At 69.7% G+C, this 56,922-nt stretch carries 50 protein-coding genes and 2 pseudogenes (1 of these 52 only partly in view); 19 read left to right on the plus strand and 33 right to left on the minus strand.

Going from position 1 to position 56,922, the window contains the following annotated elements; genetic code table 11:
* Positions 1-206 (plus strand): annotated as a pseudogene (locus AVL48_RS38730) (HNH endonuclease); the annotation flags it as partial.
* 538 nt (positions 207-744) lie between these two features.
* Here AVL48_RS38730 and AVL48_RS30955 read toward each other — a convergent pair.
* The 3 genes from AVL48_RS30955 to AVL48_RS30965 are packed head-to-tail and all read right to left on the minus strand — an operon-like array spanning position 745 to position 5,307.
* Positions 745-2,298: a GMC family oxidoreductase gene (locus AVL48_RS30955; protein WP_063054163.1), complete on the minus strand. Its 1,554-nt coding sequence runs from the start codon at positions 2,296-2,298 to the stop codon at positions 745-747.
* Entirely contained in the window at positions 2,295-3,806 is a 1,512-nt protein-coding gene (locus AVL48_RS30960) for an APC family permease (RefSeq protein ID WP_063054164.1), read from the minus strand. Before AVL48_RS30960 ends, AVL48_RS30955 begins: the two co-directional genes overlap by 4 nt.
* Positions 3,807-3,822: 16 nt before the next feature.
* A complete protein-coding gene (locus AVL48_RS30965; protein ID WP_063054165.1) occupies positions 3,823-5,307 on the minus strand; it encodes an aldehyde dehydrogenase family protein in 1,485 nt (494 codons plus the stop codon).
* Positions 5,308-5,524: 217 nt separating this feature from the next.
* Between AVL48_RS30965 and dxs the strand changes: the two genes are divergently transcribed.
* Complete coding sequence (gene dxs / locus AVL48_RS30970) at positions 5,525-7,429, plus strand: 1-deoxy-D-xylulose-5-phosphate synthase (protein WP_061988690.1); 1,905 nt, start codon at positions 5,525-5,527, stop codon at positions 7,427-7,429.
* Positions 7,430-7,688: 259 nt separating this feature from the next.
* Here the strand turns inward: dxs and AVL48_RS30975 are convergent, their stop codons facing one another.
* From AVL48_RS30975 to AVL48_RS30995, 5 genes are all read right to left on the minus strand, one after another.
* Positions 7,689-9,131 carry a purine-cytosine permease family protein gene (locus AVL48_RS30975; protein WP_061988692.1) on the minus strand — a complete coding sequence of 481 codons (1,443 nt, stop codon included), beginning with the start codon at positions 9,129-9,131 and terminating at the stop codon, positions 7,689-7,691.
* An 81-nt stretch (positions 9,132-9,212) separates the two neighbouring features.
* The gene (locus tag AVL48_RS30980; RefSeq protein ID WP_061988694.1) at positions 9,213-10,619 is read right to left on the minus strand and encodes an aminobutyraldehyde dehydrogenase; all 1,407 of its coding nucleotides are present in this window, start codon (positions 10,617-10,619) and stop codon (positions 9,213-9,215) included.
* Complete coding sequence (locus tag AVL48_RS30985) at positions 10,616-12,265, minus strand: thiamine pyrophosphate-binding protein (protein WP_061988696.1); 1,650 nt, start codon at positions 12,263-12,265, stop codon at positions 10,616-10,618. Before AVL48_RS30985 ends, AVL48_RS30980 begins: the two co-directional genes overlap by 4 nt.
* Complete coding sequence (gene speB, locus AVL48_RS30990; RefSeq protein ID WP_061988698.1) at positions 12,262-13,215, minus strand: agmatinase; 954 nt, start codon at positions 13,213-13,215, stop codon at positions 12,262-12,264. Before speB ends, AVL48_RS30985 begins: the two co-directional genes overlap by 4 nt.
* Before the next feature lie 28 nt (positions 13,216-13,243).
* Entirely contained in the window at positions 13,244-14,695 is a 1,452-nt protein-coding gene (locus tag AVL48_RS30995) for a sodium:solute symporter family protein (RefSeq protein WP_061988700.1), read from the minus strand.
* 111 nt (positions 14,696-14,806) lie between these two features.
* Here AVL48_RS30995 and AVL48_RS39715 point away from each other — a divergent pair, with 111 nt between their 5' ends.
* The 4 genes from AVL48_RS39715 to AVL48_RS31015 are packed head-to-tail and all read left to right on the plus strand — an operon-like array spanning position 14,807 to position 18,987.
* Positions 14,807-16,294, plus strand: coding sequence for a PucR family transcriptional regulator (locus AVL48_RS39715; RefSeq protein ID WP_177242267.1), 1,488 nt, complete (start codon positions 14,807-14,809; stop codon positions 16,292-16,294).
* 43 nt (positions 16,295-16,337) lie between these two features.
* Positions 16,338-17,015, plus strand: coding sequence for a response regulator transcription factor (locus AVL48_RS31005; protein WP_007033550.1), 678 nt, complete (start codon positions 16,338-16,340; stop codon positions 17,013-17,015).
* Positions 17,012-18,139: a sensor histidine kinase gene (locus AVL48_RS31010; protein WP_061988703.1), complete on the plus strand. Its 1,128-nt coding sequence runs from the start codon at positions 17,012-17,014 to the stop codon at positions 18,137-18,139. Before AVL48_RS31005 ends, AVL48_RS31010 begins: the two co-directional genes overlap by 4 nt.
* A 26-nt stretch (positions 18,140-18,165) precedes the next feature.
* Positions 18,166-18,987 carry an aldo/keto reductase gene (locus AVL48_RS31015; protein WP_061988705.1) on the plus strand — a complete coding sequence of 274 codons (822 nt, stop codon included), beginning with the start codon at positions 18,166-18,168 and terminating at the stop codon, positions 18,985-18,987.
* Between the two features lie 35 nt (positions 18,988-19,022).
* Here the strand turns inward: AVL48_RS31015 and AVL48_RS31020 are convergent, their stop codons facing one another.
* On the minus strand, positions 19,023-20,624 hold the full coding sequence (locus AVL48_RS31020) for a CehA/McbA family metallohydrolase domain-containing protein (protein ID WP_061988707.1): 1,602 nt from the start codon (positions 20,622-20,624) through the stop codon (positions 19,023-19,025).
* A gap of 106 nt (positions 20,625-20,730) precedes the next feature.
* Here AVL48_RS31020 and AVL48_RS31025 point away from each other — a divergent pair, with 106 nt between their 5' ends.
* Positions 20,731-21,291, plus strand: a complete 561-nt coding sequence (locus AVL48_RS31025; RefSeq protein ID WP_074975729.1) for a permease-like cell division protein FtsX — start codon at positions 20,731-20,733, stop codon at positions 21,289-21,291.
* Positions 21,292-21,335: 44 nt separating this feature from the next.
* On the opposite strand, the gene AVL48_RS31030 is transcribed toward AVL48_RS31025, so the two are convergent.
* From AVL48_RS31030 to AVL48_RS31040, 3 genes are all read right to left on the minus strand, one after another.
* Positions 21,336-21,521, minus strand: coding sequence for a hypothetical protein (locus AVL48_RS31030; protein WP_061988711.1), 186 nt, complete (start codon positions 21,519-21,521; stop codon positions 21,336-21,338).
* Between the two features lie 156 nt (positions 21,522-21,677).
* Positions 21,678-23,789 carry a 3-hydroxyacyl-CoA dehydrogenase NAD-binding domain-containing protein gene (locus AVL48_RS31035; protein ID WP_061988713.1) on the minus strand — a complete coding sequence of 704 codons (2,112 nt, stop codon included), beginning with the start codon at positions 23,787-23,789 and terminating at the stop codon, positions 21,678-21,680.
* Complete coding sequence (locus AVL48_RS31040) at positions 23,789-25,030, minus strand: thiolase family protein (RefSeq protein ID WP_061988715.1); 1,242 nt, start codon at positions 25,028-25,030, stop codon at positions 23,789-23,791. The genes AVL48_RS31035 and AVL48_RS31040 overlap by 1 nt, the downstream gene beginning before the upstream one ends.
* Positions 25,031-25,224: 194 nt before the next feature.
* On the opposite strand from AVL48_RS31040, the pseudogene bla reads away from it, so the two are divergent.
* Positions 25,225-26,150 (plus strand): annotated as a pseudogene (gene bla, locus AVL48_RS40890) (class A beta-lactamase).
* 138 nt (positions 26,151-26,288) lie between these two features.
* On the opposite strand, the gene AVL48_RS31050 reads toward bla, so the two are convergent.
* Complete coding sequence (locus tag AVL48_RS31050; protein ID WP_061988717.1) at positions 26,289-26,885, minus strand: D-alanyl-D-alanine carboxypeptidase family protein; 597 nt, start codon at positions 26,883-26,885, stop codon at positions 26,289-26,291.
* Positions 26,886-27,005: 120 nt separating this feature from the next.
* Between AVL48_RS31050 and AVL48_RS31055 the strand changes: the two genes are divergently transcribed.
* Positions 27,006-27,167, plus strand: coding sequence for a ribbon-helix-helix domain-containing protein (locus tag AVL48_RS31055; protein WP_061988719.1), 162 nt, complete (start codon positions 27,006-27,008; stop codon positions 27,165-27,167).
* 154 nt (positions 27,168-27,321) lie between these two features.
* On the opposite strand, the gene AVL48_RS31060 is transcribed toward AVL48_RS31055, so the two are convergent.
* A complete protein-coding gene (locus tag AVL48_RS31060) occupies positions 27,322-27,846 on the minus strand; it encodes a hypothetical protein (protein ID WP_061988721.1) in 525 nt (174 codons plus the stop codon).
* A gap of 246 nt (positions 27,847-28,092) precedes the next feature.
* Between AVL48_RS31060 and AVL48_RS31065 the strand changes: the two genes are divergently transcribed.
* Positions 28,093-28,359, plus strand: a complete 267-nt coding sequence (locus AVL48_RS31065) for a hypothetical protein (protein WP_061988723.1) — start codon at positions 28,093-28,095, stop codon at positions 28,357-28,359.
* On the opposite strand, the gene AVL48_RS31070 is transcribed toward AVL48_RS31065, so the two are convergent.
* Genes AVL48_RS31070 through AVL48_RS31090 form a run of 5 tightly spaced genes read right to left on the minus strand, consistent with a single transcriptional unit; the run spans position 28,294 to position 36,392 of the window.
* Positions 28,294-29,907 carry an allophanate hydrolase gene (locus AVL48_RS31070; RefSeq protein ID WP_061988725.1) on the minus strand — a complete coding sequence of 538 codons (1,614 nt, stop codon included), beginning with the start codon at positions 29,905-29,907 and terminating at the stop codon, positions 28,294-28,296. The genes AVL48_RS31065 and AVL48_RS31070 overlap by 66 nt on opposite strands.
* Positions 29,904-33,470 carry an urea carboxylase gene (gene uca / locus AVL48_RS31075; protein WP_061988727.1) on the minus strand — a complete coding sequence of 1,189 codons (3,567 nt, stop codon included), beginning with the start codon at positions 33,468-33,470 and terminating at the stop codon, positions 29,904-29,906. The genes AVL48_RS31070 and uca overlap by 4 nt, the downstream gene beginning before the upstream one ends.
* The gene (locus tag AVL48_RS31080; protein WP_061988729.1) at positions 33,467-34,084 is read right to left on the minus strand and encodes an urea amidolyase associated protein UAAP2; all 618 of its coding nucleotides are present in this window, start codon (positions 34,082-34,084) and stop codon (positions 33,467-33,469) included. The genes uca and AVL48_RS31080 overlap by 4 nt, the downstream gene beginning before the upstream one ends.
* Positions 34,081-34,914: an urea amidolyase associated protein UAAP1 gene (locus AVL48_RS31085; RefSeq protein WP_061988731.1), complete on the minus strand. Its 834-nt coding sequence runs from the start codon at positions 34,912-34,914 to the stop codon at positions 34,081-34,083. Before AVL48_RS31085 ends, AVL48_RS31080 begins: the two co-directional genes overlap by 4 nt.
* An 11-nt stretch (positions 34,915-34,925) precedes the next feature.
* A complete protein-coding gene (locus AVL48_RS31090; protein ID WP_061988733.1) occupies positions 34,926-36,392 on the minus strand; it encodes an amino acid permease in 1,467 nt (488 codons plus the stop codon).
* Between the two features lie 176 nt (positions 36,393-36,568).
* Between AVL48_RS31090 and AVL48_RS31095 the strand changes: the two genes are divergently transcribed.
* Entirely contained in the window at positions 36,569-37,225 is a 657-nt protein-coding gene (locus tag AVL48_RS31095) for a TetR/AcrR family transcriptional regulator (RefSeq protein WP_061988735.1), read from the plus strand.
* Positions 37,226-37,244: 19 nt separating this feature from the next.
* Here AVL48_RS31095 and AVL48_RS31100 read toward each other — a convergent pair whose 3' ends face one another.
* The 3 genes from AVL48_RS31100 to AVL48_RS31110 all read right to left on the minus strand — a co-directional run bounded on the left by AVL48_RS31100 (position 37,245) and on the right by AVL48_RS31110 (position 40,722).
* On the minus strand, positions 37,245-38,498 hold the full coding sequence (locus AVL48_RS31100; protein WP_061988737.1) for a ribonuclease D: 1,254 nt from the start codon (positions 38,496-38,498) through the stop codon (positions 37,245-37,247).
* A gap of 68 nt (positions 38,499-38,566) precedes the next feature.
* Positions 38,567-39,283: a response regulator transcription factor gene (locus AVL48_RS31105; protein ID WP_034318331.1), complete on the minus strand. Its 717-nt coding sequence runs from the start codon at positions 39,281-39,283 to the stop codon at positions 38,567-38,569.
* A gap of 875 nt (positions 39,284-40,158) precedes the next feature.
* On the minus strand, positions 40,159-40,722 hold the full coding sequence (locus AVL48_RS31110) for a DUF3000 domain-containing protein (protein WP_037304423.1): 564 nt from the start codon (positions 40,720-40,722) through the stop codon (positions 40,159-40,161).
* A gap of 88 nt (positions 40,723-40,810) precedes the next feature.
* Here AVL48_RS31110 and hemE point away from each other — a divergent pair, with 88 nt between their 5' ends.
* From hemE to AVL48_RS31130, 4 genes are read left to right on the plus strand one after another with little or no spacing between them, the layout of a single operon-like run.
* Positions 40,811-41,884 (plus strand): uroporphyrinogen decarboxylase, encoded by a 1,074-nt coding sequence (hemE, locus tag AVL48_RS31115; RefSeq protein ID WP_061988739.1) that lies wholly within the window; start codon positions 40,811-40,813, stop codon positions 41,882-41,884.
* A complete protein-coding gene (hemG, locus tag AVL48_RS31120) occupies positions 41,881-43,260 on the plus strand; it encodes a protoporphyrinogen oxidase (protein WP_061988741.1) in 1,380 nt (459 codons plus the stop codon). Before hemE ends, hemG begins: the two co-directional genes overlap by 4 nt.
* A gap of 25 nt (positions 43,261-43,285) precedes the next feature.
* Positions 43,286-43,978 carry a hydrogen peroxide-dependent heme synthase gene (gene hemQ, locus AVL48_RS31125; RefSeq protein WP_061988743.1) on the plus strand — a complete coding sequence of 231 codons (693 nt, stop codon included), beginning with the start codon at positions 43,286-43,288 and terminating at the stop codon, positions 43,976-43,978.
* Entirely contained in the window at positions 43,978-45,351 is a 1,374-nt protein-coding gene (locus AVL48_RS31130) for a CoA transferase (RefSeq protein ID WP_425266140.1), read from the plus strand. Before hemQ ends, AVL48_RS31130 begins: the two co-directional genes overlap by 1 nt.
* 103 nt (positions 45,352-45,454) lie before the next feature.
* On the opposite strand, the gene AVL48_RS31135 is transcribed toward AVL48_RS31130, so the two are convergent.
* The 9 genes from AVL48_RS31135 to AVL48_RS31175 all read right to left on the minus strand — a co-directional run bounded on the left by AVL48_RS31135 (position 45,455) and on the right by AVL48_RS31175 (position 52,710).
* Complete coding sequence (locus AVL48_RS31135) at positions 45,455-45,802, minus strand: SCO6045 C-terminal-like domain-containing protein (RefSeq protein ID WP_061988746.1); 348 nt, start codon at positions 45,800-45,802, stop codon at positions 45,455-45,457.
* Positions 45,799-46,611: an MbnB/TglH/ChrH family RiPP precursor modification enzyme gene (locus AVL48_RS31140; RefSeq protein ID WP_061988748.1), complete on the minus strand. Its 813-nt coding sequence runs from the start codon at positions 46,609-46,611 to the stop codon at positions 45,799-45,801. The genes AVL48_RS31135 and AVL48_RS31140 overlap by 4 nt, the downstream gene beginning before the upstream one ends.
* Complete coding sequence (locus AVL48_RS31145) at positions 46,604-47,566, minus strand: TIGR04222 domain-containing membrane protein (protein WP_061988750.1); 963 nt, start codon at positions 47,564-47,566, stop codon at positions 46,604-46,606. Before AVL48_RS31145 ends, AVL48_RS31140 begins: the two co-directional genes overlap by 8 nt.
* Positions 47,567-47,679: 113 nt before the next feature.
* Positions 47,680-48,474 carry a TIGR04222 domain-containing membrane protein gene (locus tag AVL48_RS31150; protein WP_158070242.1) on the minus strand — a complete coding sequence of 265 codons (795 nt, stop codon included), beginning with the start codon at positions 48,472-48,474 and terminating at the stop codon, positions 47,680-47,682.
* Positions 48,467-49,339, minus strand: a complete 873-nt coding sequence (locus AVL48_RS31155) for a TIGR04222 domain-containing membrane protein (RefSeq protein ID WP_061988754.1) — start codon at positions 49,337-49,339, stop codon at positions 48,467-48,469. The genes AVL48_RS31150 and AVL48_RS31155 overlap by 8 nt, the downstream gene beginning before the upstream one ends.
* Before the next feature lie 75 nt (positions 49,340-49,414).
* Positions 49,415-49,837, minus strand: coding sequence for a peptide-methionine (R)-S-oxide reductase MsrB (gene msrB / locus AVL48_RS31160; protein ID WP_061988830.1), 423 nt, complete (start codon positions 49,835-49,837; stop codon positions 49,415-49,417).
* Between the two features lie 19 nt (positions 49,838-49,856).
* A complete protein-coding gene (locus AVL48_RS31165) occupies positions 49,857-50,162 on the minus strand; it encodes a hypothetical protein (protein WP_061988756.1) in 306 nt (101 codons plus the stop codon).
* 73 nt (positions 50,163-50,235) lie between these two features.
* A complete protein-coding gene (locus AVL48_RS31170; protein WP_061988758.1) occupies positions 50,236-51,843 on the minus strand; it encodes a serine/threonine-protein kinase in 1,608 nt (535 codons plus the stop codon).
* Positions 51,844-52,023: 180 nt separating this feature from the next.
* Complete coding sequence (locus AVL48_RS31175) at positions 52,024-52,710, minus strand: TVP38/TMEM64 family protein (RefSeq protein ID WP_061988760.1); 687 nt, start codon at positions 52,708-52,710, stop codon at positions 52,024-52,026.
* A 24-nt stretch (positions 52,711-52,734) separates the two neighbouring features.
* Between AVL48_RS31175 and AVL48_RS31180 the strand changes: the two genes are divergently transcribed.
* The 3 genes from AVL48_RS31180 (at position 52,735) to AVL48_RS31190 (ending at position 54,971) form a co-directional block, all read left to right on the plus strand.
* On the plus strand, positions 52,735-53,292 hold the full coding sequence (locus tag AVL48_RS31180; protein WP_061988762.1) for a GNAT family N-acetyltransferase: 558 nt from the start codon (positions 52,735-52,737) through the stop codon (positions 53,290-53,292).
* A gap of 19 nt (positions 53,293-53,311) precedes the next feature.
* Entirely contained in the window at positions 53,312-54,334 is a 1,023-nt protein-coding gene (locus AVL48_RS31185) for a DNA polymerase domain-containing protein (RefSeq protein ID WP_061988764.1), read from the plus strand.
* Between the two features lie 244 nt (positions 54,335-54,578).
* Entirely contained in the window at positions 54,579-54,971 is a 393-nt protein-coding gene (locus AVL48_RS31190) for a DUF6221 family protein (RefSeq protein WP_061988765.1), read from the plus strand.
* A 50-nt stretch (positions 54,972-55,021) separates the two neighbouring features.
* Here the strand turns inward: AVL48_RS31190 and AVL48_RS39290 are convergent, their stop codons facing one another.
* Positions 55,022-55,198 (minus strand): hypothetical protein, encoded by a 177-nt coding sequence (locus AVL48_RS39290; protein WP_156515787.1) that lies wholly within the window; start codon positions 55,196-55,198, stop codon positions 55,022-55,024.
* Between the two features lie 163 nt (positions 55,199-55,361).
* Here AVL48_RS39290 and AVL48_RS31195 point away from each other — a divergent pair, with 163 nt between their 5' ends.
* Positions 55,362-56,420 (plus strand): LLM class flavin-dependent oxidoreductase, encoded by a 1,059-nt coding sequence (locus AVL48_RS31195; protein ID WP_143104703.1) that lies wholly within the window; start codon positions 55,362-55,364, stop codon positions 56,418-56,420.
* Positions 56,421-56,444: 24 nt separating this feature from the next.
* Here the strand turns inward: AVL48_RS31195 and AVL48_RS31200 are convergent, their stop codons facing one another.
* Positions 56,445-56,922, minus strand: the 3' end of a protein-coding gene (locus tag AVL48_RS31200) for a PucR family transcriptional regulator (protein ID WP_143104704.1). 1,115 nt of this gene lie beyond the right edge of the window; the window shows 478 of its 1,593 coding nt (coding positions 1,116-1,593); the start codon falls outside the window, past its right edge — the gene reads right to left on this strand; the stop codon is at positions 56,445-56,447.

Below are 56,922 nucleotides of genomic sequence, written 5' to 3' on the forward strand. Positions count from 1 at the left end.
ATCTTGGTCCATCCGTGGCTTACACGGTTGTCATGACACGGCCCGATCACCGGCTCAAAGACGAACCCGGCTGGGTCTACCGTCTCGCGGCTGACGGGACGTTGACGGTCACCACCCCGACCGGGCACGGCTATGACAGCACGCCGCCGCCGCTCCACGAGCCGCGCACGCAACGCCCGCCGGCCGACGAACCGCCGCCATTTTGAGTCCTGTCGCCGGGGAGTGGCGACGGCTTATGCCGGGTTGGTGGTAGTCGCCGCGCCGATCGGGCATGGGTGCGGCAGCAGACGGGCGCCGCTTCGCGAGTCGTGCACGCAAAGTGCGCTGGGGAACCGTCGCTGTTCTAGACCCGTCGCCGGGAAGTGGCGACAGCTCATGCCGGGATGGTGCTGGTCGCCGCGCAGACCGGCATAGGTACGGCAGCACACCATCACCGCTCCACGAGCCGCGCACACAAAGCCCGCTGGCGAACCGCCACCGTTTTGAGTTCTGTTACCGGGAAACGGCAACGCCTCAAGCCAAGCTTGGGCGGCTGGAGAGGTGGCGAGCTTCCGACCTGCGATACCAGGACGAAGATCTATCGCCGAAAAACGGCGACAGCCACGTCACCGCGGTCTCGCCCCCACTCACCAACACGCTGCCGCGAAACCACCGACCCCGCCGCCACCAAACCGTGGGGGCGAATCCCGCAGGATCCGCCCCACCCCGACGAGCCCGCCCCTCAGCCCAAGAGCCGGTCGCGACTCAGGAGCGCGCGTCCTCCTTCACCATGTCCGCGCACTTCTCACCGATCGCCATCGTCGTGATGCACGGATTCACCGCGACCAAGAACGGCATCGCCGAACCGTCGGCGACCCGCAGCCCCTCGACACCGCGCACCCGCAGCCGGGCGTCCAGTACGGCCGACGGGTCGTCGTCACCGCCCATTTTCGCGGTGCAGGAAGGGTGATAGACGGTGTTGTGCGTCTTGCGCAGGTAGTCGGCGATCTCGTCGTCGGTCTTGACGTCCTTGCCCGGCGCCAGTTCCGTTCCGGCCCACTCGTCGAGTGCGGGCTGTTCGGCGATCTTGCGCGCCAGTTTGATGCCGTAGGTCATCACGCGCATGTCGTGCTCGTCGGTGAAGTACCGCGGGTCCACCTTCGGCTTGTCCCGGTAGTCGCGGCTGCGAAGCCGCACGGTGCCGGTCGAGCGGGACCGGGTGACGTTCGGCGTCAGGCAGAAGCCGTTCTCCGTGGTGGGATAGCCCTGCCGGAGCGTGTTCATGTCGAACGGCACGGAGCCGTAGTGGAACATCAGGTCCGGCCGGTCGAGGCCGTCCTCCGTGGTGGTGAAGATGCCGATTTCCCACCATTGCGTGGATTCGGTGGTCATCGGTTGCAGTGCGTCCCACTGGATGACGCCCTCGGGGTGATCCTGCAGGTTCTCGCCGACGCCGGGGGAGTCGACCAAGACTTCCACACCGACTTCGCGCAGGTGCGAAGCAGGGCCGATTCCCGACAGCATCAGGAGTTTCGGGGTGTCGATCGCGCCGGAAGACAGGATGACCTCGCGTCGCGCGCGCACAGGAACACCGTGGATCAGGTCGTCGGCGAGGTATTCGGCTCCGGTGCAGCGTTTGCCGTCGAACAGCAGCCGCCGGACCCGGGCGCCGGTGATGATCTCCAGGTTCGGCCGCTTACCGATGATCGGGTGCAGGTAGGACACCGAGGCCGACGACCGCGTGCCGTCCTCTCGCGCGTTGATCTGGAACCAGTTCGCACCGTGCGTCACGGTCTTGCCGGAGTTGAATTCCACCCTGGGGATCCCGGCCTGCTCACACGCCTGGAGCAGCGCGACACCGGTCGGATCGTGCGGCGGCACCGAGCGGATGGTCACCGGACCCGAGCGGCCGTGGTGATCACCGGGACCGTCGTTGGTCTCAAGACGCGCGTACAGCGGGAAAATGTCCTTCGCGGACCAGCCTGGCAGGCCGAGTGACGACCATTCGTCGAGATCTTCCGCCGGTGCCCAGAACGCGATGCACGAGTTGTGCGACGAGCAGCCGCCGAGCACTCGCGCGCGGGCGTGGCGCAGGAAGGAGTTGCCGGACTCCTGCGGCTCGACCAGGTAGTCCCAGTCGTAACCCGATTCCAGCAGGGCCATCCATTTCGTCAGCTCCAGCACCGCCGGGTCGTCCACATCGGACGGTCCGGCTTCGAGCAGCGCCACGGTGACGTCGGGATCCTCCGAGAGTCTCGCCGCGACCACCGAACCCGCCGTCCCGCCGCCGACGACGATGTAGTCGAACTCTCCGGTCACTGTGCTGCCTCCTCGGGATGCGCCGCCGCGGCGTGATCGGCGAGGACGCCGCTCTTGTGCCGCAGAACGAACCAGTAGTACGCGAAACCGACGACCGCCACCGCGCCGACGAACAGCACTGCCCCCCATTCGAGGTACCAGTGATACGGCTCGGTCGCGTTGTAGACCTCGCGTCGCGGCCACGCCAGGTTCACCACGATCGCGCCGCCCCACAGCACGCCGAGGAGGTTGACCGGCAGGCCCAGTTTGCCGAGGGAGAAGTACCTGGTCCCTTCCGTCTTCGGCGGCGGCCACTGCCCGCGGAGCCGCTTGACCAGCATCGGGACGGTGACCAGCAGGTACGCCAGGTAGATCATGATGATGCCGATGCTGGTGATCACCGTGAAGATCTGCGGCTGGCCGACGTTGACCACCAGGATCAGCACCGCGATGACGCCGGAGACGATCGCGGGGACCACGGGGGTCTTGGTCTTCGGCGACACCCTCGCCAGATGCTTCCCGGCGGGCAGGTTGTTGTCGCGGCCCATCGCGAACATCATCCGGATCGACGCCGACTGCACGGCCAGGTTGCACACCGTGATGGCGATGACGACCGCGAGCAGGAAGATCGTGCCGATCGTGCTGCCGAGGACGTCGAGCACGATGAACTGCAGGCCGCCCGTCGCGATCTGGGGGTTGTTGATGTCGGCGACGGCCATCAGCGCGAGAAGCAGGATCAGCCCGCCGATGACGAACGACGCGATCAGCGCGCGCAAGATCGCTTTGGGCGCGTTCTTGCGCGGGTCGTGGGACTCTTCGCCGAGCGAGCTGGCGGTGTCGAAGCCGTACATGACGTACGTCGACGCGAGCGAGGCGACCAGGAACGCGCCGAAGTAGCCCCACGGCTGATCGGCGCCGGTGTTGTTGGTCTGCATGACGACCTCCGGGCCCCGCGTGATGTTCACCGCGAGCGCGATGATCAGCAGGACCGCCGCGATCAGTTCGATGAACACCCCGGCGCTGTTGATCCGCGCCATCAGTTTGACGCCCCAGGCGTTCACCAGCGTGGTGAACAGGATCAGGACGGTGCCGAGGATGACCGCGTTCACCGCGCTGTCGCCGGAGAACGAGAAGAACGACGAGATCTGCGGGAGGGTGATCTGGTAGGCCAGCGCGACCGCGGCGATGCTGACGATCGAGGCGGTCAGCATCATCCAGCCTGCCAGCCAGGCCACGTGCGGGCTGCCGAGCCGTTTCGACCAGTTGTAGATCGACCCGGCGACGGGGTAGTGCGCGGCCAGTTCGGCGAACGACAACGCCACCATCAGCTGGCCGACGAACACCATCGGCCACGACCACCAGTAGGCGGGCCCGCCGAAGCTGAAGCCGAAGTAGAACAGCTGGAAGGTGCCGGTCAGGATCGAGATGTAGCTGATCCCGGCGGCGAAGGTGTGGAAATTGCCGAGCGTTCTTTCCAGTTCCTGTTTGTAGCCGAAACCGGCAAGTCCGTCATCGGAAGGAGCACTCATCGGCACTTTCCCCTCTTCAGTGGGACGCGGGCTCCCCGGAGAACCAGCGCTGTGGGGCGGGCCGGAGGTTCTGGTAGATGTGCTTCGCCTCCGTGTACTCGGCCAAGCCCGTCGGGCCCAGTTCGCGCCCGAAGCCGGATTGCTTGTAGCCGCCCCATTCCGCCTGCGGCAGGTACGGGTGGAAGTCGTTGATCCAGATCGTGCCGTGCCGCAGCCGGTTCGCGACCCGCTGCGCACGCGAGGCATCCGAGGTGAACACAGCGCCCGCGAGCCCGTAATGCGTGTCGTTGGCGATGCGGACGGCGTCGTCCTCGTCGGTGAAGGTCTCGACGGTGAGCACCGGGCCGAACGATTCGTCGACGACGGCGCTGCTGCCCTGCTTCACGTTGTCGAGGATGGTCGGCAGGTAGTAGTGACCCTTCGCCAGCTCGCGATCGTCGGGGCGTTTGCCGCCGGTGCGCAGGACGGCGCCCTCTTCCAGCGCGGCCGCGACGTAGCGCTCGATCTTTTCCAAATGGGCGGCCGAGATCAGCGGACCGGTTTCAGCCTTCGGGTCGAAAGGTCCACCCAGTCGGATCAGTTCGGCGCGGCGGACGAGTTCGCCGACGAACTCGTCGTGCCACTCCTCCTGGACGATCAGCCGCGCCCCGGCGGAGCAGACCTGTCCGGAGTGCAGGAACACCGCGGTCAGCGCGTAGTCGACGGCGGTGTCGAAGTCCGAGTCGGCGAAGACCACGTTAGGGTTCTTCCCGCCCAGTTCCAGCGCGACCTTCTTGACGGTGGCGGCGGCGGACGCGGCGATGATCTTGCCGGTCGCGAGGCCGCCGGTGAACGACACCAGGTCGACGTCCGGATGCTCCGACAACGGCGCCCCTGCCTGCGCGCCGGCGCCGAGCACCAGGTTCGCGACGCCGGCCGGGAGCCCGGCCTCGGTCAGCAGCTTCATCAGCATGATCGAGGTGTGCGGCGTCAGCTCGCTGGGCTTGAGGACGAACGTGTTGCCCGCCGCGAGCGCGGGGGCGACCTTCCAGATGGTCTGCAGGAGCGGGTAGTTCCATGGCGTGATCAGCCCGCAAACGCCGACCGGCTCGTGCACGATCCGGCTGAACGCGTCCGGGTTGCCGGTGTCGACCACGCGGCCTGCGTCGTTGGCGGCGAGTTTGCCGAAGTAGCGCAGGCAGGCGGCGATGTCCGCCATGTCGTATTCGCTCTCCACCAGCCGTTTGCCGGTGTCGAGCGACTCGGCGCGCGCGAAGGCCGCGACGTCGCGGTCGAGCAGGTCAGCGGCCTTCAACAGCAGGTCCCCGCGTTCCGGGGCCGGAGTGTGCGGCCAGGGACCGGTGTCGAACGCCTTCCGGGCGGCGGCGATGGCCGCTTCGGTGTCCTCGCGGGTGCCCTCGGCGACCTCCGCGACCAGTGATCCGTCCGCCGGGCAGCGGATTTCCCTGCGACCGCGGCCGACCGCGTCGACCCACTCGCCACCGATGAAAAAATCCGCCATCAAGCCACTCCAACCGGGCTTCTTCTCAACCGTCGAGGAGCGATTATGTCGGCCACTTGACGTAGCCGCTACTTGGCGAAAGAGACCATGTTCACACCTCTGGGTGCCGAGTGGTGATTTTCTGACATGTGACCCGTGACGCGGCGGGCGGAAGGTTCTCAGGCGGCCTCCGTAGACTGGCCGGAACGGCGGAAAAGGAATCAGGCGAGGTGGAAGAGTGACGTTGCTCGAGTCCGTGCACGGACCGGCCGACTTGAAGCGGATGGACGCCGAACAGCTCGGGGAGCTGGCCGCGGAGATCCGCGACTTCCTCGTCGAGAAGGTGCGGCTCGCCGGTGGTCACCTCGGCCCGAACCTGGGGGTGGTCGAGCTGACGATGGCGCTGCACCGGGTCTTCGACTCGCCGCGCGACGCCATCGTGTGGGACGTCGGCCACCAGGCGTACGTGCACAAGATCGTCACCGGCCGTCATGACGGCTTCGGCAAGCTGCGCCAGCTCGGCGGCCTCACCGGCTACCCGGCGCGCGGCGAGAGCGAACACGACCTCGTCGAGAACAGCCACGCGTCGACCGCGTTGTCCTATGTGGACGGTCTGGCGAAGGCGTTCGAGCTCGGTGGCGGCGGCAGGCACGCGATCGCCGTCGTCGGCGACGGCGCGCTGACCGGCGGTATGTGCTGGGAAGCGCTCAACAACATCGCCGCGAATCCGCGCCGCCCGGTCGTCATCGTCATCAACGACAACGGTCGCTCGTACTCGCCGACCATCGGCGGCGTCGCGGACCACCTGGCGTCGCTGCGGCTGAAGCCGGGCTACGAACGCGTTCTGGACCGCGGCAAGGAACTGCTGCGGCACACCCCCGTCGTCGGCAAGCCGATCTACGCGGCACTGCACGCGGCGAAGGCGGGGCTCAAGGACGCGCTGAGCCCGCAGATGATGTTCTCCGACCTCGGCCTGAAGTACCTCGGCCCGGTCGACGGCCACGACATCGCGGCGCTGGAGAAGGCGTTCCAGAGCGCCCGTGACTTCGGCGGCGCGGTCATCGTGCACGTGGTGACCGAAAAGGGCCACGGCTACGAGCCCGCGGTGACCAACCAGGCCGACCAGATGCACCAGACCGACCCGATCGACCCGGAAACCGGCCTGCCGCCGGTCAAGGGGCCGAGCTGGACCGGTGTCTTCGCCGACGAACTGGTCAAGATCGGTGCCGACCGCGAGGACGTCGTCGCGATCACCGCGGCCATGCTGCGCTCGACCGGGCTGCACAAGTTCGCCGAGGCGTACCCGGACCGCTGGTACGACGTCGGCATCGCCGAGCAGCACGCGGTGACCTCGGCCGCCGGTCTCGCGATGGGCGGCAAGCACCCCGTCGTCGCCGTCTATTCGACCTTCCTGAACCGGGCCTTCGACCAGGTCCTGATGGACATCGCGCTGCACCGCCAGCCGGTGACGCTGGTGCTGGACCGCGCCGGGATCACCGGGCCGGACGGGCCGAGTCACCACGGCATGTGGGACCTCTCGCTGCTGGGCATGGTGCCGGGCATGCGCGTCGCCGCGCCGCGGGACGCCGGCACGCTGCGCGAGGAGCTGCGTGAGGCCATCGCCGTCGAGGACAGGCCGACGGCGCTGCGGTTCTCCAAGGGCGGCGTGATCGACTCCGTGCCCGCCGTCGAACGCGTCGGCACGGTGGACGTGCTGCGCAAGCCGTCCGGCGACGCCGACGTGCTGCTCGTCGCGGTGGGCGCGTTCGCGATGCTCGGGCTCGCCGCCGCGGACCGGCTGGCCGACCAGGGCATAGGTGTGACCGTGGTGGACCCGCGCTGGGTCGTCCCGGCGCCCGCGGAACTCGTGGCGCTGGCCGAGCAGCACAAGCTCGTCGTGACCGTCGAAGACAGCGGCCGTCACGGCGGTTTCGGTTCCGCGCTGTCCGCGCTGTTCCGCGACGCCGAATGCGACGTGCCGCTGCGCGATCTCGCCGTGCCGCAGGTGTTCCACGAGCACGGCTCGCGCGAGGAGGTGCTGGCCCGCGTCGGGCTCACCGCGCAGGACGTCGCGCGGCGGGTCACCGAGTGGTCGGCCAAGCTGGCCAGCCGGACTCCGGCACCGGAGGACACGCACCGCTGAGAAGCGCTCCGGCGGTCGTGAGTGGCGATTCGGGTCAGAGCGAACCCTCTCTTAGGTACCTACTCGTCACCTGCGGTTCTGCTCGCGTGAAGTACATGATGGCCCCCTTCCTTGCGCTAGGCNNGCCCCACACCAGTGGGTGACCCAATACAGTCCCTCAAAGAGTCCTTCACGGTCAGGCGGCTACCGGGCTCACCCGCCGTAGGTACCTGAAACAGCCTTGGCTAGAACCCGAATCGCTACTCACGACCGGTGGGCCCTAGACGGCGACGGCCGGTTCCGTGACGGGCTCCGCGTACGAATAGACCTCTCGCGGCTCAGGGAAGAGCTTGACGAGCAAGGGATACGCGATCGCCGCCGTGCACAGCGTCACCACCATGCTGACGTCGACACCGCCCGCGATGTCCTTGAACGGCCCGGCGATCATCGGGGTGTTGGCGGTCAGCAGGCCCAGCGTCGTCGCCGGGATCCACGCGGCCATCGCCCGCCAGTTCACGCCGCGGGTGAACCAGTAGCGCCCGCCCTTGCGGCCCTGGTTGAACACCTGGAGGTCGTCCGGGTCGTAGAACCCGCGCCGCAGCACGAAGCCGATCATCATGATCACCATCCACGGCGAGGTGCACAGCACGATCAGCGTGGCGAAGGCGTTGATGCTGGAGACCATGTCCAGCACGAAATTGCCGACGAAGATGAACACGACGCTGAGCGAGCCGATCAGCAGTGTCGCCTGCACTCGGCTCAGCTTCACGAAGATAGAACTGAAGTCCAGCCCGGTCCCGTAGAGCGACGTCGTGCCGGTGGACAACCCGCCGATCAGCGCGACCACGATCAGCGGGATCGCGTACCAGAGCGGAGAGATCGCGGTCAGGCCGGTGATGTAGTCGGCCGGATCCGCGACCAGCGTGGCGGTGGCGATGCCGAACCCGAACGGCAGCAACGTCGCCACCTGTGCCAGGAACGGCGCGGCCAGCAGGGAACGGCGGCTGTGGCGCGCGGGGATGTAGCGCGTCCAGTCACCGAGGAAGGCGCCGAACGAGATCGGGTTCGCCATCGTGGTGAGGGCGGCCAGAATCCAGGTCGGCCAGAAGTCCCCGAGGGCGTAGACGCCGGTGCCGGCGAACCCTGGGTCGAAGGTGCCGCCGTAGGCCACGATTCCGAGCAGCATGATCGCCGTGCCCAGCACCACGGCGACCCGGTTCACCAGCAGCATGAACCGGTAGCCGTAGATGCACACCACCAGCGTCGCGATCGCGATGACGCCGTACGCGACGCCGCGGAGCACCTCGCCGCCGTCGAAGCCGAAAAGCCGTTGTGCCGCACCGGCGACGGCGTCACCGCTGACCCAGACCGAGATGGCGAAGAACGTGATCGCCGTCAGCAGGGAAAGGAAGGAACCGACACAACGGCCGACGACGCCGAAATGCGCGCCGGAGGAAACCGCGTTGTTGGTCCGGGTGAGCGGGCCGAACAACGACATCGGCGAGAGCACCAGCGCGCCGACGACCACCCCCGCGACGGTGGCAGCCACCGCCGCCCGGAAGCTCAGCCCGAACGCGATCGGGAGCGTCCCGAGGATGATGGTGGCGAAGGTGTTCGCGCCGCCGAACGCCATCCGGAACAGGTCGCGAGGCCGCGACGTCTGCTCCTCCGGCGGGATCGGTGCGATTCCGTGCTGCTCGACTTCGGTGATCTTCTCACCCATGGGGACCTCCAAATACGCGTTTCGTCCTCTAAGTGCGTTAGTTCGTGGTGCCAACTACCGCGTTCAGAGGACGAAACGCGGTCAGGCGAAGCGGGTCATGACGTGCTTCACGCGGGTGTACTCGGCGAAGGAGTAGGACGAGAGGTCCTTCCCGTGGCCTGAGTGCCCGAAGCCGCCGTGGGGCATTTCGGCGACCAGCGGCCCGTGGGTGTTGACCCAGACGCAGCCGAAGTCGAGTTCACCCGAGACGCGGGTCGCGCGTGCCAGGTCGTTGGTCCAGATCGACGACGCCAGCCCGTACGGGACGCCGTTGGCCAGGCGCACCGCCTCGTCCTCGTCCACAAAGGACTGGACGGTGATCACCGGGCCGAAGATCTCCTCCTGCACGATCTCGTCGTCCTGTTTCAGACCCGAGATCACGGTGGGGGAGAAGAAGAAACCGCGGTCACCGGCGGGCGTGCCGCCGGTCTCCACGCGAGCATGGGACGGCAGCCGCTCGACGAGTCCCCGCACCCGGCCGAACTGGGCTTCGCTGTTGAGCGGGCCGAAGTCCCGGCCGGGTGCCTGCGCGGCGGCGGCCTTGGTCAGTTCCGCGACGAACTCGTCGTGGATCGCCGCGTCCACCAGCACCCGGCTGCCCGCGGTGCAGTCCTGCCCGGCGTTGTAGAACGCCGCGCCGACGATGCCTTCCGCCGTCTCGGCGAGGTTCACGTCGCCGAAGACCAGCAGCGGCGCGTTGCCGCCGAGCTCCAGGTGCGTGCGCTTGAGGTCGGCCGCCGCGACGGTGGCGACGTCGATGCCGGCGCGGGTCGATCCGGTGATCGACACCAGCTCGGTGATCGGGTGCTTCACCAGCGCGCGGCCGGTGTCGCGGTCGCCGCACAGCACGTTGAAGGCGCCCTGCGGCAGGAACTCCGCCGCGACCTTCGCCAGCAGAACGGCCGTCGACGGTGTGGTCTCGGCGGGCTTCAGCACGACGGTGTTCCCGGCGGCCAGTGCCGGGGCGATCTTCCAAACGCCCATCATCAGCGGGTAGTTCCACGGCGCGATCTGCGCGCAGACGCCGACCGGCTCCCGGCGGATCGCCGAGGAGTGCCCCGGCAGATACTCCCCGGACGCGGTGCCTTCGAGCTGCCGGGCCGCGCCCGCGAAGAACCGCAAAGCGCTGACACACTCCGGGATCTCCTCGTCCAGCACGACGGCCCGGATCTTGCCGGTCTCCCGGATTTCGAGGTCGGCGAACTCCTCCGCGCGGGCCTCCACGGCGTCGGCGATCTTCAGCAGCGCCAGTTGCCGCTGGGCGGGCGTGCTCTTGCGCCACGCTTCGAACGCGCGGTCCGCGGCCGCCAGCGCGGCGTCCACATCGGACTGCTCGGACAGCACGCTGGTGCCGAAGACCTCGCCGGTCGCGGGGTTCACCAGGTCGAGCGTCCGCGTGCCCGCCGCCGGTACCTCGGTGCCGTCGACGAAGTTCAGGACCTGAGTCATTTCTTCTCCAGGTGGGTCGGCTCGAACATCTTCAGCAAAGCGGGGAGGACGACCAGCGACGGGCCGGGCTTGCCCAGTTCGGCGGCCAGGTCCTCGCCGATGGTGTCCAAAGAGGACACGGTGGCGGAGACGCCGAAAGACCGCGCCAGCGCGGCGAAATCGGGTCGCGCCAGTTCGGTGGCGGTGGACTGCCCGAAGGCGCCGGTCAGGTATTCACGCAGGATGCCGTAACCGCCGTCGTCGACGACGAGCCACGTGACGTCGAGTCCGTGCTGGACCGCGGTGGCGAGTTCGGCGATGCCGTACATCGCGCCGCCGTCACCGGAGACCGCCAGCACCGGGCCGCCGGTCGCGGCCGCGCCGCCGAGCGCCCCGGGCAGGCCGTACCCGAGCCCGCCCGCGCCCTGCGCGGTGTGGATCGGCGCGCCATCGGGATTCCACGCGGACCAGGCCCAGTAGGCCGCGATCGTCATGTCCCAGAACGTCTGCGTGCCTTCGGGCACCGCCGCGCGGATGTCGTCGATCAGCTTGCGTTCGACAGCGAGGGGCTGGGCGTCGAGGCGTTCGCGCACCTTGGCCAGCAGACCCGCCACCGCGGCTTCGGCGGCACCGTCTGCCTGACGGAACGGCACCTGCTCGAGAAGTCCTTGCAGGACAAGGCGGACGTCGGCGTGGATACCCAGCGCCGGGTAGTTCGACTCCAGCTTCCCGAGATCGGCTTCGACCTGGATCATCCGGCCGCGCGGGGCGAACTCGCGGTAGTTGCTGGACAGCTCGCCCAGCCCGGAACCCAGGACGAGCAGCACATCCGCGTCCGCGAGAAATTCGGTGCTGTGCCGGTCTTCGAGCCAGGATCGCCCGGAGAGTTCATGATCCCAGCCGAAAACACCCTTGCCGCCGAACGTCGACAGCACCGGAGCGCGCAGCGCCTCGGCGAGGGCCTGCAACTCGGCGTGGGCACCCGAGCGCAGCGCGCCGCCGCCGGCCAGGATCACCGGATTCCTCGCCGCGCCCAGGAGATCCGCGGCCTCGGTGAGCAGTTCCGGCACTGGCGTGAGCGGAGCGGGCTGTGCGGTCACCGACGTGATCCGGGGCAGCTCCGTCGGTGCCAGCAGGATGTCCTGCGGGATCTCGACCCACACCGGGCCGTACGGCGCTGTCGACGCCGACTCCCAGGCCTCGCGCAGCGCCGTCGGGATCTGACTGACGGTCCGCACCACGTGCACCGACTTGACGACGTCACGGAAGCTGGCCTGCTGATCGCGCAGTTCGTGCAGATAGCCGTGCCGTCCGCCGCCGAGCCCGGCGACCGGGATCTGGCTGGAGATCCCGAGCACCGGCACGGACGCCGCCCGGGATTCCTGCAGCGAAGCCAAAGTCAACAGCGCGCCGGGTCCGGTCGACACGATCATCGGGGTCACCGGGACCGGGCCGTCGGGGTCGGCCGCCAGCCGGGCGCGGGCGTGCCCGTCGGCCGCGAACGCCAGGTTGTTCTCCACCCGCGAGCTGATCACCCGCAGGTCGTCGGTGCGCCGCAGCGCCTCGAACAGACCCAGTGCGTGCTGGCCCGGCAGGCCGAAAACGGTGTCCGCACCGAGCGCGCGAAGGGTTTCGACGACGACGTCGCCGCCTATCCGTTGTGTCATGCGCTCTTCCCGAGGCTGAGCAGGCTCACCAGGTCGTAGGCGACGTGGGAGGCCGCGATGGCGGTGATCTCGGCGTGATCGTAAGCCGGGGCCAGTTCCACCACATCCGCTCCGATGAGGTTGCAGTCCCGCAGTCCCCGCAGGATCTCCAGCAGTTCACGGCTGGTCATGCCACCCGCCTCGGGGGTGCCGGTGCCCGGCGCGTGCGAGGGGTCGAGGACGTCGATGTCGACGGAGATGTAGAGCGGACGGCCGCCGATGCGCTGGCGCAGCGCGTCGACGGTCTCGGCCACCCCGCGGCGCATGACGTCGCCGGAGGTGACGATGCCGAAGCCGAGGCGGCGGTCCTCTTCCAGATCCCGCTTGCCGTACAGCGGGCCGCGCGTGCCGACGTGGGACAGCGCTTCGGTGTCGAGGATCCCTTCCTCGGACGCCCGCCGGAACGGGGTGCCGTGGGTGTAGGGCTCGCCGAAGTAGGTGTCCCAGGTGTCGAGGTGCGCGTCGAAGTGCAGCAGCGCCACCGGCCCGTGCTTCTTCGCCGCCGCGCGCAGCAGCGGCAACGCGATCGTGTGGTCGCCACCGACGGTCACCAAGCGCGTCCCGTTCGCGGTCAGCGCCTCGGCCTCGTCCTGCAGGGTTTCGATCGCTTCACCGATGTTGAAGGGGTTGAGCGCGATGTCACCGGCGTCCACCACCTGGGTCTCGGCGAACGGGGAGACGTCGAGTTCCGGGTGGTACGGGCGAAGGAGCCTGCTGGCCTCACGGAGCGCGGCGGGGCCGAACCGCGCGCCGGGGCGGTAGGACACCCCGGCGTCGAACGGCACCCCGACGACGGCGACGTCGGCACGCTCGACCTGATCGAGCCGCGGCAGCCTCGCGAAGGTCGCGAAACCGGCGAACCGGGGCACCTTGGACGAGTCGACGGGTCCGATCGGGCTCTGCTCAGGCACGGTGTCTCCTTCTGGGGGTGTGAGGGTTTCAGGACTTCGAAGCGGCGAGTTCCGCCTCTTCTTCTTGGGCGACCGCGCTGCCGTTCAGGCGGCGGGTCCACACGGTGAGGATCTCCTCGGAGGTGCGCGGGGTCAGGAAGCTGACCACCAGGTAGACCGCGAGGCTGGAACCGAGCCCCCAATAGATCGGGCTGTTCGCCTCGACGCCGTCGACGAACATGAACGCGATGACCACGACCGTGCCGACGACCATCGACGCGAGCGCGCCCTGCCGGGTGCCGCGTTTCCAGGCCAGTCCGCCGATGATCGCGACCAGCAGGCCGCCGACGAGGATGTCGTAGGCGATGGTCAGCGCGTTGACGACGTCGTCGACGACCATGGCGATACCGATCGCGACGATGCCGAGGATCAGGGTGGTGACCCGGTTCCTGCCGACCTCGGAGGCGGCTTTTTTGAGCCCCAGCTTGGAAAGCAGGTCCGAGGTGCTGACCGTGGAGCAGGCGATGAGCGCGCCGCTCGCGGTCGACATCATCGCCGACAGCGCGGCCGCGAGCACCAGACCGCGGATCCCGGCGGGCAGTTGCCGCTCGACGATGGTGGCGAACGCGTCCTGCGCGCTGGCGAGATTCGGGTACAGCGTCTTGGCCGCGGTGCCGATCAGCGCGCCGGCGAGGCCGTAGACCAGGCAGTAGACACCGGAGATGACGCCGCCGCCGGTGGCGATCCCCGGGGTGCGCGCGGTGAACACGCGCTGCCAGATGTCCTGGCCGATCAGCAGGCCGAAGCTGTAGATGAGGAAGTAGGTGAAGATCGTGTCGCCGCCGATGGCGGTGAGCTCGAAGTAGCTCTCGTCCAGCCGCGCGGCCATGCCGTCGAAGCCGCCCGCCGAAGCGATCGAGACCGGTAGGAGGATCAGCAGGATGCCGATGGTCTTGATGACGAACTGGACGATGTCGGTCAGCGTGATCGACCACATGCCGCCGAGCACCGAGTAAAGCACCACGATCGAGCCGCCGATGGCGATGCCCGCCCAGCTCGGGACGTCGAAGAGGACCTTGAAGATGGTGGCGAACGCCAGTGTCGAGGTGACGGTCAGCATCAGCGTGTACGCCCACATGACGACACCGGAGATGGCGCTGGTGGAACCGCCGTAGCGCAGGTCGAGCATCTCGCCGACGGTGTAGACGCGCAGCTTCACCAGCCGCCGCGCGAACAGCGTGTGCAGGACCAGGATGCCGACGCCGATCGCGATCACGAGCCAGGCGCCGGAGATACCGTAGGTGTAGCCGAGTTTCACGCCGCCGACCGTGGAAGCGCCGCCGAGGACGACCGCGGACATCGTGCCCGAGTACATGAACCAGCCGAGGCGGCGGCCCGCGACCAGGTAGTCGGATTTGGTCTTGGCCAGGCGCAGACCGAACCAGCCGACCCCGATCATGCCCGCTATGTAGAGCCCGATCACCGCGTAGTCACCGGCCACGGTGTCCTCCTTGCCTTGGGCCTGTTCGCTTCGTTCGGGTCACCGTAGGTTCGTTCGCCCGGTGAACGACATGGGACGATCCAGCCAAGGTTGCGTACAGTTGAGGACGAAATGACCCAAACCCCCGATCGACTCGGCTCCGAGGTGAATGTCCCGTTACGGGCCGTGGTCGGCAACCCGGAACTGGCACTCGACCCGGTCGTGGAGACGCTGCGGCCGGACGCGCTCGATGCCCCGGTGCGCTGGGCCCACGTCAGCGAGTTGCGCGACCCGGCGCCGTACCTGCTCGGGGCGGAGCTGCTGCTCACCGCCGGGGTGAACCTTCCGGCGGAATCCGCCGAGGTCGACCGCTACGTCCGGCGGCTGGCCGACAGCGGGATCTCCGCGCTGGGATTCGGGCTCACGCCCGGCACTCACGAGACGCTGCCGCCGCCGTTGCGGTCGGCGTGCGCGCGGCACGGATTGCCGCTGCTGATCGTCCCCCCGCGGACGCCCTTCCTGGCGATCAGCCGGGCGGTGTCGGTCGCGCTGGCGGAGGCGGGACAGCGGGAGCAACGGCGGATCGCGGCCGCGCGCGAAGCGCTGACCAGGGCGGCCGGTGACGGCCTCGGCGAACTGGCGAGCGCGCTGGCCGGGCGGCTGCGGGCGTGGGTGGCGCTGGTCGGCGTCGGCGGCGTCCTCGCCGCCGATCACGGAGCGCCGTCACCGTTGCCGCCGGAGGTCGGGGAGCTGCTCGCCACGCTGCGGTCGGGCCGGGGCATCCGCAGCGCGACCACGGAACTGGCCGACGGCACACACGTCGTCGGGCAACCGGTGTACCCGCAGGCGACGGCGTCACATCTGGTCGTGGTCGGCCGCGCCGCCCGCTTCGACGGCGCGGACCGGGCGATCCTGTCGGTCGGGGCGGCGCTGCTCGGACTGGCGGGCCGGGCGGGTTCGGACGCGGCCGGACTGGGCGCCACCGCGACCGCGTTGCTGCTGGGCGGAACCGGCGTGCTCGGCGAAGACGAACGCCGCCTGGTCGCCGGGATCGCTTACCGCCGGGGGCCGAACGAGGTCGCCGCGCGCTACGACTGGCTGCGCGCCCGGCTCGACACCCCGCTGGTGCGGCTGCTGCCCGGACCGCGGTTCACCGCGATCGTCCGCGAGGCACCCGAGATCGAGGATCTCGACCGGCTGCGCGCCGACGGCTGGCTGGCAGTGGTGAGTTCGCCTGTTCCGCCCGAGCGGCTCCCCGAGGCGGCCACCGAGGTGGACCTGCTGCTGCGGCGGGCGGCCGCGCTGGAACGGCCGGTGGTGGCGGAGGCGTCCGGGCTCGGCCTGGACGCGCTGATCGCTCCCGGCGCGGCGGCCGGGTTCGCCGCCAAAGCGCTGGCGCCACTGCGGGAACTCGACGGCAAAGGCGACCGCGCCTTGGTCGAGACCCTGCGGACCTGGCTCGCGCACCACGGCGGCTGGGACCGGACGGCCGCCGAACTGGGGGTGCACCGCAACAGCGTCCGGCACCGGATCGGGCAGATCGAACGGGCGCTGGGGGTGGACCTGGCCGATCCGGAGATCCGGATGCGCCTCTGGTTCGCCCTGCGCTGGGGCTCGTGAGTCCGATCAGGTCACTCTCAGGTAAATGTGGCAACGTGGTCTCGTGCGAATTCTGGTAGTCGAAGACGAAGAACCCCTCGCCGACGCGATCGCACGCGGCCTGCGGCGCGAGGGGATGGCGGTGGACATCGCGCTCACCGGGGACGACGGGCACGAGAAGGCCGCCGTCACCCGGTACGACGTCGTGCTGCTCGACCGCGACCTGCCCGGCATGTCCGGTGACGACCTGTGCCGCGAGATCGTCGCGTCCGGCGAGCTGACCCGCGTGCTGATGCTCACCGCGAGCAGTTCCGTGTCGGACCGGGTCGACGGGCTTTCCCTCGGCGCCGACGACTATCTCGCCAAGCCGTTCGCGTTCCCCGAACTCGTCGCGCGCGTGCGGGCGCTGGGCCGCCGCGCGACCCCGGCCGCGCCGCCGCTGCTGACCTCGGGCGACGTCGAACTGGATCCGGCGCGGCGGACCGTGCGCCGCGCGAGCGGGCCGGTCGAGCTGACCCGCAAGGAGTTCGGCGTGCTGGAGGTGCTGCTGTCGGCCGCCGGTTCGGTCGTCAGCAGCGAGGAACTGCTCGAACGCGTGTGGGACGAGAACGCCGATCCGTTCACCACCACCGTCCGGGTCACCGTGATGACGTTGCGGAAGAAACTCGGCGAGCCGGGGATCATCGAAACGGTCGTCGGCTCCGGATATCGCGTGCCGGAGCAGGGGACCGCACGCGGGTGAACCGGTCCGGCGCCCGTAGCCTGCGCGCGCGGGTCACGCTGCTCGCGACCGGGCTGGTGGCGCTGGTCAGTCTCCTGTTGCTCTGGCTGACCTGGAATCTGGTCGGCGACGCGGTTTCGGCCGTTCCGCGACTGCCGCCGGGCACCACCGTGCGGGTCGACGGTATCGACGTCGACGCCTCCGCCGTCACCGAGCATCTGCGGGTGTACTCCCGGAACCGGGTGCTGCTGTTCGGCGCGGTCGCGTTCTGTTTCGTCGTGCTGGCGGCGGGGATCCTCGCGTGGACTTTCACCGCGCGGGTCCTGCAGCCGCTGCGTGAGATCACCGGCACGGCGAGGCGTCTCTCGATCGAGTCGATGGGGGAGCGGATCGGTGAGGTCCGCACCAAGGACGAGCTCGCCGAACTGGCCGAGACCTTCGACGACATGCTCGACCGTCTGCAGGCCGCGTTCGACGCGCAACGGCATTTCGTCGCGAACGCCAGCCACGAACTGCGGACGCCGCTCGCGGTCATCCGCACCGAACTCGACGTCACCCTGTCCGACGAGAACGCCGACGAGGCCGAACTGCGGCGGATGGCCGAGGTGGTCCGCGACGCGACCGAACGGGCCGAGCGGCTGGTCGGCTCGCTGCTGCTGCTCGCGCGCACGGACGGCGCGGGACTGGCGGCCAGGGAACCGGTCGATCTCGCGGTGATCGTCGCCAGTGCTTGGCGGGCGGTGCGGGCCGAAGCGGAGAAACGCGGTATCCGCGCCGAATTCGCCACCCCTGGCGCGCCGACGTTCGGTGATCCCGCGCTGCTGGAACGGATCGCGGGCAACCTGCTGGAGAACGCGGTGCGGCACAACGTCGACGGCGGCTGGCTGGACGTCGTCACCCAGGCCGGTCCACAGTGGTCGGTGCTGCGGGTGCGTTCGTCCGGCGGCCTGCTCGACCCGGCCGCGGTCCCCGAGCTGTTCGAACCGTTCCGCCGCGCGGGTGTCGCGCGGACCGCCCGCACCGGCGCCGGGCTGGGGCTCTCCATCGTGCGGGCCGCCGTCGACGCCCACGGTGGCACGGTGTCCGCGGAACCCGTGGTGGGCGGTGGCCTTTCGGTGACCGTCCACCTGCCCGCTCTGCCTTGACCCGCCGACGGGGTTACGGTTCAAGGATGGTCCCCAGTATCAGGCTGAACAACGGAACGTCCCTGCCCCAGCTCGGATTCGGGGTGTACAAGATCGGCGACGACGAGGTCGCCGGCGCGGTCCGCACCGCCATCGAGGCCGGTTACCGCGCCATCGACACGGCGACCCTGTACGCCAACGAGCGGGGTGTCGGCGAGGCCGTCCGCACCAGCGGGCTGCCGCGTGAGGAACTGTTCGTCACCACGAAACTGTGGAACACCGAGCACGGATACGACTCCGCGTTGCGCGCCTTCGACACCAGCCTTCGCGAACTCGGTCTCGAGTACGTCGACCTGTACTTGATCCACTGGCCGCTGCCGTCGCAGGACAAATACGTGGAAACGTGGCGGGCACTGGAAAAGATCGCCTCCGACGGCCGGGCGAAGGCGATCGGCGTGTCGAATTTCCAGATCCCGCATCTGGAGCGGCTGATCGAGGAGACCGGGACGGTGCCGGCGGTCAACCAGATCGAGTGCCACCCGTGGCTGCAGCAGCCGCTGCTCCGGAAATTCCACGAGAAACACGAGATCGTCACCGAGGCGTGGGGTCCGCTGGCGCGCGGCGGGGAGCTGCTCATCGACGAGAAGATCACCACGATCGCGAAAAAGCACGGCAAGACACCGGCGCAGATCGTGCTGCGCTGGCATATCGAGATGAATCATTTGGTGATCCCGAAGTCCGTGACGCCGCAACGGATCGCGGAGAACATGGACGTCTTCGACTTCGCTCTCGACGCGCACGACGGTGCCGCGATCGCGACCCTGGAGCAGGGAAAGCGGCTGGGGCCGGACCCGGACACGCTCTCCTGAGCCCGCGTTCAGTGAAAGCATGGGCGACGCTACGCCTACCGGACGTCCACGAAGACCGGGTTCCCGTAGAGCCACAGGTCCTCGAACGGGTTGGATCGCCCGATGACGTCGGCGCTCGGCTCGATGCCGCCGGGCACGTGCTTCTTGCCGTCCGTGCCGCGGGTCCGCACGAAGAACGGCTCACGCACGTCGCGGAAGGTGTGCCGGAAGGCGACCTGCCGTCCGGGCGCCCATCGCGGTTCGAAGGACTTCACCACCCGCGTGCCGGGAGCGGTCTGGGTGTCGGGGTCGGCCGCGGGGCCGGTGACCGGTCCCGCGATGAGGTCGAGCCGCGCGAGCCGGGGGATCGCGCCGCCGCCGTTGGGCCGGGCCGCGAGCCGCGCCGAGAGCACGACCGTGACGTCGTCCCCGCGCCGGACCCGGAGCCTGCCGCCCATGGTGGCCGAGCTCCAGCCGCTGTGCGCGCCGAACTCCAGTTCCTGCGCCAGCCCGCCGTGGACCACCCAGACGCGGCCGGCGCGCAGACCCTCCAGCACCCCTTCGTGGCTCTTGCGCGTCACGCCGACGACGGTCCGGCTGAACTCGGCGGGGGCGAAGTCCGCGTATGGGGGCAGAGTCTGCGGGACGCCGGTGTCGATCGGGTCCGGGTAGTTGCCGTGCTCGTCGTAGTACCCGTCGGGAACGCCGGGCCGCACGAGGGTGTCACCGCGGTTGTAGTGGGAGTCGGAGTTGCTGGTGATCCACCACGGCTTTCCTTCGGCGAGCAGGGAATCCCACAGCCCGCCGACGGTCGCGGTGCTCCAGTCGAAGCCGCCATGGGTGCGGTAGGCCGAATCCGGGAAGCCCGGCCACGAGTTCGAACCGGGTGAGTTGCCGTATCCGCCACGCGCGCCACCGCCGCTCCCGAGCGGTTTCGGGAAGCCATCGGCCTGGGCTCCCGGCGCGCCTTCCATCCCGATGACGATGCCGGGCGCGGCGTCGCGCAGCGCCCGGATCTCGTGCGGGGCGATCCGGCCGTTGCGCAGCGGATGGTTGATCACCACCACCGGCGCGTGGATCCGCCGCGCGCGTTCCTCGGCCGCGAGCCAGCGGATCGCCGCGACGGCCAGTGCCTCGTTCGACGGCGTGCCGGGTTCGGTGCCGGTCAGCCGCCAGTCGAAGGCGCGTTCGAACTCACGCAGTTTCGCCGCCTGGTCGGCGCCTGCCTGAAAGAACAGTGTCGCGTGCTCGGCGCCCGGCACGTTCCACTCCATGCCCTGCCACAGCAGGAGATCGCGGTGTTCGCGCTGCGCAGCCCTGACCGCGGCGTTCGTCCGTTCCACGGAAGACTTCTCGTGCGCGGCGTGGCCGTGATCGGTGATCACCGCCCAGTCGGCGCCGTGACGGCGCGCGGCGACGGCGATTCCGTCCACTGTGTACATCGCGTCGTAGGAGTACTGGGTGTGGATGTGGTGATCGCCCACCAGCCACCGGTAGCGGTCCCGGCCGAAAAGGCGTCTGACATCGATGTCGAGGTCCAGCTCGAGGTCGAGGGCTTCGGCCGGGGCCGTGGCGGCGAGCGGCGCGCCCACGGCCGCCGCGGACACGAGGCCCGCCCGCTTGAGGAATCCGCGCCGGTCCACGTGCTCGCTGTTCATCGTGCTCCTGCCTGGAAGGTTCTCGAGTCGGCAGGACGGTAGAGAGCTCGGCTGAACGGGTGGTGTCCGAACGGCCAACGGACGGCGCCGTGTGATGATCGTCCCTGTGGAAGAACCGCAACGGAAACCCTGGGTACCGCGATGGTTGTTCTGGGTGATCGGCGTGGCCGCCGTGCTGATCGCCGGAGCCGTGGCCACGACGGCGATCGTGATGTTCGACAGGTTCGGCACGAAGATCGCGCCACCGTCCTCGTCCGCCGTGGCCTTGCCGCGCGACGCCGAACCCGTACCGCTGGGCGGCCGGGAGCTTTGCGGCAAGCGACTGATGATCTCCGCGGAGACCGACGAGGCCATGCGGGCGATCGCGCAGGCACTCCGGGAGGAGCCGAAGGCGCGCCGCGTGCTGACCGAGACCAAGAAGGAATCGTACGAGCGGTTCAAGAAGCTCTTCGCGAACGATCCGGAGCTGGTGCGGCTCACGCGGCCGGAGGTGCTCCCGGCGGTCGTGCATCTCCTGCCCGTCGCGGGAACCGACTTCCCTGCCTTGGCGGACGAACTACGGCGGCGCTTCCCCGAAGCGCAGAAGGTCGACGTGCTCGATCCCGCGGCCATCGCGGCCGAGATGACCGTGACCCCGCCGCCGTGCCCACCGGAGGGCGAACGCTGAAGACCCGGCTCTCCGGAGGATGGCCGGAGAGCCGGGTTGTCCTGCTACATGTCCCGGTTGGCCGGGGTGACGCCGAAGTCGCGGTTGTCCACTCCGGTGATCCGGACGCTGCCGGTCTCGTCGCCGGTGATGCGGACGCTGTCGTCAGCGCTCGCCACTCCCGCTCCGAGCATCATTCCCAGAACCGCCGCGCCGGCCCCCAGGCCCACGCGCACGACGATCTTCTTCATCGTTCCTCCCAGTGTGTTCTCTTCCCCAGTACCTGGAAACCCAGGTGTGGGTGAGTGTTCCGGAAATCGCACGCACGCGCCACAAAGTCGGCGAAATACCCGAAAATCCACCGTCGGCGATCAGGAGATCGCCGACGGTGGCTTTTCGGCCGGAGGTCAGGGGAGCGGAACGCTCGCCACACCCGGGGCCAGGAACGGCTTGCCGTTGACCTTCTCGGACACCCCGGCCCGATCCAGGTACGGCGTGATGCCACCGAGCCAGAACGGCCAGCCCGCACCGAGGATCAGGCACAGGTCGATGTCCTGCGCTTCGGCGACCACACCCTCGTCGAGCATGATCCGGATCTCCTCGGCGATCGCGGCCAGCGCGCGGTCACGCACCTGCTCGGACGTCGACGGCGAGTCGCCGCGCCGCCAGAGTTCCGCGACCTCGGGATCGACGGTGGCGTTGCCCTGCGCGTCCCACTGCCAGACGCCCTTCTTGCCCGCCTTGACGAAGCGGTCGAGGTTCTCGCTGACGGTGAACCGGTCCGGGAACGCCTCGTGCAGGGTTTCCCCGACGTGCAGGGCGATCGCCGGGCCGACCAGCTGCATCAGCGTCAGCGGCGTCATCGGCAGGCCCAGCGGTTCGAGTGCCTTGTCCGCGACCTCGAACGGCGTGCCCTCGTCTACGGTCACCAGCACCTCGCCGAGGAACCGCAGCAGCAGCCGGTTGACCACGAACGCGGACGCGTCCTTGACCAGCACACTCGACTTCTTGAGCTGCTTGCCGAGCGCGAACGCGGTGGCCAGGGTGGCGTCGTCGGTCTTCTCCGCGCGGACGATCTCCAGCAGCGGCATCACCGCGACCGGGTTGAAGAAGTGGAAACCGACCACGCGCTCCGGGTGCTTCAGCTGCGACGCCATCGCGGTGATCGACAGCGACGAGGTGTTCGTCGCCAGGATCGCCTCGGGGGAGACGTACTGCTCCAGGTCGGCGAACACCTTCTGCTTGACGCCCAGGTCCTCGAACACCGCTTCGATCACGAAGTCGGCGTCGGCGAACGCGGCCTTGTCGAGCGAGCCGGTGACGAGCGCCTTCAGCCGGTTCGCGCCGTCCGGCGAGACCCGCTTCTTGGCCAGCAGCTTGTCGATCTCACCGTGCACATAGGACACACCTTTGTCGACCCGTTCCTGGTCGACGTCGGTGAGCACCACCGGCACCTTGAGGCGGCGGACGAACAGCAGCGCCATCTGGCTGGCCATCAGGCCCGCGCCGACGATGCCCACCTTGTTCACCTTGCGCGCCAAGGATTTGTCCGGCGCGCCGGCCGGCCGCTTCGCCCGCTTGTTGACCAGGTTGAACGAGTACAGCCCGGCGCGCAGCGTGTCGTCCATGAGCAGCTCGGCGAGCCCGTCGGTCTCGGCCGCGTAGCCGCGGTCCAGATCGTTCTCGCGCGCCAGCTCCAGCAGTTCGACGGCCTTGGTCGCGCCGGGCGACGCGCCCTTCGTCCGGCCGTCCACGATGGACTTGGCGCGGGCGATCGCGGCGTCCCAGCCCGCGCCGCGGTCGATCTCGCGGCGGGCGGGGGTGATCTCGCCGTTGACGACCTTCGCCAGCCACAGCAGGGACTGCTCGAGGTAGTCGGCCGAACCGAAGACCTCGTCGACGATGCCGAGCTCCGCCGCCTGCGCGACCTTGAGCATCTTGTTCTGCGCCAGCGCGTTCTCGATGATCACGGTGACCGCGGCGTCCGGCCCGATCAGGTTCGGCAGCAGCTGTGTACCGCCCCAGCCGGGGAACAGGCCGAGGAAGACCTCGGGGAACGCGATCGCGGCGGTGTTCTCCGACAGCGTGCGGTAGTGGCAGGAGAGCGCGAGTTCGAGCCCGCCACCCATCACCGCGCCGTTGATGAACCCGAACGTCGGGATCTCGGTCTCGGTGAGCCGGCGGAACACGTCGTGCCCGGTCTGCGCGATCTCCCGCGCCAGCGCGGGATCCGCGACCGCTTCGACACCGGAAAGGTCGGCGCCCACGGCGAAGATGAACGGCTTCCCGGTGACCGCGATCGCGGCGGGCTCGGCCGCGAAGGCGGCGTCGATCGCGGCGTTGAGGCTCACCAGACCCTGCGGTCCGAAGGTGTTCGGCCGGGTGTGGTCGTGGCCGTTGTCCAAGGTGATCAGTGCGACCGGCTTGTCCAGGCCGGGCACCTTCACCAGGCGCGTGACCGCGTTCGTGACGACCTCGTCGGGGAAAGCGGCTTTCGCCTGCTCAGCGGTGAAAGTCATTACTTCGCCCCCTCGGAGCCGTTGTAGGCCGGGTTCTCCCAGATCACAGTGCCGCCCATGCCGATCCCGATGCACATGGTGGTCAAGCCGTAGCGCACATCGGGGCGCTCGGCGAACTGACGCGAGAGCTGCGTCATCAGCCGCACCCCGGACGACGCGAGCGGGTGACCGCAGGCGATCGCGCCACCCCACTGGTTGACGCGCGGGTCGTCGTCGGCGATGCCGAAGTGGTCGAGGAAGGCGAGCACCTGGACGGCGAACGCCTCGTTGATCTCGAACAGGCCGATGTCGTCGATCGACAGACCGGTGCGCTTGAACAGCTTCTCGGTGGCCGGCACCGGGCCGATGCCCATGACCTCCGGCTCGACACCGGCGAAGGAATAGCCGACGAGCCGCATGCCGATCGGCAGGCCGAGTTCGCGGGCGGTGTCCTCGTCGGCGAGCAGCGCGGCGGTGGCGCCATCGTTGAGCCCGGCCGCGTTGCCCGCGGTGATCCGGCCGTGCGGCCGGAACGGCGTCTTCAGCCCGGCGAGCTGCTCGACCGTGGTACCCGGGCGCGGCGGCTCGTCTTCGGTCGCCAGACCCCAGCCCAGTTCCTTCGAACGGGTGGCGACCGGGACCAGCTCGGGGCCGATCTTGCCGGTCTTCACGGCTTCGGCGTACTTCTCCTGGCTGCGCGCGGCGTACGCGTCGGTGCGCTGCTTGGTGATCTCGGGGAACCGGTCGTGCAGGTTCTCCGCGGTCTGGCCCATCACCAGCGCCGTCGGGTCGACGAGCTTGTCGGCGATGATGCGGGGGTTCGGGTCGACGCCCTCGCCCATCGGGTGGCGGCCCATGTGCTCGACGCCGCCGGCGATGGCGATGTCGTAGGCGCCGAAGCCGATTCCGCTCGCGGTGGTGGTGACGGCGGTCATCGCACCGGCGCACATGCGATCGAGTGCGAAACCGGGCACCGACTTCGGCAGGCCCGCCAGCAGCGCGGCGGTGCGGCCGATGGTCAAGCCCTGGTCGCCGATCTGGGTGGTGGCGGCGATCGCCACCTCGTCGACCCGCTCGGGCGGCAGCTCGGGATGCCGCCGCAGCAGTTCACGGATGGCGTTGACGACGAGGTCGTCGGCACGGGTGCCGGCGTACATGCCCTTTTCGCCTGCCTTGCCGAAGGGCGTTCGCACCCCTTCGACGAAGGCGACATTGCGTACCGACCGCGCGTTCGGCGCGAGCGGTGTTGCTCCTGCGGCCACGAATGCTCCTGAAGTAGAGGTAGTCCTGACCGCACCCTAGCCCCGGTTACCCGTCGGTAACCAGGATGGTGGCCCGGTCGAGTGGGGGAAGGCACACTCCCGGGGCATCGGGCGGGGTCGGGGTCGGCCGCTTGGCCGATCCGGGGGTGGTCAAGAAGTTGCTATGTTCGAAGTGATCAGGGGGAGGGATCACGATGACATCGCCGGGTCCGGCCGTCACCCGTCGTGGGCTGCTGGGGATGGCGGTCCTCGTACCGCTGGCCGCGTGCACTCGAGGGACTCCGCCCGCGAAGCCGTCCGTTCCCGCGCCGCCTCCGCCGCCTTCGACCGCCCGGCAATTCCACAACCGCTTGCTGGAGCTGGAGAGGAAGTTCGACGCCAGACTCGGCGTGTACGCACTCGACACCGAGAGCGGCGGAACGGTCGAACACCGCGCCGACGAGCGCTTCGCGTTCTGTTCGACGTTCAAAGGGGTCGCCGCCGCCGCGGTCCTGCAGCGCAACCCGTTGTCACACCTGGAAACCCGGGTCACCTACGCCCGGGGAGACCTGATGAAACACGCCCCGTCACCGGACAGCACGTGGCCACCGGCATGACGATCCGCCAGCTGTGCGACGCCGCCGTCCGGTTCAGCGACGGAACCGCGGGCAACCTGCTGCTGCGCGATCTCGGCGGACCCGCGGAGCTGACGGCCTTCGCCCGCGGCCTCGGCGACACCGTCACGCGGATGGACCGGGTCGAACCGGCGATCACCGAGGCCACGCCGGGCGATCCACGCGACACCACGACACCCCGGGCGTTCGGGACCGACTATCAGAAGATCGTCCTCGGCGATGCGCTGACGGCCGACAAACGCGGCTTCCTTCGCGATCTGCTCCAGCGCAACGTCACCGGCGCCCAGCGGATCCGCGCGGGCCTGCCCGCCGGCTGGACCGTCGCCGACAAGACCGGGACCGGCGACTACGGCACGATGAACGACTTCGCGATCGTGTGGCCGCCGGGCAAGGCGCCGATGGTCGTGGCGATCATGTCGAGCAAGGCGGCCAAGGACGCTTCCTACGACGAGGCGCTGCTCGCCGAGGCCACGAAGTACGTGATCGAAGCGCTTGCTGTGGCGTAGGTGCCGGGGCCTGCGGCAATCAGCCGCGTACCCTCGGAGTACATGATGGCCCCCTTCCTTGCGCCTAGCGCAAGGAAGGGGGCCATCATGTACTGGGGAAGCCTTATCACGCCACCCCGCCACTGACGGGCCGCTCGCCTAATTGCCGGTGGCACTCGGGAGCAACGCGGGGCAGCCGTTGGTGACATAGGTCGGGTCGTACTCGAAGTGCCATTTCTCGTTGTCGTAGCGGCGGCACCAGCCCAGCGCGCCGCCGTTCTTGTCCACCCACGACGCCGAATTCAGCGGCTGGATGTCGACGGCGATGCCCTTGACGTGCATGGACGTCTCCGGCTGCAGTGCCCACTTCTTGGCCTGCTCCACCGAGCCGAACCGCTCGACGGCCTTGTCGAACTCGCGCTGCTGCTGTGCCCGGCTGCGCTTGCCGTCGTTCACGCAGAGCGTGATGTTCTGGGCTTTGGCCTTGGCGCGCAGGGTATTCCACGCGTCGACCACGTCCGGGCGCATGCCGAAGGTCTCCTCGTCGACATAACGTTTGTCGACGGCGCACGTCGGTCCCGTCTCGGGGCCCGGGACTTCTTCGAGGATCGCGAGCGGCTGCCCGGCCACCGGCTTGACGGCGAACGGCAGACCGCCGGTGGCCCCCAGCGACACCATCGCGATCCCGACGAGTCCCAGCGCCACGAGCACGCTGATCGCGGTCCTGCGGCTGGTGGTGAATGTGGTGGACACCACTCCGAAGTTACCTCGTCACCGGAGGGCCGCCAGGGTTTGTGACCTTCTTCCCAGAACGCCCCGGCAGGCCAACCAAATCGGGAAACGCCTGGTGAACGACTAGCTTGCTAGCATCGGTTCATGGGTGACGAGGAGGTCAAGCAGTTCAACGTGTACCTGCCGATCGGGCTGATCAAGCAGGTCAAGTTCCGTGCCATCGAGTCGGGCTCGTCCCTGTCGGCGCTGGTCGCCGACGCCCTGCGCGCCTACCTCGATGAAGACGACGAAGACAAGGAGAACTGACATGGCGTTCGAAGGAATCGAAGCGGTCTTCCTGAAGACAAGGAACTGGGGGCCAGACCGCGAAGTTCTTCCAGCAACTCGGCTTCGGGCTGGAACTCACCAGCGGCGACGGTTCCGGGGTCTTCCGCAACGGCGAGGGCTCTGACGACGTCGGTCAAAGCCATCCGGGCTGTCCGTTGGCGATGAACCTGATGGTGGCGTGGCGGAGCTGGTCGAGGAAGTCGGTCAGGTCCGGGGTGAGAGGGGCGAAGTCGAAGTCGCGAGAGGCGACTCGAGACCGGTAGATCGTGCCACCCTGGCTGATCGCGTAGAGTATTCCTCCACCATCGCTGCCGAAGACCACTCCCTGGGTGGACTCAGGAAGACAGACCGGGCCTTGCTTTGTGAGCTCGTTCAGCACGTGGTCGAGTGGGTGGACGAAGTATCCATTGCCGATGTCGGGCAACAAGACCTCGTGAATCGTTCGGTAGAACACGGTGAGGGTGGCAGGCGGGTCAGGGTGGGAGTTGGACTCTCTGGCTGATGGACGGTCTCCGGCGGGGGCGATCCGGTTCTCGCCTGGCGGGTAGCCGTATGTGGCCTCGAATGTGGTGAGGAGTGACGTCAGGGCACGGTTGATGTCGTTGCGCCAGGAAGTCAGCCAGGCTTGGTCCAGGGTATGTGCGTTCATGTGGTTCATGGTCCTCTGTCTTTTTCGTCCACCAGCAGGGTTCAGAGCGGTCGAGCGCCGGCTGGCTTCAGCGGCGTAGGTGGTCCAGTCACCACTGCTGGCTCGTGATCGGACTCTTCCTCCCGGTGATGCTGTACCTGCGGACGGTGCTGCACTTCAGCGCGCTCGTCGCCGGGCTGGTGATGGCACTCGCGATGGTGGTGTCGGCGGTCCTCTCGCCGGGTCGCGGACCGGTTCGGCGGCAAGTACGGCCTGATGAGCGGGCCGGCCCTGTTCGCGGCCGGGCTCGCCTGGTTCGCGGCGATCGCCGACGACGGCAGCGACGGGTGGGAGTTCCAGCCCGCCTTGATCGTGGCCGGGTTCGGGATCGGCTGCGTGCTCGGCCCGATGGTCGCGCTCGGGGCGGTGGCCTGTTTTCTGGTGCGGCGCGAGCCGGGCCCGCGCCGCACCGGGAACTCACCGAGCCAGGTGACCGAGCCAGCCGCCGAACCGCGTGATGTCCTCGGCCCCGTCGACGGCTGAAGGCTCACAGACGAACCCGGACACTTCGCTCCCGTCGGCCAGCCGCACCTTCCCGATCGCCAGCGGCGCGGGGACACCGGCCACGAACTCGCCGAACCCGGCGAGCGGCAGGTCCCACACCTCGGCCTCGATCGGTTCGCCGCCCGAGGCGACCCGGACGAGGCCGGGTTTGGGCGGCACGGTGTCCAGCGCGTAGAGCCGGTACTCGGCCGCCGTCGGCCCCGCCGCGACGAACCGGCCGCCCCGCGAGGTCAGTTCGTGGTTCAGCGGCTGTCCGCGCAGATGGGCACCGACCACGGCGATCCGCGTCCGGCGCGGCACCAGCCGGGCGACGTCGGCGAGGATCCGGTCGGCGTACGCGGGACCGACCAGCATCACCCCGAACGGCAGGCGGCCGACGGTTCCGGCGGGGACCGCGAGCGACGACAGGCCCAGCAGGTTGGTCGAGTTCGTGAACCGGCCCAGCCGCGCGTTCACGCCGAGCGGGTCGGCCTCGACCTCGGCGATCGTCGGATGCCCGGTCGTCGTCGGCGTCAGCAGGCAGTCCACAGTGGACAGAACGGCCGCCGCCGCCCGCTTGAGGTCCTCGAGCGTCGCCAGGTCGGTGCACAGCCGGTGCGCCGGGATGTCCTTGGCCGCGCCGATGATCCGCCGGACGGCCGGATCGACCACGTCCGGGTGCGCGTCGATGAACTCGCCGACCGCCGAGTACCGCTCGGCCACGAAGGCGCCCTCGTACAGCAGGTTCGCCGCGGCCAGGAACGCCGATATGTCGACAGGGACCAGTTCGGCGCCCGCGTCGCGGAACTCGTGAGCCGCCGCGGAGAACGCCTCGGCCCACCCGTCCTGCAGAGGGCCGAGAGCGTCCGGCACGCCGATCCGGAAGGGGCGGTTGACCACGGGAAGGTCCCGGGGCTCGCTCAGGCAAGCGAACGCCGCCGTCGCCTCGTCGACCGTCCGCGCGAACACCGTCACGCAGTCGATGCTCGCGCACGCGGGCACGACACCGGTCGTCGGCAGGAGCCCCCGCGTCGGCTTCAGGCCGACGATCCCGTTGAACGCCGCCGGAACGCGTCCGGATCCGGCGGTGTCGGTGCCCAGCGCGAAATCCGCGATCCCGAATGCCACCGCGACCGCCGAGCCCGAACTCGACCCGCCCGAAACGTACGCCGGGTCGATCGCGTTCCGGACCGCGCCGTAGGGACTGCGCGTGCCGACCAGTCCGGTCGCGAACTGGTCGAGGTTGGTGGTACCGAGGATCAGCGCCCCGGCCGCGCGCAGCCGCGCCACCACGGGCGCGTCCTCGTCCGGACGGTAGGCGTACTCGGGACATCCGGCCGTCGTCGGCAGCCCGGCGACGTCGATGTTCCCCTTGACGGCGGCGAGTTTCCCGTACAGCGGCAGGGGTTCCCCGGCCGCGCGACGAGCTTCCAGCCTCTCGGCGTCGGCGAGCACTTCGGCCTCGGGACGCAGGTCGATCCAGATCTCGGGCCGATCGACTCGCGCGATCCGGTGATACGCGGCGCGTACCCGCTCCAGCACGTTCATCCCGCGCTCCTTCCCAAAACCACCAGCGGAGTGCCGGGGGCCACTTGGTCACCGGGGGAGACTAGTATCTCGACGACCTCCCCGACGGCGGGCGCGGGGATCCGCGCCTCGGTCTTCATCGCTTCGAGGATCACCAGCGTCTCCGCCGCGTCCACCTGCTCGCCGGGTTCGACATCCACCCGCCACACCGTCGCGGCGAACGGCGCTTCGACGACGTGACCGCCGGGCGGGGCTTCGACCTTCGCGCTCGGGACCTTCGCACCGGCCGGTTCCGGCCTCGGGTCGAATTCACCCGCGGCCGCCCAGGCCCGCCGTTCCGCCTCGAACGCGGTGCTCTGCTTCGCCCGGAACGCGGCGATGTCGGCGGCGTTGTCGGCGAGGAACCGTTCGTGGTCGGCCAAGGCGAACTCGCCGTCGCGGATGTCGAGTTCCAGTTCTCCCGCGGAACTTCGTGCCCGCAGGTCCAGCAGTTCCTCGGCGGAAACGGGGTACCACGAGATCCGGTCGAAGAACCGCAGCAGCCACGGCGAGCCCGGCTCGAACGACCCGCGCTGCCGCCAGCCGCTCCACACCTGCACGGTCCGCCCGACGAACTGATACCCGCCGGGACCTTCCATCCCGTAGATGCACAGGTACGAACCGCCGATACCGACCGAGTTCTCCGCGGTCCACGTGCGCGCGGGGTTGTACTTCGTGGTGACCAGCCGGTGCCGCGGGTCCAGGGGAGTGGCCACCGGCGCGCCGAGATAGACGTCACCGAGGCCGAGCACCAGGTACTCGGCGTCGAACACCGTCCGATAGACGTCGTCCACACTGGACAGACCATTGACCCGCCGGATGAACTCGATGTTCCACGGGCACCACGGCGCGTCGTCGCGCACGCCGGCCATGTACCGCTCGATCGCCTCGCGAGTCGCCGGGTCGTCCCAGGACAACGGCAGCCGCACGGTCCGGCTCGGCACCACGAGATCGGCGGTGCGCGGCAGATCGTGCTCCACCTCCTGGACGAGGCCGAGCAGCTTCGAGACCGGCAGCACGTCCGGATCGACGTGCACCTGCAGCGACCGGATACCGGGTGTCAGGTCGACCACACCGTCGAGGCCGTCGGTGGCCAGCCTGTCGGCCAGTGCGTGGACCCGCATCCGCAAGGCCAGGTCGAGCTTCATCGGGCCGTACTCGATCAGCAGGTTGTCGTCGCCGCCGCGCCGATAGGTGACTTCGGGGTTCTCGTCCGCTGTGGACAGACGGCCGAAGATCCCGCCGTCGTCGATCGGCTTCCGGCTCGCCTTGACCGCGGTGGCGGGGTCCGCGCGCAACGCGCCCGCGTGCTCGATGGTGATCGGCACGAACCGCACGGTGTCACCCGGCCGCAGCTGGCCGAGTTTCCAGCGCTGCCCGGTCACCACGGTCGCCGGGCAGACGAAGCCGCCGAGGCTCGGCCCGTCGGGGCCCAGCAGGATCGGCAGGTCGCCGGTGTAGTCGACGGCGCCGATCGCGTACGGCGTGTCGTGGATGTTCGACGGGTGCAGTCCGGCCTCGCCGCCGTCCTCGCGGGCCCAGCGGGGACGCGGCCCGACGAGCCGGACCCCGGTGCGCGCGGAGTTGAAATGCACTTCCCAGTCGGTGGCGTAGAACGTTTCGACGTCGTCCGGGGTGAAGAACTCCGGGGCCGCGTGCGGCCCTTCGGACGCGCCGATCTCCCAGTGCGTCGCGAACACCGGACGTTCGGCCTCGGGAACCGGTCCCGTGACGGCGTGCTCCGGTTCCGGGCCGAGGGAGAGAACGTCGCCGGTCGCGAGCGCGCGTCCGCCGTGCCCGCCGAAACCGCCCAGGGTGAACGTCGCCGCGCTGCCCAGGAAGGCCGGGACGTCGATCCCGCCGCGCACGAGGACGTACGCGCGGAGCCCGGCGGTGCCGGTGCCGACGTCGAGGACCCCGCCCTCGGGCACCTCGACCGGTCTCCACTGCGGAACGGTCTCGCCGTTCACGGTGACCGGTGACGGAGAACCCGTGACGCAAACGATCGCGGCGTCGGTGAACTTCAGCGATACACCGTCCACAGTGCACTCTAGCCCCGGCGTGCCTTCGGGATTGCCCAGTGCGCGGTTACCCAGCCGCAGCGAGAGGTCGTCCATCGGGCCGCTCGGCGGCACACCCACGTGCCAGAACCCCAGCCGTCCCGGCCATTCCTGCACGGTGGTCATGGTGCCGCCCCGCAGTACCTCGAGCCGCGGTTCGGGATCGATGATCGTCTCCAGCGTCGCGGTGTCGTGCGCGACTTCCCGCAGCCTGGAGTCCGCGGCGACCGCGCGCAGCTGCCCGAGGTTCGTGCGGACGCCGTCCACCCGGCTTTCCGCGAGCGCGGCGCCCAGCGCGGCCAGCGCCTCGGCCCGGTCCGCGCCGACGGTGATCACCTTGGCCAGCAAGGGATCGTAATGCGTGGTCACCGTCGTCCCGGCTTCGACCCAGGTGTCGACGCGGACCCCGGCGGGGAAGTCGGCGCGGGTCAGCAGACCGGCGCTCGGCCGGTGTCCCGCGGCCGGATCCTCGGCGTAGACCCGGGCTTCGACCGCGTGCCCGCGTGATTCCGGTGCGGTGGCGAACATCCCGGTGTCGCCGTCGGCGAGCCGGAGCATCCACGAGACCAGATCGATCCCGTATACCGCTTCGGTGACCGGATGTTCGACCTGGAGCCGCGTGTTCACTTCGAGGAAGGCGGCCTCTTCGCGCTCCGGGTCGTAGATGAATTCGACCGTGCCCGCCGACCGGTAGCGCACCGACGCGCAGAGACCGACGGCCGCCGAGACCAGTTTCTCCCGTACCGCTTCGGAAAGTCCCGGCGCGGGACATTCTTCGAGCACCTTCTGGTTGCGCCGCTGCAGGGTGCAGTCCCGCGTGCCCAGCGCCAGCACCTCACCCGTACCGTCGCCGAACACCTGCACCTCGACGTGCCGGGCGCGGGTCACCAGCCGTTCGAGGAAGACGCCCGAGGTCGAGAAGCTCTTCGCCGCGATGCTCTGCACCGCGTCCCAGGCGTCCCGCAGTTCCGCGGCCGAAGCGCAGGCGCGCATGCCGATCCCGCCGCCGCCACCGGTGGCCTTGAGCATCACCGGGTAGCCGATCCCGGCGGCCGCGGCTTCGGCGTCGGCGAGCGTGTCCAGCAGCCCGGTACCCGGCAGCAGCGGGACCCCGGCGCCGACGGCCTTGTCGCGGGCGGTGTGCTTGCTGCCGAACACCTCCAGCTGATCGGCGGTGGGCCCGGCGAACCGGATCCCGGCCGCTTCCACCGCCCTGGCGAAAGCGGTGTCCTCGGACAGGAAGCCGTAGCCGGGGTGGATCGTGTCCGCTCCGGTCTTCAGCGCGGCCTCGATGATGGCGTCGCCGAGGAGGTAGCTCTCCCTGGCGGGCGCCGGGCCCAGCCGGACGGCCTCGTCGGCGAGCCTCACGTGTGCGGCGGTGCGGTCCGCGTCGGAGTGGACCGCCACCGTCGGAATGCCCATCTCCTTGGCGGTCCGCAGGATCCGGACCGCGATTTCCCCCCGGTTGGCGACGAGCAGCTTCACTCGCCACCGCCGGTGACGATCATCCTGACCGGCGTCGGGTCGAACCCGTTGCAGGGGTTGTTTATCTGCGGGCAGTTCGACACCAGGACCAGGACGTCGGTTTCGGCGCGGAGCTTGACTTCGAGACCGGGCGCGGAAATGCCGTCGACGATGCCGAGCGTGCCGTCCTGTTCGACCGGGACGTTCATGTACCAGTTGACGTTGCTGACCAGATCCCGTTTGCCCAGGCCCCATTTCGCGCCCTCGGTGAGGAAGTTCTCCACGCAGGCGTGCTGATAGCGCGTGTGCTGGCCGTACCGGAGGCTGTTCGACTCCTTGCTGCACGCCCCGCCGATGGTGTCGTGCCGCCCGCAGGTGTCCTCGACGACGGTCAGCAGCGGTGCGCCCTCGCCGGTGCGCAGCACACTGCCGGTGGTGAGGAAGATGTTGCGCTGCGCGGCGATCGTGGCGGCCGCGGAGTACCTCTTCGCCGTGTCGGCGGCGTCGTAGCAGAGGAAGTCGACGGCCTGGTTGCCGCCGAGGTCGATGATGGCCAGCGTCTCGCCGCGCCGGAGCACGGTGGAGTACGGGGCCCGCGCGGCGACCTCGGTGTCGGAGACGGTCGTCGTGGTCATGCGATCCCCCTGGCGGTGAGGTAGTCGGCGGTGTTCTCGAAGGCGCGCTGGGCCTCGGGTGAAGCGGTCCACTGAGGACTGTCCGGTGTGGAGGGATCGCAACGCCGCGCGAGGACGCGCAGCGGGGTGACCGTGTAGTCCGGGCGCGGGTCGAGCGGATGCGCCACGTTCGCGATCAGGACGACGACCGGGAGTTCGGTGCGCAGGACCACGGATTTGCCCGGCCCGGCCGAGCCGGTGAACGTCAGCCCGCCGTCGGCTTCCACGTGGACGCCCTGGAAGAAGGAAAGGCTCGGCGGCAGATCGCGCGGGGTGAGCCCGTGTTTCGCCGCGGCGAGCGTGAACAGCGCGTTCCCCGAGGGCGAACCGCCTTGCGGGCTGCCGTCGCCGTACCGTTCGACGTTCTCGTCCACAGTGGACGTTCCGCACAGGGCATCGTGCTTGCCGCTCTCGTCGGTGACGACCGTCGCGAGCACGCGGGCCTGATCGGACAGCAGTGCCATCGCTTCACCGAGGTAGGCGTTCCACTGCACCTTCACCGTGTCCGCGACGTTCAGCCGCTCCCACGGCTGGTCGGCGTTGAACAGCAGCAGATGCGCGCAGGCGTCGCCTTCGACGTCGGTCAGCCGCAGCTCGGTGCCGCGGGCGAGCACCTTGTGCGTGTAGCCGCCACCGGCGACGGTCTCGGCCCAGACCAGCTTCGCCGGGTCGATCCCGGGCGGCGGATCCGGCCAGGTGGACGCCGGGATGGCGGGCATCGCCTCGCTCACCGTGCCCGCCTGGGCGCGGGCGTGGTCGCGAGCGCCGTATGTGGTCGATGTCGTGCTCATGGAACCTTCCTTCAGATCGTGGGGACGGGAACCGTGGTGAGCGCGGAGCGGCGGCGCCAGCAGAGGTAGCCGGTGAGCAGCGCGGCGCCGACGAACTCGATCGGGAACAACAGGACCCAGACGGAGCCGGTGCCCGCCAGGTCGTAGATCGCGGCTCGTGGCCAGGCGATGTTGACGATCATCATCGCGCCGTACCCTACTGCCGCGACGTTGACCGGAATAGCCCATCGGCCCAGCGAGAAATGGCCTGGTTCGGCGGTGAACCGGCCCTGGCGGCGCCGCACGAGCAGCGGTCCGGTCACCAGGAGGTAGGCGAGGTAGACCACGACCACCGAAGTCCCGGTGATGGTGCTGAAGATGGTCGGATTCCCGAGATTCACCAGCAGGAGGCCGATGGCGAGCGCCCCGGACAGGATCGCGGGCGCGACCGGGGTGCCGGTGCGGGCGTTGACCGCGGAAAGCCGTTCGGCGCCGGGAAGCGCGCCGTCGCGGGCCATCGCGTAGATCAGCCGGACGGTGCCGGTCTGGATGGTCAGGGTGCAGACGACGACCGCGATCGCGACGTCGGCGAGGAAGATCCGGCCGAGGGTGTCGCCGAAGACGGCCGTGATCACGTACGGCAGGCCCTTGCCTGCCAGCTGGCCGTCGGTCAGGCTCGGTGCCGCCATCAGCGCGGTGAGAACGACCGCGAGGCCGCCGAGCCCGGAGATCAGGAGCGCGCGGAGCACGGCGCGTGGGGCGGTGCGGCGGGCGTCCTTGGTCTCCTCGGCGACCGAGGCGGCGGTGTCGAAACCGTAGAGAACGTACGCGGCCATGAGCGCCGAAGCGAGGACTCCGCTCGCACCGGGGCTTTCGCCGGCCGGCGCGAGCACGACCTGCGGACCGCGGACGGCGAACAACGCGAGGCCGGCGATCAGCACCAGGACGCCGACGAGTTCGGCCGCGACCCCGACGTCGTTGATGCGGGCAATGAGCCGCACGCCGCCGGCGTTGACCGCCGTGGTGAAGACGATCAGCAGGGCGCCGAGCAGGACCGCGTTGGTGGCGCCGGTCGGCGACGTGACCGCCGGGTCGCCGCCGACGAGCTGGAAACCGCTCCAGACCGAGGGGAGCACCACCTGCAGCGCGATCGCGGCCGCGGCGAGCGCGACGACACAGCCCACCAGCATCATCCAGCCCGCGAGCCAGCCCCCGAATCCCGGCGACAGGTGTTTCGCCCACTGGTAAACGGATCCGGCCAGCGGGAAACGGGCGGCGAGTTCGGCGAAGTTGAGCGCGACGAGCATTTGGCCGGCGAGCACGAGCGGCCACGTCCAGAAGAAGAGCGTGTCTCCGAAGGAATAGCCGAAGGCGAACAGCTGAAACACCGTGGTCAGGATGGAAACGAAGGAGAAACCGGCGGCGAAGGCAGAGAAACCGCCTAGCGTCCGGCGGAGTTCTTGGCGATACCCGAAGGCGGAAAGGTCTTCGGAGGGCATTCGGGGGCTCCTGTCTGAAGGGCCGAATTTCGATCGGCTGACCGAAATTAAGGGCGTGCGAGGTCCTTCTGGTCTCCGCCCGGTAAGTGCGGTGTTAACAGATACCGGATTCGGTAACCTGAGCCGACCGCCGGACGTAACAAAGATCGCCGCGAAGAAATGGCAGGATCGGATAGATGACGAAAACGACCGGGGTGGGCAGACCGAGGGCCAGTGGCGCGGCGGCGAGCAAGCGGGAAGCGCGGCTCGCGGTACTGGACGCGGCGGGGGAGCTGTTCACCGGCGCCGGATACGCGGCGACGACCACGCGGGCCATCGCCGAACGCGCCGGCCTGCGCCAGGCGTCGCTCTACTACCACTTTCCGTCCAAAGAGGACATTCTCGCGGCACTGCTGGAGGACACCGTCCGGCCGTCGCTCGACGTCGCGGGCGGGCTCTCGGCCGTGCACGCGCCGGTCGGCGTCCGGCTGTGGGCGCTCGCCTACGCGGACATCCACCTGCTCGGCAGCGCGCGGCACAACCTCGGCGCCCTGTACCTGCTACCGGAGATCTCCTCGCCGAGGCTGGCGCGGTTCCGGGCCGAACGGGCGGAACTCAAACGCGTCTACGGCGCCCTCGTCACCGCGGTGGGAGTTCCCGGTGACCGCGCGGGCATCCGGACCGACCTGGTGTTCGGGCTCGTCGAAAGCATCGCGATCGTCCGGCGCGACCGCCCGGACCTGGACGTCGAGGCGCACGCCGTCGAAGGCGCGGACAGCGTCCTGAGGCTCGCCGGTCTCGGGGAACCGGACACCGGTCTGCGCACTTCGGCCCGGGCCCTGCTGGGGGACTGAGGGGACCGAGCGGCTTCCGTCAGGCGGCCGCGGTGGCGTGCAGGGCCTTGCTCAGCGCCGCCGCGGCCAGCTCGATCTGCCACGGCCGGGCGCCGCCGTCGCGAAGGGTGTTGGCGACCGAGTCCTCGCTCAGGTCGGCGGGCGGACGCCAGCAGGTGCGGCGCACGAGTTCCGGCAGCAGCAGGTTCTCCACCGGCAGTTGGCGCTCCTCGGCGATCGCGGCGAGGGCGGCACGGGCGGCCGAAAGCCGGGCGGCGGCGTCGGGATCCTTGTCGGACCAGCGGTTCACCGGCGGCGGGCCGTCGGTCTGCTGGGCCGGGGTCGGCAGCTCGTCGGCCGGGAGCGAGCGGGCGTTCTGCAGGTGCCGTAGCCAGCTCGCGGTGTACTTGCGCTGGACCCGGCCGCTGAACACCGGGAGCGCCTGCAGCTGGTCGACGGTCTTCGGGTCCGCGGTGACGGCGTTGATGATCGCGCTGTCCGGCAGGATCCGGCTCGGTGCCCGATCGCGTTTGCGGGCGAGTTCGTCCCGGGCCTGCCACAGCTCGCGCACCGCGGCGAGGCCGCGGGCGCTGCGGATCTTGTGCACCCCCGACGTCCGGCGCCACGGCTCGGCCCGCGGGGCGGGCGGCGGCGCGGTGCGGACGGCCTCGAATTCCTGCTGGGCCCATTCGAGCTTGCCCTGGGCGGCGAGATCGGCTTCGAGCTTCTCGCGCAGCTCGATGAGCAGCTCTACGTCGAGGGCGGCGTAGTTGAGCCAGTCGACCGGGAGCGGACGCTTCGACCAGTCGGCGGCGCTGTGCCCCTTCTCCAGCTGGTAGCCGAGGAGGAGTTCGACGAGGGTGCCGAGGGCGACCCGTTCGTACCCGGCGAGCCGTCCGGCGAGTTCGGTGTCGAACAGGCTCTTCGGGCGCAGGTCGAGTTCGGCGAGGCACGGCAGGTCCTGTGAGGCCGCGTGCAGCACCCATTCGGCGTCGTTGAGTACTTCCGCGAGGGGTGCTAACTGCCCTTCGAGCGGAATGGGGTCGATGAGGAAAGAGCCGGCGCCTTCGCGGCGCAGCTGCACCAGGTAGGCCTTGGGCCAGTACCGGTAGCCGGACGCGCGTTCGGTGTCCACCGCGATGGCCCCGCTGCCGCCCGCGATCTTCGCGCAGGCTTCGGCGAGGGCGGTCGCGTCGGCGATCACCGGTGGAGTGCCCTCGGATGGCTCGCGTAGCAGAACCGGTGCACCGGGCGTCGAGTCTGCCTGTGATTCTCCTGGTCGGTCGCCTTCCATAGGTGAAGACCCTACGGGACGAGCGGACCGCGCCTGGTCCGCCCGCCCCGCAGGGCAGTTCGCCTTTGTCAGCGGATCACGCCGGCACGCATGGCCAGCGCCACCATCTGAGCCCGGTCGCCCGTGCCGAGCTTGCGCCCGATGCGGGAGAGGTGAGACTTCACGGTGAGAGCGGAGAGGCTGAGTTCCTCACCGATCTCCTTGTTGGACTGGCCGTCGGCGACGAGCTGCAGCACCTCGACCTCGCGCGCCGAAAGCTCGCGCGGGGTGTTGTCGGTGCCGGCGACTCGGGTGCCGGTGGCCAGGACCGGTGCGACGCTCGGGTCCGCGTAGACGCCGCCCTCGAGCACCCTGCGGACGCCGTCGGTCACAACGACCGGCGATGCCGACTTGAGCAGGTATGCCTGGGCGCCGGCCTGGAACGCCGACCTGACCGCGTACGGGTCGTCTGATGAAGCGAGCACCACTACTCGAGGCCAGCCATGGCTACGGAGTTCCGTAACCAGCTCGATGCCACTGCCATCCGGCAGTCCGAGATCGAGGATCGCCAGGTCACAAGGCCCAGTGGCCTGTGCTCGCGCTCTCGCCTCGGCCACCGTGGCGGCCTCGTGAACGGTGCCCGCACCCATCTGTGCGAGTCTTGCTGAGATTGCCTCCCTCAACAGCGGGTGGTCATCGACCACCAACACGGAAAAAAGCTCTTCCCGCGGGTGCGGAACCATGCTCGCCGGCAATGAACCGGCTGGCGTGGATCGGACGGCCTGAGAAATGCCGACGGTAGCCACGTCACTACCTCCCTGGAGTCGGTCGTGCCCCCCGACCGGCACCGGGACTTTCGGCCGTTCAGCCGCGCCAGCTTTAGACCGAAAGTGGTGTCGTCGATGGCACTGTAGCCGCCCTGAGGCCTTCGCGGGGGGATCGAACGGGTATCTATCTCAAACCAGTAATTACTCAGGGAGTTCGTTGTAACACGATCGGGCTAGTACACTGCGGGTGGCTAACACATCGCCAAATGAACGCGATGGACTTCAGTTACCGGGGCCCGACCGACTGTGCAGATGGGTCGTGCACCTGCCGGTGCCTCTTCCCGGTACCGCTGGACGGCGGTGCGGCGCAGGGCGGAAAACCCCTCCGGCGTGGGGCTTGATCAACTTCGCGGAGCGTCATGATCGCTTCACTCGGTGACGATGACGGTAACGCTCCGGAATCAGATCGAGGGGCCGGGAGGGCCTGCTCCGGCCGACTTGATCGTGTTGCGGTCCGTGACACTGTGCGTAGCACGAACGGGGTGGTCCAGACCTCTGTGCCGCCCGCTCTCCGCTGGTCGGGGCTGGTCTAGTCCAGATGGCCCTGTGGGCGGTCTCGGCGGCGTCCGGGCGCTCTCAGGGTCGCGCGAACGGCGTAAGTGAAGGCGTCTACGGGTGCTTCGCAGGGGCTCGCGAGTACATGAAGGTCCCCTTGCTTGCGCTAGGCGCAATGAAGGGGTCCTTCATGTACAGCTGGCCCCGGTTCGGGCGGGAGAGCAAGGGACCTTTAGTATCGCTAGCTTTCCTAGCAGTGCTAGCTGACCGGGCATCGCAAAATAACCCGAATGCTATGTCTCGATTAGTGGGATTCCGGCGTGTCGGGACACGCGGCGGCCTTCAGGAGGCGGCCCGGCTCAGGAGGACTGGCGTTGCCCGAAGAGGGTCACGCCGACCGGAGGCAGCCCGACGACGCTCGCCATCACCTGACAGAAGGCCTGCCCGTGCGGCCGCAGGGCGGCGTCGGTCGGCGTCCAGGACGCCCGCAGTTCCAGATCGTCGGTGCGCGCGGGCCCGGAGATGTCGCCGAAGCGGGCCGACGACGTCTCGGTGACCGTGCCGCCCAGCGCCGTCCACTCCGCGCCGGAGCTTTCCAGCGCGTCGGTCAGCCACGACCAGCCCACGGCGGGCAGGAAGGGATCGGTGGCCAGTTCCCGGTCGAGTTCCGCGCGGACGTACATGACCAGCCGCAGGACACCGTCCCAGCCCTCCTGGCCGTCCGGGTCGTGCAGCAGCACCAGCCGTCCCGACGCCAGCACGTCCGCGGGCCCCTCCACCTCGCAGCTCACCGCATACGACCACGGCGCGAGGCGCTGCGGCGGGCGCATCGTCTCCAGCTGCACTTCGGGACGGGGCCGGACCGATTGCAACGCCGCGACGGCTTCACGGAAGAGATCGGGTACTGACGTCATCGCGGTCACCAACCGACTGTAGGACGCGATAGTCCGGTTCGGGGCGCAGACGCGCCGAGAGCAAGGCCGCTGAGCGCCCATGGCACCATGAACCGTGATGTCTCCTTCAGCTGCTTCTCCCGCGCAGATCGTCCCGGCGGCCCGTCGCGCCCTGCCCGGCTCGCCGTTCCTGGCCGCCGCGCGCGGCGAACGCCCGGCCCATACCCCCGTGTGGTTCATGCGCCAGGCCGGCCGGTCGCTGCCCGAGTACCGGGCGCTGCGCGAGGGCACCTCCATGTTCGAGGCCTGCTTCGACCCCGAGATGCTCGCGGAGATCACCCTCCAGCCGATCCGCCGTCACGGCGTCGACGCGGCCATCCTCTTCAGTGACATCGTCGTCCCGCTCAAGGCGGCGGGCCTCGACATCGACATCGTCGCCGGTACCGGCCCGGTCGTGGCGGCGCCGATCCGCGACACCGCGGGCGTGCGCGCGCTGCCGGTCCTCGACCCGGAGCAGGTGGAGCGGGTCGCCGAGGGCGTCCGGCTGCTGGTCGGATCGCTCGGCGAGACGCCGCTGATCGGATTCGCGGGCGCGCCGTTCACCCTGGCGTCCTATCTCATCGAGGGCGGGCCGAGCCGCAACCACGAGCACACCAAGGCGCTGATGCACTCCGAGCCGGAGTTGTGGCACGAGCTGGCCGGGCGCCTGGCGGACATGGCGATCACCTTCCTGTCCGCCCAGCTGGACGCCGGGGCCGACGCGATCCAGCTGTTCGACTCGTGGGCGGGAGCGGTCTCGGAGCGGGACTACCGCGAGTTCGTCCTGCCGCATTCGGCGAAGGTGCTGTCCGCGGTCGCCGCGTACGGCGTGCCGCGGATCCACTTCGGTGTCGGCACCGGCGAGCTGCTGGTGGCCATGCGCGACGCGGGCGCCGACGTGGTCGGCGTCGACTGGCGCATCCCGCTCGACGAAGCCGTCCGGCGGCTCGGTGGCGGGGTCGTGCAGGGCAACCTCGACCCGGCGCTGCTGCACGCGTCCTGGCCGGTGCTCGAAGCGGAGGTCCGGCGCATTCACGCCGAAGGCCGCGCGGCCGACGGTCACATCTTCAACCTCGGCCACGGCGTGCTGCCCGGCGTCGACCCCGACGTACTGACGCGCGTGGTCGGGCTGGTGCACGAGCTCCAGCCGTGAAGACCGTCGCCGTCGTCGGGGGCGGTATCTCGGGACTGACCGCGGCCTACCGCCTCCGGACGTTACTCGGCGAAGACGCTCGGATCGTCGTTTTCGAGGCGACGGAGTCGCTCGGCGGGAAGCTCCGCACGGTCGAGCTCGCCGGGGAACGCTACGACGTCGGCGCGGAGGCCTTCCTCGCCCGCCGTCCTGAGGCAATTGCCCTGGTCCGCGAGGTCGGGCTGGGCGAAAGCCTGGTCCATCCCACCAAGGCCCGGGCGAAGATCCACGCCGGCGGTTCGGTGCTCGGCCTGCCACCGGGCACGGTCATGGGCGTTCCCGCCTCGGCCGACGCGGTCGCGGGGGTGCTGTCGGAGAAGGGCCGGGCCCTGGTCGAGGCCGAGGCCTCCTTATCTCCGCTGGAACTACCCGCCGATGACGTGCCGCTCGGCCCGCTGCTGCGGGAGCGGTTCGGCGACGAACTGGTCGACCGGCTCGTCGACCCGCTGCTGGGCGGGGTCTACGCCGGGGGAGCGGACGGGCTCGGCCTGCGCGCGACCATGCCCGGTCTCGCGTCGGCGATCGATCGCGGCGCACGCTCGCTCACCGAAGGCGCCGCGTCCCTCATGCCCGCCTCGCCGAGTACGGCGCCGGTCTTCGGTACCCTGCTGGGCGGCCTCGGCACGCTGATCGCCCGGCTCGCGGAGCTGTCCCGCGCCGAGATCCGGACCGGGACCACCGTGACGGCGCTCGAACGCACCGCCACCGGCTGGCAGGTCGACGACCTCGAAGCCGACTCCGTCCTCCTCGCCGTCCCGGCTCCTTCGGCGCGGCGGCTGCTCGACGGTGTCGCGGGAGTCGCCTCGTCGGTGTTCGCGAAGGTCGAACTCGCGTCGATGGCGGTGGTCGCGCTCGCGCTCCCGCCGGGGACCGCGCTGCCGGAGTCGTCCGGGGTGCTGATCGGCGCCGGGGAGCGGGACGCGGCCGGGAAGCCGTTCGCCGCCAAGGCGTTCACTTTCTCCTCCCGCAAGTGGGCGCAATACGGCGAAGGCCCGGTGCTGGTGCGTGGCTCGGTCGGCCGCTTCGGCGAACCGGGAGCCCTGCACGCCGACGACGGCGAACTCGTGCGCGTGGTCCGCGACGACCTGGCCCGGCTGACCGGTGTCACGGCCGAGCCGATCGACGCCCTGGTGACCCGATGGGGCGGCGGGCTCCCGCAGTACGGCACCGGTCACCTCGTGCGGGTCGAGCGGATCGAACGCGCCGTCGCGGCCGTCCCCGGGCTCGCCGTGGCGGGCGCGACACTGCACGGCGTCGGCCTCCCGGCGTGTATCGCCACCGCCGACGCGGCCGCCCGGCGCATCGCCGGGATCACACCGACCCACGAGGGCTCCTGAGCACCGGCAGTGCCAAGATGGCGGTATGGCGCGGCTGAACTACAACGAGCTCAATGACACCATCCGCTACACCGCCTGGTCGGTCTTCCGGGCCGAGCAGGGGAAGCTCGGTGACGACCGCGCGCGGGCGACCGCGGAGACCACCGAGTACCTCGACGCGCTGGAGGCCAAGGGCGTCGTCGTCCGCGGCGTCTACGACCTTTCGGGGCTGCGGGCCGACGCCGACTACATGATCTGGTGGCACGCCGAGGAGATCGAGCAGGTCCAGGCCGCCTACAGCGGATTCCGGCACACCCCGCTCGGCCGCGCTTCGGCGCCGGTGTGGAGCCAGGTCGCGCTGCACCGCCCGGCGGAGTTCAACAAGAGCCACATCCCGGCGTTCCTCGCCGGTGAAGAGGCCCGCAAGTTCATCTGCGTCTATCCGTTCGTGCGGTCCTACGAGTGGTACCTGCTGCCCGACGACGAGCGCCGCAAGATGCTCGCCGACCACGGCAAGGAGGCCCGCGACTACCCGGACGTCCGCGCCAACACGGTCGCGTCGTTCGCGCTGGGCGACTACGAGTGGATCCTGGCCTTCGAGGCCGACGAGCTGCACCGCATCGTCGACCTGATGCGCCACCTGCGCGGCACCGAGGCCCGCCTCCACGTGCGGGAGGAGATCCCGTTCTACACCGGGACCAAGGTGACCCCCGCCGAGCTGATCGCCCTGCTGCCCTAGTGAACGCCCCAGTGGACGCGCGCGTCTGGACCACGCTCACGGGCGAGACGCTCGCCGAAGACGCCGTCGAGGTCACCGGGCCCGAGTCCGTGCTGCCCGGGATCTTCCGGGTCGAGGAGGCGGCGACGTCGAGTATCGCCGCGGCGACGCTGGCGGCCGGGGAACTGTTGCGGGTGCGGGGAATCGAGCCCGGCCGGGTCTCGGTCGACACCCGGCACGCCGCGGCTTCGTTCCACAGCGAGCAGTACATCCGCGTCGACGGGGAGCCGGTGCCGTTCAGCGCGCCGCTGTCCGGCGACTACCGCGCGAACGACGGCTGGGTACGGCTGCACTGCACTTACCCGCGGCACGTCGCGGCCGTGTGCTGGGGTCTCGGCGTGCCCGCGACCCGCGCGGCGTTCGAGAAGGTCGTCGCGGCCAAGTCGAAGTACGAGGTCGAGTCCGCGGTGATCGGCGCCGGCGGTGCCGCGGCCGTGATGCGCTCCCGCGAGGAGTGGCTGGCGCACAAGCAAGGGCAGGCATCGTCCGCGCTGCCGATCGCCGAGATCCGGCCGCTCGGCCCGTCGGAACCCCGCCGGCTCTTCGAGTCCGACCGGCCGATGGGCGGCGTGCGGGTCCTGGAACTGACGCATGTCATCGCCGGACCGGTCGCGGGCCGGGTGCTCGCCGCGCACGGCGCGACCGTGCTGCACGTCGGTTCGGCGAACCTGCCGACCGTGCCGCCGCTGGCGGTCGACACCGGGATGGGCAAGCGCTCGGCGTACGTCGACCTCGAATCCGAGGCAGGCCGCGCGCGGCTGCGGAAGCTGATCGCCCGCGCCGACGTCGTCCTGCAGGGTTTCCGGCCGGGGTCGCTGGTGGCCAAGGGTTTCTCGCCGGAGACACTCGCCGAACTCCATCCGGGGATCGTGGTCGCGGACCTGTCGGCCTACGGCTGGGAAGGGCCGTGGGCGCGCAGGCGCGGGTTCGACAGCCTGGTGCAGATGGCGTCGGGGATCGCCGACGAAGGCGGGAAGGCCGCCGGGCTCGACGTCCCGGGACCGCTGCCGGTGCAGGCGCTCGACCACGCAACCGGCTGGCTCACCGCGGCGGCGATCATGACCGCCCTGCGCCGGGCGATGACCGAGGGCGGCAGCTGGCACGTCCGTACCTCGCTGGCCGGCACCGGGCAGTGGCTGGACTCCTTGGGGCGCAAGGAACCCGGCCCCGCAGGCTTCGACGGGACCGAGTGGCTGGAGGACGTCGGCAGTCAACTCGGACGGCTGACCCGCGTCAGGATGCCGGGCGTGCTGCCCGGAGCGAATCCACAGTGGACAGAAGCGACGCACGTGCCGGGCAGCGACCCCGCGTCGTGGAACAACACCGGTGTCTGACTGACCGCTGGGCACCAAGGCCGGAAAGTCCGTGAAGGCCTCCTTCCCTACCTTGAGAGTAGGGAAGGAGGCCTTCACGGCCCGGCCACGTCCGCCGCACCCGTCACGAACCGCGCCGTAGCCACCTCGCCAAGCGCCCCGGGGGCTTCGGCACCTCGCCACGCTCCACGAGCCACGTGCCGAAAGCGTCCGCGTAGGCCCGCGCGCGGATGGCGTCGGTCTTCGGGTGGCTCGCCGCGTACTCGCGGAAGAGCGCCCCGAATCGGTCACCGAGGGTTTCCGCGAGGTCGGGCCGCAGGTAGGCGGCCAGCCTGCTTTGCTTGTTCCGCAAGACATTCGCTTCGATATGGAGCCTGCCCGCGTCGAAACCGGCCGGGGCCTCGCCCCCGGCGAGGAGTGCCTTGAGCAGCTGAGCTTGTTGCCCGGCGAGCCGCTCCCGGGGCGAGGTCACGGTGAGACCGCTTCCCGCAGCGCGGCCAGTTCGGCCGCCAGTTCGCTGTCGGGCGGGTAGTCGTCGTCGCGTTCCAGCAGCACGCCTGGCGGCTCGGTGCGCCGCCGCAGTTCGCGCAGCAGGTCCAGTACCTCCGGGACCACCGGATGGGCGTGCGTGTCGTGGTAGACGCCGTCGCGTTCGACGCCGCCGGCCATATGCGTGTACGCCAGCCGCTCCCACGGGATCTCGTCGAGGAACCGCTCGGCATCGGTGCCGAGGTTGCGGGCGTTGGCGTACAGGTTGGCGACGTCGATGATCAGCAGGCAACCGGTCCGCTCCGTCAGCTCCCGCAGGAACTCCGACTCGGTGAACTCCGCGTCCGGCCACTCCAGTACCGCCGCGATGTTCTCCAGCGCGAACGGGACGTCCACGATGGACTGCGTCAGTTTGACGTTGTCCACCAAGACATCGAGCGCTTCCCGGGTGCGGGGGAGCGGCATCAGATGGCCTGAGTCGAGGCCGCCCGCGCGGACGAAGCAGACGTGGTCGCTGGCCATCGGCGCGCCGAGCTCGCGGGTGATCTCCGCGAGCCGCTCGACGCGGACGGTGTCCAGCGGCTCGGCCCCGCCCAGTGACAGGGAGACCGCGTGCGGCAGAACGGGGATTCCCTTGTCCCGCAACGCGACCAGGGTTTCCGGGAGATGTCCGGCGTGCAGGTTCTCGGCGACGACCTCGACCCAGTCGACGCCGGGCAGCCGCGCGATCGACAGGTCCAGCTCGTGCCGCCAGCCGATCCCGATCCCGAGGTGCGCCGGCCGGTCAGCCACCGCAGCCCCCGCCTCCGCAGGAACTCCCGCCGCTGCTGCACGAGCTTCCACCGCTGCTGCACGAACTTCCGCCACTGCTGCTCCCGCACGAGGACCCGCCACCACCGGACGAACCACCGCCGAAACCACCCGGGACCGGGGGCGGGATGAGGGCCTCGCTCAGTTCCTCGTCGGGGTAGTAGGAGAGACCGCCGAACGCGACCGCCGCCGCGGCGCCGCCGAGCACCGCACCGCCCAGCATCGCGCCACCCACCGCGCTCCCGTCGGGGGCTGCGCGCTTGCGCTCCCGGCCGTGGGCGGACCTGGCCCGGTGGAGGACCCGGTCGCCCTCGCCGGTCGGGCGCGGGCCCGGCCTCTTGTTCTTGACGGCGCGGGCGACCAGTGTCGCGAAGCCGGCCGCGATCAGCAGCGGGACGAGGAAACCGACGGGGTGGTCACTGGAGATCCCGGCGATCAGGCGCACCACCCCGAGCACGAGCACGGCGAGATACAGGAAGTACACGACCTGGCGGACCCGAGGCGCCCGGTCCGCGACCACGAGCCCGCGCGCTTCCAGGTCCTTGGCGAGCGCCTGCATCGGTCCCGACATCCGCAGGCGGTCGCGCATGCCGCGGGTCGTGGCGTTGTAGCCGGGCTTCGCCCCTTTGGCGACGGCCTTCTCGATCGGGTCCGCGGGCATGGGGCCCGTCAGCTGCAGCTGCTTCGAGCTGCTGACCCGCAGTGTCCCGCGTTCGACCAGCGCCGCGATGGCCGTGTCGACCACACGGTCCGGGCCGCCCGCCAGAAAGGCGAGTTCGTACACCGTCGGTTCCGGGCCGCTCACCGCGGCGCGGGGTGCCTTACGGCCCACCCTGACCGCGATCGTCCACAGAAGACCGACGAGCAGTGGCAGCACCAGCAACACGGCATAGACAGCCAGGAAAGCAGGTCCGGGAATGCCCCAGGTGTCTTTCATCGCACGGGCCTTTCGCGAGCAGGTGCAGTTACCGTAGTCGGACGTCTTTCCGTCCGGTCGTGGTTCCGTGATTCGAACATCGGGGGTGGGCCTTCACCACGGCAGTTGGGCCGTCACAAGCCGCCGGTGTCCGTCCCGATCCCGTCTCCCCAGGCGAAGGCGCGAGTGTCCTTGCCGGGTGGTCCGGCGTGGCGGCTCAGGATGCGGGCGACTTCACGATCGGGATACGCGGCGACGCCGCGGAGAGCCACCGTGCCCGCCGCACCCGCGACCAGGCTCCGATCCGTCTTCGCCTCGGCTAGCACCTCGCGGCCCGCGATGGTCGTCCTGCCCTGGTAGTCGGTCCGCCCGAACCGGAGGGTCACGATCAGCAGAACCAGGGTGACGACAAGAAGCGCGCTCAGGATTCCGCCGCCGTCGCCGGCGAACCACCTGGCCGTTCCGATCGCCAGAAGCACGGCGTAGCCAACGGCGGCGATCCTCCACCAGAGCCGCCGTCGCCCTTCCCGGACAACCAGGCCGCGGCGACCCAAGTCGGCCCACAACGCCCGCATCGCCGGCCCGCGGCTCATCCACTCCCGCAGCCGGTGGTCGGGTGTCGCGGAGAGCGCACCGGCGAGTTCCTGTCCCAGCGGGTCGACCGGGATCAACGGCGTGCGGTAGAGCCTGCCCGAACCACCGAGCCGGGCCTGTTCGCGTTCGAGCATCGCGGCGACCACCGTGTCGGTGACCCGCGCGGTGCCGCCCGCCAGAGCCGCCACATGGTGCACGGTCGGCAGCTTTTCGCCATCGTGAAAGCCGCGCCGGAGCCACAACGCGTGCAGCCCCGCGATGGTGAAGGGAAGCGCGATCGCCAGTGCGTAGAGCCACCAGAAGTCCGGCCCTGAGATACCCCAGGCTTCAGCCACCACAACCACCTCCTCCGCCACTACCACAGGATGAGCCTCCGCCACCGCAGCCCCCGGAACCGACGGCGTACGACGCGCCTCCACCGCAGGTACTCGCCGTGCCGGCGAACAGCCTGCCCCTCGTTCCGCCGGTCTTGATCAGCGTGACCGCGACGACCTGGTCGGGGAAGGCCCGCAACCCGTGGAGGGCGACCTGCCCGGTCGCAGTGCGGGCCAGAGCGCGGTCCCACTGGCCGTAGTGGAAGGCCAGGCCGCCCGCGGCGGTCGCCCGGCCCGAGCGGTCCGGCCATTGCCGCCACACGGTCAGGCCGATCGCACCGGCCACCCCGATGATCAGGATGACGAGGGCGCCGACCGGCCGCTTCAGCGGTACGGCGTTCGTCAGCCTCGCGATCCCCAGCGCGAAAAGGGCCAAGTACGCGGCGAGCGCGTACTGCCAGCCCCAACGGCGGCGGTTCTCGCGGACAAGCAGGCCTCGCCGCTCCAGATCGGCGCGCAGCTCCCGGACGGCCTCGTGTCGTGCCATCTTCGAGCGCAGCTCGCGCAGTCCGGTCCCGTGACCGTGCACGAGCGAGACGATCGCGCGCTGGAACGGATCGGCCGGGACCGGCTTGACCGGGTGCAGGATGCCGCGGCTGTCGGGCCGCAGGAAGTGCCGTTCGAGCAGACCGGCGACGGCGGTGTCGGTGACCCGCTCGGCACCGTCCGCCAGTGCGGCCAGGTGATAGAGACCGGGCACCGTCCTGGCGCCGGTGTCGCGACGCAGCCACAGCTCGTGCGCCATGGCGAGCGAGAGCGGCAGGACGACCAGGCAACCGTACAGCCAAGCGAAAGCCGGTCCGGAGATTCCCCAAGGGTCATGCATAAGACACCGCCCTCCCCGACGCTGTTCCTGTTCCTCGGGAACGCATCAGGGAGGGCGGTGGTTCGCTTCGGTCGGTTACGACTCGGGAACGAGCTTCAGCGAGATCGAGTTGATGCAGTACCGCTGATCCGTCGGCGTGGCGTATCCCTCGCCTTCGAAGACGTGCCCGAGGTGGCTGTGGCACGACTTGCACAGCACCTCGATCCGGCGCATCCCCATGGTGGTGTCCTCGCGGAGGAGGACGGCGTCGGAATCGGCCGGGTCGTAGAACGACGGCCAGCCGCAATGGCTCTCGAACTTCGTGTCGCTGCGGAACAGTTCGGCACCACAGGCGCGGCACTCGTAGACACCGGCGGTCTTCTCGTCGGTGTACTCACCGGTGAAGGGGCGCTCGGTGCCCGCCTGGCGGAGCACCGCGTACTCTTCGGGGCTGAGCTGTTCCCGCCATTCCTGCTCGGACTTGACCACGCGAGGCGTGGCTCCGACAACGGGTTTCATGCCTTTCACCGGTTCCACGTTACCCCGCGAGCCAGGCGATGGCCCGGCCGATGATGTCCCATGCGGTGACCATCACGCCGAGCACGATGAGGATCACGACGAGCGCCGAAATCCACCAGCGCAGACCGCCGAGGCGGTTGCTGGAGTCGGCGAAATCGGAGACACCGTCGAGGCAGGCTTCCACGGTGAAGTTCGGGCCGCAGCGTTCGATGCGGTCCAGATGCTCGGCGAAGGCGCGGGCTTCGGGATCGTACGGGTCGAGACCTACCAGGTCCTCGCGGAAACGAGGATTCTGGCCAGGTCCGAAAGGTCCGCTATCGGCCATGAAAGCAACAGTAAGCCACGAGCGGCGTTTGTCCTACCACCGGCGAGGCGGGTCTCACCCCCGCCACAGCGGGTCACGGACCGAGTACGCGCGTGTCCGCGTCGATGAGGTACTGCCCGCCGGACTGGATCACGCGCAGCGCCGGGCGAGGACCGTTGTTGACCGTCACGTTCATGTCGATCGAACCGTCGGGGTTACCGCCGCCGCTGTCCGCGTGCGCCTGCTTGGCGCCGGTGACCTTGTGAGCGGCCCAGTAATCGGCGAAAGCCTGCTCCGAGCCGTACACGGCCTTCGCGGCGTCGGTCAGCATGTTCCAGCTCGCCGGCGTCCCGATCGTGTTGGTGTCGAAGAAGCCCAGGACGAACTGACCGACGCTGGAGAAGTTCGTGATCTTCTCGCTCTCGGTCTTCCCCAGCCCGGCCGGGGCCGCGCGTGAGGAAGACGGGGGAGCCGATTTGGAGACCGAGCTGCTGGGCCGCGGATTCGCGCCCGCGTCGGCGGGCCCCTGGTTGGTCCCGCCGTTGCCCGAATTGAGCACCAGGAACACGATCACGGCGATCACCACGACCGCGGCACCGGCGCCCGCGAACAGGGCGGCCTTGCGCTTGCCGTCGGCGGGTTTGGCCGGGGACGGCCGCATCGGGGCGGCCGCGGACGGCGGCGGGGATACCGCGGCGACCGGGCGCGGCGGCGTGTTGGGCGGAGCCGCCGGTGAACGCATCGGGATGAACGCGGCGGTCGGCGTGTGCTGCTTGGCGGGCGTCGGTGGGGCCGGCGTCGTGGCGGGCTGGGCCGGGGGATCGACCCGCTGCCAGGGCGGACGGTCCCCGCCGGGAAGGCCGCGTCCCGGCGTCTCGGGCGCGGCGGGCTGTCTACCGCCACCGGCTCCGAAAAGCCGCGGCGACGACACCGTTCCCGCGGCGGATTCACTCGCCGCCAGCGCGGCGAGCCGCTCCCTGGCCTCGGCCATGGTCGGCCGCTCGGTCGGTTCGGTGCGCAGGAGGCTCATCAGCAGCGCCGTCGCGGCACCCGCCTGCTGCGGCGGGTTGATCTGGCCGTTCGCGGCCGCGTACAGCAGCGCGAGCTGGTTGGAGCTGTTCCCGTACGGCGTCTGACCTTCGATCGCCTGGTAGAGCGTCGCGCCGAGCGCGAAGACGTCGGAGCTGGGCACCGGATCGGAACCGCGCGCCAGTTCGGGCGCGAGATAGGCCGGGGTGCCGCCGATAAGGCCCGTCTGGGTCAGCGTCATGTCGCCCGCCGCGCGGGAAATGCCGAAGTCGGTGATCTTCGCGGTACCCGACTCGTCGATCAGGATGTTCCCCGGTTTGACGTCGCGGTGCACGATCCCGGCGCGATGCGCGGCGACCAGCGCCGACGCCACCTGCTCGCCGATCTTCGCGACGCGGCCCAGCGGCAGCGTGCCCTCCTCGGAGATGATCGCCGAGAGGCTCGGGCCGTTCAGGTACTCCATCACCAGGCAGGGGTCGCCGCCGTGCTCGGCGATGTCGAACACCACGATCGCGTTCGGATGCTGGAAGCGGGCCGCGTTCTTCGCCTCGCGCATGGCGCGCTGGCGCATGTTGTCGCGTTCGGCTTCGGAGACACCCGGCTGCGGGAGAATCTGCTTGACCGCCACCGAGCGCTCGAGGCGGACGTCGATGGCGCGCCAGACCACCCCCATGGCACCGCTACCAATTTGCTCGACCAGGCGGTAGTGCCCAGCGATCAGCTGACCGGTGTCGATGGCGACTGCTCCTGACACATTCTTTGACGAACACATCCCGGGTGATGGTGGCGCTACGCGGCCTGACAGGTCCCGCGCACCCGATCGAGTGTAGCGGGCGGTGGTTTCGGCTCCCCGTCAGCTCGCCGGTGCGGAGGCGCGTGATTCTTCCCGCCCGTCCGGTTCGGGCACCCGGCGGGCTTTCCGCCGGAAGACCTTCACCAGTCCGATGGCCCCCGCCGCGGCGAACACGGCGTAACAGATCAGCAGGGCGGGCGGGGTTTCCCCGGTGAGGGCGTCGCCGAGGACGACGACCGCGACCGTGCCGGGAAGGCTGCCGAGCGCGGTCCCGAGCAGATACGGGGCGAAACGGACGGAGGACACTCCGCACAGATAACTCAGCGGAGCGAACGGCACCATCGGGATCAGTCGCAGGGACGTGATCGCCAGGACACCGCCGTCGGAAAGCCGGTCGTTGACCGCGCGGACCCGGGCGCGGTGCAGATGCCGGGTGACGAGGTCGCGTCCGAGTGCCCTCGCGAGGCCGAACGAGAGCCCGGAGGCGACCGTGGTCGCCAGGATCCCGACGACGATGCCCGTCGTGGTGCCGAGCAGCAGCCCACCGGCCAGGTTGAACACCGTCCGCGGGATCGGCGCGACGGTGAGCACCGAATAGACGAGGAAGAAGACCAGCGGGGTCGCCGGACCGGTCGCGGCCGCCCAGGCCCGCAGCCCGGCCGGGCTGGGGATGGGGAGCAGTACCGCGGCCGTCACGAAAAGGACGAGCACGGTGAGCGCGAGGATTAATTTGGTACGGCCGGACACCGCGTCAACCGTACGGTATCCGCTGTGATCGACACCGAGGCGTTGCGGACGCAACCCGAACTCGACGGCGAGAACGTCGTACTGGCGCAGCTCGACGATTCCTACTTCGCAGCCGCTTGGGAGGCGGTGCGAGACCCCGAGGTCATCCGGCTCACCGGCACCCACACGAAGTTCACCGAGGAACAGATCCACCGGTTCCTGGCATCGCGGCCGGGGCTCGAAGACCGCGCGGATTACGCGATCCTCCGCAAGGAAGACCGTGCCTATCTCGGCGACGTGGTGCTGTCCGACATCGACGAACACAACCGCTCCGGGGGCTTCCGGATCGCGCTGACCGGCCCGGACGTCTTCGGGAAGGGGTACGGCACCGAGGCGACGAAGCTCCTGCTGGACTACGCGTTCGACGTCGTCGGCCTGCACCGGGTATCGCTTGAGGTCTTCGCCCACAACCCGCGGGCCCGGCGCGTGTACGAGAAATGCGGATTCGTCCGCGAGGGGATCCAGCGGCAAGCGCTGTGGTGGGACGGCGAATGGCATGACGTCATCACGATGGCCGTTCTGAAGACGGATCCCCGGCCCTGATCGGCGATACGGTGGGCGCATGCCCAAGAACGGTGAGCCGATCCAGATCGCGGTAGGCGAGCGCGAAGTCCGGGTGTCCAGCCCGGACAAGGTGTACTTTCCGGCCCGCGGCATCACGAAACGCCAGGTCGTGGAGCACTACGTCGCGGTCGGCGAGCCGCTGCTGCGCGCGGTCGGCGAGCGGCCCACGACGCTGAAGCGCTACGTCGACGGCGTCGAGGGCGAGTGGTTCTACGCCAAGCGCGTGCCGAAGGGCGCCCCTGAATGGGTGGAAACCGCGAAGATCACCTTCCCGTCGGGCCGGACCGCCGAGGAGGTCTGCCCGACCGAGCCCGCCGTGTTCGCCTGGGCGGCGAACCTGGGCACCTTCGACTTCCACCCGTGGCCGGTGCGGCGGCCCGACGTCGATCATCCCGACGAACTCCGCATCGACGTCGACCCGCCGGACGAGGCCGGGTTCTCCGACGCGGTCGAGGTCGCCGGCGTGGTGCGCGAGGTCCTGGACTCGGCCGGGCTGGTCGGCTACCCGAAGACCTCGGGCGGCCGCGGCGTGCACGTCCTGGTGCGGATCCGGCCGGACTGGGACTTCATCGACGTCCGCCACGCGGTGATCGCGCTGGGCCGCGAGGTCGAGCGCCGCATCCCGGACAAGGCGACCATCGCCTGGTGGAAGGAAGAACGCGGCGGCCGGGTCTTCATCGACTACAACCAGGCCGCGCGCGACCGCACCGTGGCTTCGGCCTGGTCGGTCCGGGGCACCCCGCGCGCGACGGTGTCGACGCCGCTGACCTGGGATCTGCTCACCGAGGTCGACCCGGACGACTTCGACGTCCTCACCGCGGGCGCCTTCTATGCCGAACGAGGCGACCTGCACGCGCCGATGGACGAGCAGGCGTTCGGTATCGAGACGCTGCTGGAGTGGTACGCGCGGGACGAGCGCGACCACGGCCTCGGCGAGATGCCGTACCCGCCGGACTACCCGAAGATGCCGGGTGAGCCGAAGCGGGTCCAGCCGAGTAAGGCGCGCGACGACACGCCCTAACCCTGGTTTCCACGTTTCGTGACGGCGCGTGCGGCTTCGGTGACCAATTCGTACTCGCCGCCCGTCTCTTCTCCGGTTTCCTCGCGGAGTGATTGCGAACTCGTGTCGATCTCGAAACCTCTTCCCGGTGGGAGAGTGATCGATACGAGACTGTGTGACGCGTGGGGCCAAGTCGTAACGGCAGGTTTCCTGCCAGCGACATTCCCCGCCGAACACCTAGGCTGGGGGAGACGAAGGAGAATCCGTGGACGACCTGATCGCCTTTCTCGCCGCGCGTGTCGGGCAACGCCAGGCGTTGATCATGCAGGCGGTCAAGAAAACCGAGATCAGCGAATCGCTCAATCGGGGTGAGACCAAGGTCGTCATCGAAAAGAAGATCCGCTCGCTGAACGACATCGAACTCGACGTGGTCAATCAGATGATCAACGAGATCGAGGCGATCCGGCGGCTCCTGCAGGCGCACCGCACCACGGTCTCGGAGAAGGTGCCCGGCTTCCCCCTGTACGGCAACGAGTACTGGTGCGAGACATGCCACGTGCCCGCCGACGAGGCCGGGACGAACTGGTGCCTGACCCTGCGGTTGCTGGCCCTGCCGCACGCCGACCATCCGGACTACAGCGAACGTTGGCGCCCGTAGGGCCTGAGTGCGGTCGGGTGGGGAGGATCCGGTCGTTGGGCGTCCGGGAGCTATCCCGCTTGGTTGCCGGTCCATAGGTCGTGATGGGGCACGAGCTTGATCAACGGAGGATTGGGGACGTTGAGTGTCCCCGATCTTCCGTTGATCAAGGCGTGACGGGCGACGATGCCCGCGGCACCACCACCCTCGTGCCGGTTCACGGTCTCGATGATCGCCACGTCGGCCACAGGCGCGCCACCAGTCGCAACGGCGGCGGGCCAACTGCTCTCGCGTGAGTACATGATGGCCCCCTTCCTTGCGCTAGGCGCAGTGAAGGGGGCCATCATGTACTGGGGCCGTAGGTACCTGAAACGACGTCGGCCGGAACCCCTCGGTGCCCCTGAGCTGGGAATGCCCGCCGGTCCCCGGCGCGTTGAACCGAGGGTGAGCACGCTTTCGGTACTGGACCGGTCCCCGACCCGGCGCGGCGGCGACGCGCCTCGCGCCCTTCGTGACACCGTCGCCTTCGCACGGGAGATCGAAGCGCTTGGCTATCACCGGTTCTGGGTCTCCGAACATCACAGCGTGCCCGGTGTCGCCGGTTCGGCGCCCACGGTGCTGGCGGCCGCGGTCGCCGCGGCGACCGAGCGGATCCGGGTCGGCACCGGCGGCGTGATGCTGCCGAACCACCGTCCGCTGGTGGTCGCGGAACAGTTCGGCGTGCTCGAATCGCTGTTCCCCGGCCGCGTCGACATGGGGCTCGGCCGGTCGGTCGGGTTCACCGGCGGGGTCCGCCAGGCGCTCGGGCACGAAAAGGACGACGCCGACCGCTTCGGCGACCAGGTCCGGGAACTGCTGGGTTTTCTCGCGGGCGACCAGACGGCGTATCCGGGCGTGCACGCCGTTCCGGCGGAGGGCCTGCGCGTGCCCGCGTTCCTGCTGGCCACCGGCGCGGGGGCGCGGCTGGCCGCGGAACTGGGGTTGCCGCTGGTGATCGCGCCGGTCCGGGGCGAGGGACCGCTGCTCGAAGCGATCGCGGGATATCGCGCCGGCTTCCAGCCCTCCGCGCAGTCGTCGCGGCCGTACGTCGTGGTGTCCACGGCGATCGCGGTCGCCGAGACGGCCGAGCGAGCACGGCGGTTGCTGATCCCCGAAGCGTGGTCGACGGTCTACTCGCGGACGCACGGCGTCTTCCCGCCGCTGTCCCCGGTCGAGGAGATCCTCGCGACGCCGTTGTCCGAGCGGGACCGGGAGCGGCTGGACCGCGCGCTCGACGGCCAGATCGCCGGCACCCCGGACGAGGTGGGCGACCGGCTGGCCGATCTCGTCGCCAAGACCGGCGCCGACGAGATCCTGGTGACCACCAGTACTTTCGACCAAGCGGAGCGGCTGGATTCCTATCGCGGGCTGGCTGAGGTCGCCGACCACGCGTTTCGTCCTCTGGATGCGGTGGTTCAGGTCGCGAACTAGCGCGTTCAGAGGACGAAACGCGTTCTAGAGGCGCAGCAGAAGCTGGGCAAGGACGCGCTGCGCGGGGTCGGCCAGGTCGATCCCGGACACCTCGGCCGCGCGCCGCACCCGGTACCGGACGGTGTTCGGATGGATGTTCAGCTCGCGCGCCGCGCGCCGGACGTCGCCGAACGCGTCGAGGTAGGCGAGTACCGCGGGGACCAGGATGCCGCCGTGCTCGGCGTCGTGCGCGACCAGTTCCGTCAGCCTCGGGTCGCGGATTCTCGGTTGCTCGCCGAGGAAGGCGAGCACCTCCGAGAGCAGGACCTCGGCGCGGACGTCGGCCAGCGAGGCGACGTCCGCGGTCCCGTGGCCGCGGGCCATCGTCGCCAGTACGCGGTCCGCGTCGCCCCGCGAAGCCGCCGCGTCGGAAAGCCGGGGAACGACACCGCCCAGCGCGGCGCGCACGCGGACGTCGAGATGCCGTTGCGCGGTGCCCACGATTTCCTTGGCCAGAGCCAGA

Source organism: Amycolatopsis regifaucium, assembly GCF_001613935.1.
Lineage (GTDB): Bacteria > Actinomycetota > Actinomycetes > Mycobacteriales > Pseudonocardiaceae > Amycolatopsis > Amycolatopsis regifaucium.

Excerpts from the sequence above, each read along its gene's own strand:
- AVL48_RS30960 (WP_063054164.1), bottom strand. The coding sequence starts at position 3,806 with ATGAGTGCTCCTTCCGATGACGGACTTGCCGGTTTCGGCTACAAACAG.
- AVL48_RS30965 (WP_063054165.1), bottom strand. The coding sequence starts at position 5,307 with ATGGCGGATTTTTTCATCGGTGGCGAGTGGGTCGACGCGGTCGGCCGC.
- AVL48_RS30975 (WP_061988692.1), bottom strand. The coding sequence starts at position 9,131 with ATGGGTGAGAAGATCACCGAAGTCGAGCAGCACGGAATCGCACCGATC.
- AVL48_RS30980 (WP_061988694.1), bottom strand. The coding sequence starts at position 10,619 with ATGACTCAGGTCCTGAACTTCGTCGACGGCACCGAGGTACCGGCGGCG.
- AVL48_RS30985 (WP_061988696.1), bottom strand. The coding sequence starts at position 12,265 with ATGACACAACGGATAGGCGGCGACGTCGTCGTCGAAACCCTTCGCGCG.
- AVL48_RS39715 (WP_177242267.1), top strand. The coding sequence starts at position 14,807 with ATGACCCAAACCCCCGATCGACTCGGCTCCGAGGTGAATGTCCCGTTA.
- AVL48_RS31015 (WP_061988705.1), top strand. The coding sequence starts at position 18,166 with ATGGTCCCCAGTATCAGGCTGAACAACGGAACGTCCCTGCCCCAGCTC.
- AVL48_RS31020 (WP_061988707.1), bottom strand. The coding sequence starts at position 20,624 with ATGAACAGCGAGCACGTGGACCGGCGCGGATTCCTCAAGCGGGCGGGC.
- AVL48_RS31030 (WP_061988711.1), bottom strand. The coding sequence starts at position 21,521 with ATGAAGAAGATCGTCGTGCGCGTGGGCCTGGGGGCCGGCGCGGCGGTT.
- AVL48_RS31035 (WP_061988713.1), bottom strand. The coding sequence starts at position 23,789 with ATGACTTTCACCGCTGAGCAGGCGAAAGCCGCTTTCCCCGACGAGGTC.
- AVL48_RS31055 (WP_061988719.1), top strand. The coding sequence starts at position 27,006 with ATGGGTGACGAGGAGGTCAAGCAGTTCAACGTGTACCTGCCGATCGGG.
- AVL48_RS31060 (WP_061988721.1), bottom strand. The coding sequence starts at position 27,846 with ATGAACCACATGAACGCACATACCCTGGACCAAGCCTGGCTGACTTCC.
- AVL48_RS31065 (WP_061988723.1), top strand. The coding sequence starts at position 28,093 with ATGAGCGGGCCGGCCCTGTTCGCGGCCGGGCTCGCCTGGTTCGCGGCG.
- AVL48_RS31070 (WP_061988725.1), bottom strand. The coding sequence starts at position 29,907 with ATGAACGTGCTGGAGCGGGTACGCGCCGCGTATCACCGGATCGCGCGA.
- AVL48_RS31080 (WP_061988729.1), bottom strand. The coding sequence starts at position 34,084 with ATGACCACGACGACCGTCTCCGACACCGAGGTCGCCGCGCGGGCCCCG.
- AVL48_RS31085 (WP_061988731.1), bottom strand. The coding sequence starts at position 34,914 with ATGAGCACGACATCGACCACATACGGCGCTCGCGACCACGCCCGCGCC.
- AVL48_RS31090 (WP_061988733.1), bottom strand. The coding sequence starts at position 36,392 with ATGCCCTCCGAAGACCTTTCCGCCTTCGGGTATCGCCAAGAACTCCGC.
- AVL48_RS31095 (WP_061988735.1), top strand. The coding sequence starts at position 36,569 with ATGACGAAAACGACCGGGGTGGGCAGACCGAGGGCCAGTGGCGCGGCG.
- AVL48_RS31100 (WP_061988737.1), bottom strand. The coding sequence starts at position 38,498 with ATGGAAGGCGACCGACCAGGAGAATCACAGGCAGACTCGACGCCCGGT.
- hemE (WP_061988739.1), top strand. The coding sequence starts at position 40,811 with ATGTCTCCTTCAGCTGCTTCTCCCGCGCAGATCGTCCCGGCGGCCCGT.
- hemQ (WP_061988743.1), top strand. The coding sequence starts at position 43,286 with ATGGCGCGGCTGAACTACAACGAGCTCAATGACACCATCCGCTACACC.
- AVL48_RS31145 (WP_061988750.1), bottom strand. The coding sequence starts at position 47,566 with ATGAAAGACACCTGGGGCATTCCCGGACCTGCTTTCCTGGCTGTCTAT.
- AVL48_RS31155 (WP_061988754.1), bottom strand. The coding sequence starts at position 49,339 with ATGCATGACCCTTGGGGAATCTCCGGACCGGCTTTCGCTTGGCTGTAC.
- msrB (WP_061988830.1), bottom strand. The coding sequence starts at position 49,837 with ATGAAACCCGTTGTCGGAGCCACGCCTCGCGTGGTCAAGTCCGAGCAG.
- AVL48_RS31165 (WP_061988756.1), bottom strand. The coding sequence starts at position 50,162 with ATGGCCGATAGCGGACCTTTCGGACCTGGCCAGAATCCTCGTTTCCGC.
- AVL48_RS31170 (WP_061988758.1), bottom strand. The coding sequence starts at position 51,843 with ATGGGGGTGGTCTGGCGCGCCATCGACGTCCGCCTCGAGCGCTCGGTG.
- AVL48_RS31185 (WP_061988764.1), top strand. The coding sequence starts at position 53,312 with ATGCCCAAGAACGGTGAGCCGATCCAGATCGCGGTAGGCGAGCGCGAA.
- AVL48_RS31195 (WP_143104703.1), top strand. The coding sequence starts at position 55,362 with ATGCCCGCCGGTCCCCGGCGCGTTGAACCGAGGGTGAGCACGCTTTCG.